Here is a 57,671-nt window from a genome sequence, read left to right on the forward strand (position 1 = left end):
AGACAAGATCACCGCCGCGCTCAAGGGCAAGGCCTGCAGCTTCATGACCGTCACTCCACACCGCGACGGGCGACCACGCCATGCGCTGATGAAATACCTGCCGCGCTTCAGCAATGACGGCTCGGTGAACGGTTTTTACATCTTTGTGATCGACGAGACCGAACGAAAGCTCACCGAAGAGGCCCTGCGCCACCTCAACGAAAACCTCGAAGAACGCGTGGCCCAGCGCACCCAGGCCCTGGCCGAAGCCAACCAGCGTCTGCAGAACGAGATGTACGAACGCGAACGTGCCGAGGACGCCCTGCGCCACGCACAAAAGATGGAAGCGGTGGGCCAACTTACCGGCGGCATTGCCCACGACTTCAACAATATGCTCACGGGCATCATTGGCAGCCTGGACTTGATGCAGCGCTATATCGCCGCCGGGCGCAGTGATGAGATCGGCCGGTTTACCGATGCGGCCGTGTCGTCGGCCCATCGCGCGGCCGCCCTCACCCACCGCTTGCTGGCGTTCTCACGCCGCCAGTCCCTGGACCGACGGCCACTAGACCCCAACCAGTTGGTGGCCTCCCTGGAGGATCTGTTTCGCCGCACCAAGGGCGCCCACATCAGCCTCAAGGTGCAACTGGGCCACGACATCTGGCCGGTCAACACCGATGCCAGCCAGTTGGAAAACGCCCTGCTCAACCTGGTGATCAATGCGCGTGATGCCATGCCAGACGGTGGCGAATTGCTGATCGAAACCGCCAACAGCTACCTTGACGGCACCGACATCACCACCCTGGAACCGGTCAAAGCCGGTGACTACGTGATGCTCGGCGTGTGCGACAACGGCACAGGCATGGCACCCAAGATCCTGGCCAAGGCGTTCGACCCATTTTTCACCACCAAGCCCATCGGCCAGGGCACCGGCCTGGGCTTGTCGATGATCTACGGCTTTGCCCAGCAGTCCGGTGGCCATGTAACCATTCACAGCGAGCCAGGCCAGGGCACATGCGTGCGCCTGTACCTGCCGCGCCTGCATGGCACCGCACTGGAAAGCAGCCTGCCGCAGCATTTGAGCGAAGCACCGGTGGCCCTGGCCGGCGAAGCCGTGGTGGTGGTGGAGGACGACCCGGCGGTGCGGATGCTGGTGGTGAATGTGTTGGATGAGTTGGGCTACACCGCCCACCAGGCCGCCGATGCGCGCACCGCCTTGCCACTGCTGGAATCGGATTTGCGCGTGGACCTGCTGGTGACCGACGTGGGCCTGCCGGGCATGAACGGCCGGCAACTGGCGGAAATCGCCCGTCAGCATCGGCCGGGCCTCAAGGTGTTGTTCATGACCGGCTATGCGGAAAAAGCCGCCGAACGCCAAGGCTTCCTGGAGGACGGCATGGACATGGTAGCCAAGCCATTTTCCATCGACCTGCTGGCCACCAAAATCCGCAGCATGATCAGCGTCGCCGAATGAGTTCAGGCATAATCGCGCGCCGTCGCACACCTGGTAGAGACCAATGAAAGCCCAAGCCCGTCATATCCTGGTGAAAACCAGTGAAGAAGCCGAACAACTCAAGCAGCGCATTGCCAAGGGCGAAGCCTTTGATGTGCTGGCCAAGAAGTACTCCACCTGCCCGTCGGGCAAGCGCGGGGGGGATTTGGGTGAAGTACGGCCGGGGCAGATGGTGGGAGCCATTGACGCGGTGATCTTCAAGAAGCCGGTGAAGGTGGTTCACGGGCCGATCAAGAGCAAGTTCGGGTATCACTTGGTGCAGGTGTTTTACCGGGACTGAGGGGTTGCCTTTAAATCGCTTTCGCGAGCAAGCCCGCTCCCACAGTTGACCGCATTTTATCTGAAGGAATGCAGTCGAATGTGGGAGCGGGCTTGCTCGCGAACCGCCAAAGGCGGCCATTCAACGAGGGATCAAGGCTCCTGACATTTGAATAACCCGACTCGCCAGTCGATGCCCGGCAATGGCGGCTTGTTCGGGCGAATTCCCTTTGAGCCGACCGGCCAAATACGCCGCACTGAACGAATCCCCCGCCGCCGTGGTATCCACCACCTTCTCAACCTTGACCGCTGGCACCGCAAACCGTTCGCCCGCGCAGCGAACCAAACACGCATCCGCGCCACGCTTGAGCACCACTTCCCCAATCGTCGGGTAGGCGGCAAACACCTGCTCGCTGTCGGCATAGCCAAACAAGGCCAACTCGTCGTCCTCGGTTAGCAGCGCCATATCCACCTGCGCCAATACCGTGTGATACGCCACACGCGCCGCCTCGACATTGGCCCACAGCCGCGGCCGGTAGTTGTTGTCGAATACCACTTTGCCGCCGCGCCGCCGGGTCTCGATCAGTGCTTGCAGCAAGCGCTCACGCCCGACCTCTCCCAGCACCGCCAGGGTGATGCCGCTGAAATACACCACGTCGTAGTCCGGCAACGCGGCCAGGATCGGCTCGGCGGCGGGCGTGGTGAAGCAGTCGCGCACAGCCGCTTCATTGCGCCAGTAAAGGAATTTGCGCTCGCCATTGGCATCGGTCTGGATGCAGTACAAACCCGGCAAGCGTCCGGGCAGGCGCTGGACCATGGACAGGCCAAGGCCTTCGTCGGTCCAACGCTGGCACATGGCGTCGCTGAAACTGTCGTCGCCCAGGGCGGTGACGTAGTCGACGTTGCCGGTATCGCCCAGCTCTCGGCGCAGGTACACCGCCGCGTTCAAGGTGTCGCCGCCAAAGCTTTGGTGCAGGCTGCCGTCGGCGCGGTGTTGCAGTTCGATCATGCATTCGCCGATGAGGGCGATTCTGGGGGTTGTGTTCATGCCTGAATCTCTGGTGTGGCTGATGGCCTCATCGGGGGCAAGCCCCCCTCCCACATTTGGAATGCATTTCAAGTGTGGGAGCGGGCTTGCTCGCGAAGGGAGCGACTCGGTCTAGAAGCAGGTGTGCAAGCTCTCGATCACCTGCAACTGCTCATCCACCAGGCAACCCACCTGCCACTTGTCAAAGGTCAGGCACGGATGGGACGTACCAAAGGAGATGATGTCGCCAATGCGCAACTCAACCCCCGGCGCCACGGTCATGAATGCATGCTGGTCCATCACCGCCGTGACCTTGCACGCGCTTACATCCTCCCCTTCGGCGGGCACAATACCGGCCTTGTAACGCTTGAGCGGCACCGGCAAACCGGCATCGTAGGCCACGTCGCGTTTACCAAGGGCAATCACGGCAAAACCGGGCTCGGGCAACGATTGCACATGGGCCCAGACTTCCAGCGCCGGGCGCAGGCCTTCGCTGAGGTCGCTGCGACGGTCGAGCACGCAGCATTGCGCCTCTTTGTAGATACCGTGGTCGTGGGCCACATAACTGCCCGGACGCAGCACACTGAGGAAGCGGCCAGCAGCGTTCTGTTCTTCGAAAGACTCGGCGATCAGGTCATACCAGGCCGAACCCGACGCGGTGACGATGGGCTTGGGCAGGTCGAACGAGCCGTTGTTTTGCAGGTCCACCGCCAGGCGCACCAGGCTGGCGGCAAACTCGCGGATGCCACTGATAGCGTGTTCGCCGTGAATCACCCCTTCATACCCTTCGATACCCGTAAGGGCCAGCGCGGGCTGGGCCTTGATCGCCTTGGCCAGCTCGCGCACTTGCTGCTCGCTGCGACAGCCACAACGCCCGCCTACCACGCCGTACTCGATCATGACGTTCAGGCGCAGGCCACGGGCGGCGAAGAACAGGCCCAGGTCGGCGACGTTGTCCGGGTGATCGACCATGCAGTGAAAGTCAAAATCCGGGTCGGCCAACAGGTCGGCGATCAACGCCATGTTCGGCGCGCCCACCAGTTGGTTGGCCATCAAGACGCGACGCACGCCACCGGCATAGGCGGCACGGGCCTGCACGGCGTTGGCCAGGGTAATACCCCAGGCACCGGCGGCGATCTGACGCTGGAACAGCGCTGGCATCATGCTGGTCTTGCCGTGGGGCGCCAGTTGCGCGCCACTGTTGCTGACAAACGCCTGCATCCAGCGAATGTTGTGCTCCAGGGCGTCGCGGTGCAGCACCAGGGCCGGCAGGCTGACGTCACGGACCAGGTGGGCACCGACGGCGGCGGCGCCCTTTTCAACGGCATTGATGGCAGACATGAAATGCTCCTATTCGTTGATGCGACGGGCCAGGTGGTTGGCGCTGTCAATCAACACCCGGCGATAGTCGTTGTAGTTTTTAATGGCATCGGCCCGTGGCGCGACGATGCACAACGTTGCAATGCTGATGCCCTGGGCGTCTCGCACCGGGGCGGCAAAGCAATGGGTAAAGGTGTCGGCCACGCTGTCGAAGGAAAAGAAGCCATCGAGGGTGGCCTGCCGGATCTGCGCCAGGAAGGTATCCAGTGGCAGGCGCTGGCCATCCGGCAGAATGAAGTCGTCGTGGTCGATCAGGTCGACGATTTGCTGGTCACTCAAGTGCCCCAGCAGCAGGCGCCCGGAGGCGGTCCAGGGGATGGGGGCGTTTTCGCCGATATCCGATGAGATGCGGAAATGCCGCTCCCCTTCGCGCATCAGCGCTACCGTGTATTTGCGCCCATTGAGCAGGCACATCTGCGCGGTTTCGTGGGTTTGGCTGACGATCTCCTGCAGGGCATGGTCGGCCTCGCGGGTCAGGTCGAAATGGCGCAAGTGCGCTTGGCCAAGGAAGTACAGCTGGCGACCGAGATAAACGTGCCCGTCCTTGCCCACGGTTTCCAGGATGCGTCGCTCCAGCAACGATGCGACCAATTCATAGACCGTGGACTTGGGGCTACCGATGCCACTGGCAATATCATTCGGGCGCAGGGGCTGGCCGATTTCCTTGAGAAAATCGAGAATATCGAATGCCCGGTCCAGGCCTTTGGCGCGGCGTTTGATGGTGTCTTCGGTCATGGCAATGGGCGTCCGGTCAAAGTTCTATGGTCTGGCTGCGATCCACTGTGGGAGGGGGCTTGCTCCCGATAGCGGTGTGTCAGCCAACACCTCTATCACTGGACCACCGCCATCGGGAGCAAGCCCCCTCCCACAGTTCTCATTCCACACTGGATCTTCAGTGGGCTCTAGATGCCGGCATTTAGCCTTTTTTCTTGTAGGCCACGCAATCAATCTCCACCTTGCAGTCCACCATCATATTGGCCTGCACACAGGCCCGCGCAGGCGCATGTTCGGGGGTGAAGTATTCGCCGAACACCTTGTTGAAGCTCCAGAAGTCACGCGGGTCTTCCAGCCAGACGCCCACGCGTACCACGTCCTTGAGTTCGTAGCCGGCTTCTTCGAGGATCGCCACCACGTTGCGCATGGTTTGCCGGGTTTGTTCGACGATGCCGCCGCTGATGATTTCACCGTCCACCGCCGGCACCTGGCCCGAGACGTAGAGCCAGCCGTCCGCTTCCACCGCACGGGCAAAAGGACGAGGCTGGCCGCCGCCGGCGGTGCTGCCGGTTCCGTAACGTGTAATGCTCATAAAATAGGCTCCTGATTAAAAACGAATGTTCTTCAAAAATTCCGCCAGGCGCGGCGACTGCGGGCGCTCGAAAATATCTTTCGAGGTGCCCTGCTCCTCGATACGGCCCTGGTTCATGAAGACGATCTTGTCCGACACTTCATAGGCAAAGCGCATTTCGTGGGTGACCAGCAACATGGTCATGCCCTCCTCCGCCAAGCCCTTGATCACACTGAGCACTTCGCCCACCAACTCCGGGTCCAGCGCCGATGTGACTTCGTCAAACAGCATCAAACTCGGGTTCATGGCGATGGCACGGGCAATCGCCACGCGCTGTTGCTGGCCGCCAGACAACTGGCCGGGGAAGTGGTTGCGCCGCTCCAAAAGGCCTACACGCTCCAGCCATTTTTCGGCCAGGGCCACGGCTTCGTCCTTGCCCATCTTCTTGACCTTGAGCAGGCCGAGGGTGACGTTTTGCAAGGCGGTCAAATGGGGGAACAGGTTGAACTGCTGGAATGCCATGCCGGTCATGGCGCGGTGCTGGGCAATCACCCGCTCAGGGTGACGCACGCGTTTGCCGGCAATTTCGCTGTAGCCGATGGACTCGCCGTCGAGGGTGATCTGCCCGCCCTGAAACTCTTCAAGCAGGTTCACACAGCGCAGCAACGTGGTCTTGCCCGAGCCGCTGGAGCCGATCAAGGTCACCACGTTGCCGCGCTGCATGGTCAGGTCAACGCCCTTGAGCACTTCGACCTCGCCGTACTGTTTGCGCAGGCCACGGATGTTGAGCAGCGGTTGGTTGGTGTGAGGTTGGTTCATGGCAAGGCCACCCGCTTTTCAATGTAGCGCCCGAATAACTCGATGGCGTAGTTGATGACAAAGAACAGAAAACCCGCGAACAGGTAGAACTCCAGGGTCATGAAGGTGCGTGCAATGACCTGCTGGGTACTGAGCAGCAATTCCGCCACGCCGATTACCGACAGCAAGGTGGAGGCCTTGACGATTTCCGTGGAGGAATTGACCCAGGTCGGCAATATCTGACGCAACGCCTGGGGCAGCAGCACATAGCCCAGGGACTGGTAGAACGTCAGGCCAATGGCCTTGCCCGCTTCCAGTTGCCCGCGGGGAATGGCTTGCAGCGCCCCACGCACGATCTCCGAAACATGGGAGCCGCAAAACAGCGTCAACCCCACCGCACCGGCCTGGAACGCGGTGATCTGCCAGCCGAGGGCCGGCAGCATGTAGAAGCAGGCCAGCACCAGCACAAACACCGGCGTGCCACGGATCAAATCCACATACAGGCGAAACGGTGCACGCATCCAGAACTTGCCGTAGGTCAGGATCAACCCGGCGACGATGCCGATCAGGGTGCCGAAGATAATCGCCAGCGCCGACACATAAACACTGGCCTGAAAGCCCGCCCACAGGGTATCCCGGGCAATCCACAACTCATGCAGCCAGCTTGGGGACTCGTACATGGAAGCCCTCCTTAACGACGGATCGCCAGACGCTGTTCCAAGTAACGGAGCAGCATGGCAATGAGGTAACAGGCAGCCACGTAGAGCGCGGTCGTGACCAGCCAGGTTTCGATCACCCGGTAGCTTTCGACGTTGATCTTGCGGGCGTAATAGGTCAGCTCCGGCACCGCGATGGCGGCGGCGAGCGAGGTGTCCTTAAACAGAGAAATAAAGTTGTTCGACAGCGCCGGCAGCACGTTGCGCAGCATCACCGGCACGGTGATGTAGGCGCGGATCCGCCACTCACCCAGCCCAATTGCCAACCCCGCTTCCCGCAGGCCCTTGGGAATATTCAACAGCCCGGCGCGGAACACTTCGGTCAGGTAGGCACCGGCGTACAACGACAAGGTGATGATGAACGAGGGGATTTTATCCAGGCGAATCCCGAGCGATGGCAACGCAAAGTAGATCAACAGGATCAGCACGAGGATCGGCGTATTGCGCACCACCGTCACATACACCGAGGCGAAGATTCGCAACGCACGGTGCTTGGACAGCATGGCAAACGCCATCATCAAGCCGATCACGCAGCCGATGGCGATCGACAGCAATGCCAGTTGCAGGCCCAGACCGAGCCCCGCCAGCAAGGTGTCGAAATCGCGCCAGACGGCGGCAAAGTTCAACTGATAGTTCATGGTCAGCAGTACCTGAATGGGGCGCCGGGACGGGCGCCCCGGTTATTCACTTGAATTCAACCGGGAAGCCAATGGCAGGTTCTGGCAGGTCCACACCAAACCATTGCTTGAACGAGGCCTTGTAGGTGGGGAACTCCACGCCGGTCATGGCTTCATGCAGGGCCGTGTTGACGAAGTTCAGCCAGTCCTGGTCGCCACGCTTGACCGCGCACGCATAGGTCTGCGGGCTCCAGGCGTAGGTGGGGCTGCGGTAGCGGCCGGGGTTTTGCACCATCAGGTACTTGACCGAAGACTGGTCGGTGGCGGCAGCATCGGCGCGGCCGGAGTTCACGGCCTGGTACATCAGGTCAACGCTGTCGTACTGATCGACCTTGGCCTTGGGCAGCGCCTGATGCACCAGCTCTTCGGCATACACGTTTTGCAGCACGGCCACGGTGACACCGTCGCCACCGGCTTGCAGGTCTTCGATCTCTTTGTACTTGCTGTTGTTGGGCAGCAGCAGGCCCACGCCTTCGCGGTAGTACGGCAGGGTGAACGCCACCTGCTGGGCACGGCTGGCGGTGACGGTGATGAACTGGCAACTCATGTCGACCTTGTTGGTGAGCAGGTTGGGAATGCGGGCGTCGGAGGACTGCACCACAAATTCGACTTTGCTCGGGTCGTTGAACAAACCTTTGGCCACAATGCGGCCGATGTCGATATCAAACCCCTGCAACTTGCCATCCGCTCCCTGGAAGTGCCACGGCGCATTGGTACTGCCTGTACCCACGATGAGATGCCCACGCTTGAGCACATCATCGAGCTTGCTGTCCGCCGCCTGCACAACGCTTGCGAGGGAAGCCGATGCGGCGAAGAGAAAAACACACGCTTTGAACACGGAAGGTCGGTGATGCATGACAAGCACTCCAGAAGTTGTGTATTCCGCTATACCGGAACTTAGTATGTAACAACGGAATAGACAGCAGAAAGTGTGCCATAGGCAGTAACGGAAAAACATGTCCGAAATAAACATCTTATAAATCAGCCAGATAAATAGCCCCGGCGAGCAAGGCGTTACGCCAGCAGCCACCACCGGCTTGCTACCCAGGGCCCCACATTGCGGTGACAGGCCCCACCCCAGTGCGCCACCAAGGCGTTACCCCGCACCGTTGCAGTGCGTGCAACCTATGGAAAATCCCTCCCACTGGACTAGCCTTGACGCAACCCTCTCGACAAGGATTGCCCCCCGATGAAGTGCCGTACCACCCTGGTTATGCTCTCCCTTCTACTGGCCGCCAGCGCCAACGCCAGTAATGACCGCCGTGAGTGCAAGGAGCAATTGCGCAAGCTCAACGCCGCCTTGAGCACCAACTACACCAGCCAGAACCACCACGGCTATCGCAAGGCCAAAGCCTCACGGGACAACGAGGAATACAAGAAATGCGCGAGCCAGGCGCGCAAGGAGCGGGAACGCCTGGAGCGCGACAGCAACCTGTGAAGGTTGACAGTAGACGGTTGTCACACCCCGGCTTAGCGTTGGCAGACCCCCTCACCACCAAAGGGAGATCGCCATGGGGATTGCTACCACCGTCATCGCCAATGCCGAGGATTTTCAGCGGGTACTGAAAACAACTCACCCAGTGTTCCTGCTGTTTGTTTCGCAGCATTGCCCCGCCTGTGCCGATGCCGGCCCCTTGTTCGAGCTGATCGCCAGCAAATATCCCCGGGTCGTGAGCCTGGTGCTCGATTGCGCTGAAACCCCCAGGCACCTCGAAGTGACCGGCACACCGACCCTGCTGATCTACCTGGACGGCGTGCTGATGGAGAAACTCAAGGGCTTCGGCCCGGAAGACGGCCAGGCCGAACGGGTGGAGAAAACGTTCAAGCGCTACGCCAAGGCCGGTCGGCCGGTCAGGCGCGAGCGAAGGACGGAGAAACCCTGAACCAGGCATTGATCAAGGCGGACCAGGCGCTGTATGTGTCAAAGCACGGCAAAGGATCGCGCTGCTTTTTACAACCCTGCCTAAGGCCGCTCACCCTCCATTCGCGCGCCAAACCCACCTTTGAATTTGCCCAATCGCAAAAGCTGATGATTGAAAATGACGGCGGCTCCCTGGATGCCGCGCAACTGCAGGTCGGCCAGTCGAAGTCTGGTCAGTGGAACGCCTGTGCGCTGGTACGCAATGTACCGACCCGCGTGACCATGGTGTTCCAACCCGTGCGCGGGAAGCTGGAGAGCATCCCGGCACTCAAGATCAGGTTTCGCAGCCTCAAAGGTGAGGACAATGTGGTGAAGTTCAGCGGTGTGGCGATTAACTGAGGGGATCGCGCTGCAGGCTGACCTGCGTCACCCGCCGATCTTCCACCACCGCCACGCTCAAGCGCCAGCCCTCATGCACCAGGCTGTCACCCACCACCGGCAGGCGATCCAATAGGCTCATCACCAGGCCCGCCAGGGTCTGGTAGTCCTCGGTGGCCACAGCCTGGAAACCCGTGCGCTGGCGGACCTGGTTGAGGTTCAAGGCGCCATTGGCCAGAAAGCCTTCGCCCTCCTCGACAATGTCCGGCCCCTCGATTTCGCTGGCATCGGGTAGCTCACCGGCAATGGACTCGAGAATGTCGGTCATGCTCAACACCCCCATGAAGTCGCCGAATTCGTTGATCACAAAGGCGATGTGGGTCGATTCCTGGCGCATCTGCTCCAAGGCGTTGAGCACCGAGAAACTGTCCAGCAGGTTGATGGCCCGGCGCGCCAGGTGCTCCAGGTTTGGCTCGTTGCCGGCCAGGTACTCCTTGAGCAACTCCTTCTTGTGCACAAAACCCAGGGGCTCATCCACCGCGCCGTTACGAATCAACGGCAGGCGTGAGTAGGAGGAGTGCATCAGCTTCAGGCGGATGCTCTCGGGGTCGTCGGCCAGGTCGATGTAGTCAACCTTGGCTCGTGGCGTCATCAGGCTGCGGATCGGCCGCTCGGCCAATTGCAGCACGCCGCTGATCATCACCCGCTCGCGGCGGTCAAACAGCGGGCCTTGCATCGCATCCGGCTCGCCCAGCAGGTCGGCAACGTCTTCACCCACCTCTTCCACCGCCAGGCTGCGGCCACCCAGCAAGCGCATTACCGCATGGGCAGTCCGCTCACGGATCGGCAATGCACCCTGCGCCGACTTCTTGCGACGGGCGCGGGCAATCTGGTTGAACACCTCGATCAGGATCGAGAAGCCAATGGCCGCGTACAGGTAGCCCTTGGGAATATGGAAGCCCAAGCCTTCGGCGGTCAGGGCAAAACCGATCATCATCAAGAAGCCCAGGCACAGCATGATTACCGTTGGGTGCGCGTTGACGAAGCGGGTCAGCGGCTTGCTCGCGATAATCATCAGGCCGATGGAAATGATCACGGCGATCATCATCACCGCCAGCTCGTCCACCATGCCCACGGCGGTAATCACCGCGTCCAGGGAGAACACCGCGTCGAGCACCACGATCTGCGCCACGATGGGCCAGAACATCGCGTAGGCCACGTTGCCGGTGCGTTGAGCCACATGCCCCTCAAGGCGCTCGTGCAATTCCATGGTGGCCTTGAACAACAGGAACACACCGCCAAACAGCATGATCAGGTCACGCCCGGAGAAGCTCTTGTCGAACACTTCGAACAGCGGCTGGGTGAGGGTCACCAACCAGGAAATACTCGCCAGCAGGCCAAGGCGCATCAGCAACGCCAGGGACAAACCGATCAACCGCGCGCGGTCGCGCTGCTCCGGCGGCAGTTTGTCCGCCAGGATCGCAATAAACACCAGGTTGTCGATGCCCAGTACCAGTTCCAGCACAATCAAGGTCAACAGGCCGAGCCAGGCCGTTGGATCCGCTAACCATTCCATTTATTTCAGTCTCTTCAGTCAGTGTTCAGAATGCCGGGCACGGCAAGGCGCGGTCAGTGGACCGGTACAAGGCTAGCAGTCGGAATACGGGGTGCTTGAGCGGGAACGGCGGCAGCGGGTGTCTTGGGGAAAGACGACTGGGGGGCTCCGAGAGGGTGTTCATGCAAATCCTGCAACAAGAAAAGGACTTGAATCGTACAGTTGAAACGGAAAATTCCCACAGAGCAAAACTATTACAAGATCTGTAAGCTGCAAACCGCCAACCTGATCAAATGATCATTTGATGAAATTAATATCAGCAAGCACACAACAAATATCATGCCAATTATTTAGAAAATCCCGACAAAAGCTCGGAAAACGTCTTTTTTTGGGTTTAAGGCAAAAGAATTTGACTGATCAGATTTTCATTTGATAAACATGTGTGCACAACAAGGCAATGAATGAACGACTGACTACAACAATAAATGGGGTGCTCATCATGAAACTTGGTATGACCTTCGCCGCCGCTGCGGCCCTTTCTCTCCTCTCCACCAGCATCGCCCTGGCTGCCGACGGCAAGACCTACAAGGTCGGCGCTGCGGTCTACGGCCTCAAGGGCCAGTTCATGCAGAACTGGGTGCGCGAGCTCAAGGAGCACCCCGCCGTCAAAGACGGCACCGTGCAGCTAACGGTGTTTGACGGCAACTACGATGCGCTGACCCAGAACAACCAGATCGAAAACATGGTGACCCAGCACTACGACGCCATCCTGTTCGTACCCATCGATACCAAAGCCGGCGTCGGCACGGTGAAGCAGGCCATGAGCAACGATGTGGTGGTGATCGCCTCGAACACCAAGGTTGCCGACCCGTCCGTGCCGTATGTCGGCAATGACGATGTGGAAGGTGGCCGCCTGCAGGCACAGGCCATGGTGGACAAGCTCAACGGCAAGGGCAACGTGGTGATCATCCAGGGCCCGATTGGCCAGTCGGCGCAGATCGACCGGGAAAAAGGCGAGCTGGAAGTATTGGGCAAACACCCCGATATCAAGATCATCGAGAAAAAGACCGCCAACTGGGACCGCGCCCAGGCCATGACCCTGACCGAAGACTGGTTGAACGCCCACCCCAAGGGCATCAACGGCGTAATCGCGCAGAATGACGACATGGCCCTCGGCGCCGTGCAGGCCCTGAAATCCCATGGCCTGACCTCCAAGGATGTGCCCGTCACCTCCATCGACGGCATGCCGGACGCCATTCAGGCCGCCAAGAAAGACGAAGTCACCACCTTCCTGCAGGACGCCCAGGCCCAGTCCCAGGGCGCACTGGACGTGGCCTTGCGCGCCTTGACCGGTGACGACTACAAACCCAAGTCAGTGATCTGGGAACGCTACGCCAAGGACGTCAAATGGGGCGATGGCACCGCGAAGAACTACATCCTGCCCTGGGTGCCGGTGACCAATGCCAATGCCGACGCGCTGTACAAGCAAGTCAGCGGCGCCAAATAACCCGTTGCCGGTTGACCGCTCCCGCAGCGGGAGCGGCTCGCTCATCTTTGCCGTGAGGTCTACCATGTCCACCGTCACCGAACGCCCGCAGGAACAGCTGTCCCCGACCATCCCGAAAACCATGCAGGCGGTGGTCTGCCATGGCCCGGAAGACTACCGGCTGGAAACCGTCGACGTGCCCATCCCCGGCCCTGAAGAGATCCTGACCAAGGTCGAGCTGTGTGGCATCTGCATGGGCGACATCAAGACCTACCGGGGTGCTCCCTCGTTCTGGGGCGATGCCGAGCAACCCCGCTATGTAAAACCACCGATGATCCCTGGCCATGAGTTCGTGTGCCGCGTGGTCGCCCTGGGCCCCGGCGCAGAAAAGCGCGGCGTGAAGGTCGGTGATCGGGTCATCTCCGAACAGATCGTGCCCTGCTGGGGTTGCCGCTTCTGCAACCACGGCCAGTACTGGATGTGCCAGAAGCACGACCTCTATGGCTTCCAGAACAATGTGCAGGGCGCCATGGCCCAATACATGATCTTCACCAAGGAAGGCATCATCCACAAAGTGCCGGACTCCATTGCGCCGGACGAAGCGATATTGATCGAACCCCTCGCCTGTTCCCTGCATGCGGCTGAACGCGCCAATGTGGACTTTGACGATGTGGTGGTGGTCGCCGGTGCCGGCACACTGGGCCTTGGGATCATCGGCGCGGTGCGCATGCGCAACCCCAAGAAACTCATCGTGCTGGACATGAAACCCGAACGCACCGCCCTCGCCCTGCGCATGGGCGCCGACGAAGTGTGGAACCCGGCGCAAGTGGACGTTTTGGCGAAGATTCGCGAGATCACCGAGGGTTATGGATGCGACATCTACATCGAAGCCACCGGTCATCACAAAGCGGTGAACCAGGGCCTGGCGATGCTGCGCAAGCTGGGACGCTTTGTGGAATTCAGCGTGTTCAATGACGAGGCCACGGTGGACTGGTCGATCATCGGCGACCGCAAGGAACTGGATGTACTTGGCTCGCACCTGGGGCCGTACATGTACCCGCGCGCCATCGACTTTATCGGCAACCGCAAGATCGATATGCGCGACGTGGTCACCCACAAATTTGCCCTGGCGGACTTCAAGGAAGCGTTTGCGGTGATGGAGCGTGGCGACAAGTCGCTGAAGGTTGTGCTGGAGCCCTAAACATCACATGAAAACAATGTGGGAGGGGGCTTGCCCCCGATGAGGGAGTGTCAGTTGATACATTCATCACTGACCCACCGCCATCGGGAGCAAGCCCCCTTCCACAAGGATCACCTACATTTGCTGGATTGGGTTACCAAAACCGCTGCTGGGTCAGACGGCTCCACCAGGTCAACAGCACCCGATCCACCGACCCACTGGCCGCCAAGCCCACGCGCTCCTGCAAGCTCTTGCGCTCGGCATAGTGCAGGTGGAACACCTCGGCCGTCTTGGCCTTGGTGGCCAGGTATTCGTCACTGGTCTGCAGTTCGTCCACCAGTTGTTTGTCCAAGGCAGCAACACCCAACCACACCTCACCGGTCGCCACGTCATCAATCGCCAATTGCGGGCGATAGCGCGACACGAAGTTCTTGAACAGTTGATGGGTAATGTCCAGGTCTTCCTGGAACTTCTCACGGCCCTTCTCGGTGTTTTCGCCAAACACGGTGAGGGTGCGCTTGTATTCACCGGCAGTGAGCACTTCAAAGTCGATGTCATGCTTTTTGAGCAGGCGGTTGACGTTGGGCAACTGCGCCACCACGCCGATGGAGCCGAGGATGGCAAACGGTGCGCTGATGATCTTCTCGCCGATGCACGCCATCATGTAGCCGCCGCTGGCTGCGACCTTGTCGATGCACACCGTCAGGGGCACGCCCGCCTGGCGGATTCGCGCCAGTTGCGAAGAAGCCAGGCCGTAGCTGTGAACCATGCCGCCGCCGCTTTCCAGACGCAGCACCACCTCGTCCTTGGGTGTCGCCAGGCTCAGCAGCGCAGTGATTTCGTGGCGCAGGCTCTCGGTGGCCGAGGCCTTGATATCGCCGTCAAAATCCAGCACGAACACCCGTGGCTTGGCCTCGGGCTTGTGCTTGCCCTTCTTCTTTTCTGCCTTGGCTTCGGATTTGCGCAAAGCCTTGAGCTGGTCCTTGTCGAGCAGGGTCGACTCCAGGCGCTCACGCAGGCCCTTGTAGAAATCATTGAGTTTGCTGACCTGCAATTGGCCGGCGGATTTGCGGCGACCTTTGCTGCGCAGGGCTGCGAAGCTGATCAATACCACCAGAATAGCGACCACCAGTGTGACGGTCTTCGCCAGAAAGCTCGCGTATTCGGCCAGAAAATCCATGTTGCTCCTTACAGTTGCAGTGCGCCACGCGCGGAATGGCCCAAGCATACCGGCGGCACCGCGTTCGAGCCAGTGATCAAACCGCCAGCAATGCAGGGCTCCAACGAGCTTTTAAAACAAGCGTATGTTTTTTCATTGACAGGCCGCAGGCATCCTCATAACCTCGCCAGACTTTCAACGTACCGGGAAAACGGACGTGGGCAGCATCTATCTGATTCGACATGGCCAAGCCTCCTTCGGTGCAGACGACTACGACGTACTGTCCCCCGTTGGCGTGGAGCAAGCCCAAGTGCTCGGCCGCCACCTGGCGGACATGGGCCTGGTGTTCGACCGTTGCGTGGCCGGCGACCTGCGCCGCCAGCAACACACCGCCACCGCCGCTTTCGATCAATACCGTACGCTTGGCCTGCCGGTGCCGGCGCTGGAAGTCGACAGCGCCTTCAACGAATTCGATGCCGACGCTATCATCCGCGCCCTGCTCCCCGACCTGCTCGACAGCGAACCCGACGCCCTGGAGATCCTGCGCAATGCCGCGCACAACCGCAGCGAATTCCAGCGCATCTTCGCCCTGATCATCGAGCGCTGGCTGGCGGGCACCTACGACCCGCCAGGCCTGGAAAGCTGGCTGGGGTTTGTCGAGCGCGTCCAGGGTGGCCTGCAACGCTTGCTTGAAGCGGCCGACAACTCGCAGAAGATCGCAGTATTTACCTCCGGCGGCACCATCACCGCCCTGCTCCACCTGATTACCCGAATGCCTGCCGCCCAGGCCTTCGAGCTGAATTGGCAAATTGTTAACACCTCGCTCAACCAGCTGAAATTCCGTGGTCGCGAGGTGGCACTGGCTTCCTTCAACAGTCATGCACACCTGCAACTGTTGAAGGCGCCGCAGCTCATCACGTTCCGATAAGCTGCGGCCAACCGTGACCCCAAGGTCACTGGACTCTACCCTAAAGGATCGAAACCATGACTGACGTAGCCAACGCTGTAGAAGCAATGAAAGCCAAATTTGACCCAAGCGCCGCTGCCGGCCTGGATCTGGTTTTTGGCTTCCGTATCGATGAATCTCAGCACTTCTCGCTGGTGGTCAAGGATAAAACCTGCGAACTGCTGGAAGGTGAAAACCCAGACGCCCAAGTGACCCTGGTCATGGACGGCGACACCATGAAAGGCCTCGTCAGCGGCGAAACCGACGGTATGCAGGCCTTCATGGCTGGCAAGCTGCGCGCCGAAGGCGACATGATGCTGGCCATGAAGCTGAGCGAACTGTTCCCATCCTGATTCACGGGTAACCCTGAATCCCTGCGGAGCGGGCTCGTGTGGGAGCGGGCTTGCTCGCGAATGCGGTGTATCAGTTGACCAATCCATGACTGACACGCCGCATTCGCGAGCAAGCCCGCCCCCACATTTGGTTCATCCACACCTTAGGTCTTTGCCTGTAGCAACAACGCCACCAACGCACTCCACCCCGTCTGATGTGACGCCCCCAACCCACGCCCGGTCTCCCCATGAAAATACTCATGGAACAGCACCAGGTCGCGGCTCGCCGGGTCAGCCTCCAACTGCGCATACCCCGCCATCGATGGCCTCAAGCCATTTTCATCCCTTAGAAACAACCCGATCAGGCGCTCGCTGAGGCTGTCAGCTACCTCCTCCAGAGATGCCAGATACCCGCTGCCCGTCGGATACTCCACTGAGAAGTTGTCCGCGTAGTAGCGGTGAAACTCGCGCAAGGATTCGATCAGCATGTAGTTCACCGGCATCCACAACGGCCCGCGCCAATTGGAGTTGCCGCCGTACAGCCGCGAGTCGGATTCGCCTGGTTGGTAGCTGGCGCAAAGCGTGTTGCCATTCATCTTCAACGCCAGGGGTTGCTCGGCGAAGGCCTTGGACAGTGAGCGCACGCCAAATGCCGATAAAAACTCGCGGTCATCCAACATGCGCCGCAGCAGATCCTTGGTGCGCTCACCGCGCAGCAATGCCAGCAGCAAGCGATTGCCTTGCCCCGGCTCATTCCAGCGCGACACGAGTTTGGCCAGGTCCGGCCGATGCTTCATAAAACCCAGCAAGCGCTCACGCAACCCGTCCAGACCTTCATGTTCGCGTTGCTCCAGCACCAACACTGCAAACAGCGGCATCAAGCCGACGATGGAGCGCAGGCGCACGGGTTCGTTCTCACCATCGGGGCGATGCAGCACGTCGTAGAAAAACAGGTCCTGTTCATCCCACAAGCCTTCGGCGCTGTCGTCGACGCGGTTGATGGCGCCGGCGATATACAGGAAGTGCTCGAAAAACTTCACCGCAATATCCACGTACACGCCGTTACGCTTGGCCAGTTCCAGGGCTATGCGCATCAGGTCCAGGGCATAGGCGGCGACCCATGCGGTACCGTCGGCCTGATCCAACTGGTAACCCGGCGGCAACGTGGCCGAGCGGTCGAACAAGGCGATGTTGTCCAGCCCCAGAAAACCACCTTGGAACAGGTTGCGCCCCTCGGCGTCCTTGCGGTTGACCCACCAGGAAAAATTCAGCAGCAGCTTGTGAAAGATCCGCTCCAGGAAATCCATATCGCCTACGCCGTTCAGCGCCTTGTCCTGCTGATACACCCGCCAACTGGCCCAGGCGTGTACCGGTGGGTTGGCGTCGTCGAAACGCCACTCGTAGGCCGGCAACTGGCCATTGGGGTGCATGAAGCGGTCCTTCACCAGCAACAGCAGTTGTTGCTTGGCGTAACCCGGATCGATCAGCGCAAAGGCCACCGCCTGGAAGCCTTGGTCCCACGAGGCATACCACGGGTACTCCCAGGTGTCGGGCATGGAGAGGATGTCGAAGTTGGACAAGTGCCTCCAATGGGTATTGCGGATATGCAGGCGCTCGGGCGGCGGCGCGGGCTGGGCCGGGTCGCCGTCGAGCCATTGATTGACGTCGAAATAGTACAGCTGCTTGGACCACAACAACCCCGCCAATGCCTGACGCTGCACGTTACGCGCATCCTCAGAAGCAATGCCGTGCTGCAAGGCGGCGTAGAAGTCATCGGCCTCCTGGCGGCGGCGTTCGAAGAGCTTGCGGGCGTTGACCTGAGCTGCGTCCACGGGAGAAAAACGCAGATACAGGATTTTGCTCTGCAGGCCCGCCAGTTCGAGGATAAAGCGCGCGGCCACCTTGGTGCCGCGGTCACGGCGGATCGCCGCTTGATCACCACCCACCACGTAGTCGTTGATCCCATCCTTGAACGGCCCCGGCGCCGGTTGCCCGTCCAGCCGAGGCAGATTGCTGTCGTTTTCGCAGAACAGCCATTCCACAGCTTCCTGGCCCCAGGCACTGAGGTGGCGGTCAGGCAACTCATGATGGCGGGCAAGCACATATTCGCCCGCCATTTGCAACTGGGGCTTGGGCGCATCAACGGTCCAGCTCCAGTCATTGCGCGCCCACAACTGGGGCAGCACTTGCAAGCGCGTGGGCTGCTGCGAGCGGTTATGCACGGTGACCCGCATAAAAATATCGTCGGGTTCATGCTTGGCGTATTCAACGCAGACGTCGCAATAGTGGTTGTCTTCGAACACCCCGGTATCGAGGATTTCGTACTCGGCATCCTCCAGGCCACGGCGGGCGTTCTCGGAGATCAGGTCGGCATAGGGGAACGCGGCATGGGGATATTTGTAGAGCATGCGCATGTAGGCATGGCTCGGCACACCATCGACGAAAAAGTACAGTTCCTTGACGTCTTCACCGTGGTTGCCCTCGGCGTTGTTGAGGCCAAACAGGCGCTCCTTGAGGATGCTGTCGCGCTCGTTCCACAGGGCCAGGCCCAGGCACCAGCGTTGTGCCTTGTCGCTGAAACCGGCCAGGCCGTCCTCGCCCCAGCGGTAGGCGCGGCTGCGGGCATGTTCATGGGGGAAGTACGCCCAGGCATCGCCATCGGCGCTGTAGTCTTCGCGCACCGTGCCCCATTGGCGTTCACTTAAGTAAGGCCCCCACTCGCGCCAACGCTCGGCCTGTTGGGTTGCCAGGCGCTGGCCTTCAATCGTGTCGAGCATTTCGGTTTACGGGCGTGGCCGTCATTGGGTCCTCCCTCTCCTACACAGTGAGGAGCAGTGTAGAACCCATCCACGCCCGTATGCACATGAAGGTTTAGAAGATCGCGTAGGTGTAGTTGAAGATCAGGCGGGTTTGATCCTGGTCGGCAGTGCCGGTGTTTTTGCCGTGATAGGTGCCGGTACGCAAGGTAGTACCGAAGCCTTTCAGAGGACCGGCCTGCACCACGTAGTCCAGACGGAAATCGGTTTCATTTTCCTTCTGGTCAGGGCCACCGGCAGTGGCGGACTTGATGTCTTTACCGTCCAGGTAAGCCACCGACGCCTTCAGGCCCGGGACATAGGCCTTGAAGTCATAGGCGTACTGGCCAAAATTGACCTGCTCACCCGCGCGCGAGAACTGGCCCACCACAGCATCGGTAAACAGGTAAAAGTCGCTGCCGCCCGCGCCCTGTGCGTGTGGGTCGGCAAGGCTGCCCTGGTTGACCCAGACGAAACCGCCATCCCCGCCCACGCCGATATGGCCGAGCATCAGGCTGCTGCCCCCCAACTGATAGGTGAAGGCCGCACTGTAGGTTTTGTTGTCCACTTCACCTGCGTGCTTGGCATAACCACCGTTGTTGTTGAACTTGTAGCCAGTTTCGCCATTCTGGCCATCGTTGGTGCTGTCGAAGTAACGCAGGTCGGTCTTGAACGATTGATCATTGCCCAGGGGCAGTACATGGACCAGGCCGACATAGTTCTGTTTGTAGAAGTCCTCAAGGTTGGCGTAGTAATACTGCAACGTCAGGTTTTTCGCGATGGCGTTGTCGGAAGAGCCAAAGGGTTTGTAATCCACACCGCCAAATTTGAAGCTGTTGCTGTCGCGGGTGCCGCCGGCCACGCTCAAGCCGGTGGAGTTGCTCGACGCACGGCCCTGGGCGTGGTTCAGCTCACCGCCGGTAAAGGTCACGTTGGGAATATCGTTCGAGGTCAGGATGCCGCCATCAAAGGTTTGCGGTGCGACGCGGCTGTCATTGGACACCAGGATCGGCAGCACCGGCGCCAAGCCGCCACCCACATGCAACTCGGTCTGGGAAATACGGAACTTCACGTTACCCGCCGCACGCCCGAAGGAGTCGGCAGGTTCAGTGCCGTTGTTCTTGGTCGGGAAGAAGCTGTTGCCATTACCCGACAGGCCTGCACCTGCGGTGTGGCCATCACCACCGTCCAGGCGCAATGCACCAAAGGCCATCACATCGAAACCGACGCCCAGGGTGCCCTGGGTGTAGCCGGACTTGTAGTCAAAGCGCAGCGCCGTGGCGGTTTCGCGCAAATCGTTGTTGGTGCCCGAGCGGTTATCGGCGCTGTAGTACATGGTCCGTGAACTGACAGCCGCATGGCTGTCTTCCAGGAACCCACTGTGCCCGGTGCCCGTCCCCAAGGAGCCGAGCCCAAAATCATCAGCGTAAACCTGTTGCGCAAGAACGGCGGCGGCGATCGACAGCGCCAGTGTAGAAATCTTCATTAATGACGGCCCCTAAACATTTTTTTATGTGTGTGATGTGCATAACGGCGTTTTCATCCTTGCAAACGTGACGATTCTTTCATGCCGAACGGGGCGAACTCCGTGAAGAATTAGTTAGGAAAACCGGGGGTAAAATGAAAGTTCGCGCAGGCCGTTTTTTGTCATATCCCGGTCATGTCATTCATTTGCAGAATGAAGTCCTGAGGAATCTTCGTTTGCACGGTTAACGCCTGCCCAACAAAATCCAGGCATCGGCCAATTCCACCACCGTCGTCATCAGGAATTTTTCTATGCACACCAGCGCACATGTCAGCCCCGACGAGATCCGCAAGGGCTTTTCCAAGGCCATGTCCGATATGTACCGGGATGAAGTACCGCTGTATGGCGCGTTGATGACGCTGGTGGCCGAGACCAATACCCAGGTGCTCGACAACGCGCCAGGCCTTGCGCAGCAACTGCAACGCACCGGCGAAATCCAGCGCCTGGACATGGAGCGCCATGGCGCCATTCGTGTGGGCACCGCCGACGAATTGGCCACTATCGCGCGCCTGTTCGCGGTGATGGGCATGCAACCGGTGGGGTACTACGACCTGACGCCAGCCGGAGTACCCGTGCACTCCACCGCGTTTCGCGCCGTGCATGAACGCGCCTTGCAAACCAGCCCGTTTCGAGTGTTCACCTCCTTGCTGCGCCTGGAACTGATCGAAAACCCAGACCTGCGCGCCTTTGCCGAGACTGCCCTGGCCAAGCGGGCGATCTTCACTCCCGGCGCCCTGGCGCTGATCGAACAAGCGGAAAAACACGGCGGCCTGAACGCCACCGACGCGGAGGCGTTTATCCGCCAGGCCCTGGAAACCTTTCGCTGGCACCACACCGCCACCGTCACCCGCGCCCAGTACCAGCAACTGAGCGACCAGCACCGCCTGATTGCCGATGTGGTGGCCTTCAAAGGCCCGCACATCAACCACCTCACCCCGCGTACCCTGGACATCGACCAGGTGCAGGCGGCCATGCCAAGCAAAGGCATTACCCCCAAAGCCGTGATCGAAGGCCCACCGCGCCGCCGTTGCCCGATCCTGCTGCGCCAAACCAGCTTCAAGGCCCTCGACGAACCCATCGCCTTCAGCGACGCCCAAGGCAGCCACAGCGCACGCTTCGGTGAAATCGAACAGCGCGGCGTGGCGCTCACTCCCAAGGGCCGCGCCCTCTACGACCAATTGCTCAACGCCGCCCGCGACGAACTCGGCGCATCCCCCAATGAGGGCAACGCTGCGCGCTACGTGCAGTTGATGGAGCAACACTTTGAAGCCTTCCCGGACACCCACGTCGAAATGCGCGAACAGGGCCTGGCCTACTTTCGCTATTTCCCTACCGAACAGGGGTTGGCCGCACGGGGTACAGCCGATCAACCCCACACGCTGGGCACGCTGATCGCGGCGGGCCATGTGGAGGTGGAACCCTTGGTGTACGAGGATTTCCTGCCGGTGAGTGCGGCGGGGATTTTTCAGTCAAACCTGGGGGATGCTGCGCAGAACCACTATGGGGTCAATTCGAACCGGGTGGAGTTCGAAAAAGCGCTGGGGCGCTCAACGATTGATGAACTGGGACTCTATGAAAAGACGCAGCAGCGCTCTATCGATGAATGCATCCGAGCACTGCTGACCTAGCAATGTACGTGGCGAGGCAGCCTGCTCCCTCGCCACAACCATGGCGCTAACCCAAGCGTTCCACAATCTCGTCTTTGACCAGCAAGCGTTTTTTCTTGAGTTTCTCCACTTCCTCATCGCTGGCTTTGGACGACTCCGCCTCCAGCACCTCCCCGTCAGCGGCATCGTACTTATCGAGCAGCGAGTCCAAACGCTTGTCCCCCGCCCTGCGTTCGTGAACGACTTCCTTGCTCAACCCCAAGTCCTGATACAGGTCGTGTTTCACTGGCATGGCGTACCTCCGCAAGTTGATCAATGGCTTACGCCCTAGAAACTAGACCATTGCACAGGGTCTTGTCATGTTTGAGATCAATACGCCCCGTTCGTCGTGGCGCGCGGGATCGGATCAAACCTTTGCCTTGCCCTGCCCTCCACTCTAGATAGCCACCCGAGGGAGACCGGTTTCATGACTCACGCCGCCACCGCTGTCGACACCCAGTGCATCAATACCCTTCGTACCCTGGCGATGGACGCCGTGCAAAAGGCCAATTCCGGCCACCCGGGTACGCCCATGGGCCTGGCGCCGGTGGGGTATACGCTGTGGAGTCGCTTCCTGCGCTACCACCCGGAGCATCCCGACTGGCCCAACCGCGACCGCTTTGTGTTGTCGGTGGGGCATGCCTCGATGCTGCTGTATTCGCTGTTGCATCTGGCCGCAGTGGTCGAGATTGACGCCCATGGCCAGCGCTCTGGCGCGCCGGCCATCAGCCTGGACGATATCAAGCAGTTCCGGCAAATGGGTTCCAAGACGCCGGGCCATCCCGAGTACCGCATGACCACGGGCGTGGAAACCACCACCGGCCCCCTTGGCCAGGGGTGTGCCAACAGCGTGGGCATGGCCATGGCCGGGCGTTGGCTGGGTGAGCGGTTCAACCGTGACGATCAGGCGCTGTTCGACTACAACGTCTACACCCTGTGCGGTGACGGCGACATGATGGAAGGCATCAGCAGTGAAGCCGCATCGATGGCCGGCCACCTGAAGCTGGATAACCTGTGCTGGCTCTACGACAACAACACCATCAGCATCGAAGGCCACACCGAGCTGGCGTTCAGCGAGGACGTGATCAAGCGCTTCCAGGCCTACGGCTGGCACACCCTGCACGTCACCGATGCCAATGACCTACAGGCACTCAGCGGCGCGCTGGAGAGCTTCAAGACCCATCGCGGCGCCCCGACCCTGATCGTGGTCGACAGCGTGATCGGCTACGGCTCGCCCCATAAACACAACACCGCCTCCGCCCACGGCGAACCCTTGGGCGATGAAGAAATTCGCCTGACAAAGGCGGCGTATGGCTGGCCTGAGGACGCCCATTTCCTGGTCCCTGATCAAGCACGCACGGTTTTACGCGATGCCTTGAAGGAACGGGCCGATCCGCTTTACCAACAGTGGCAGAGCACCCTGTCCACGCTCGACCCGCAATTGGCCGACGAACTGCAGCGCATGCGCGCAGGGCATATGCCCGAGCAGTGGCAGGCGCAACTGCCCCGCTTTGCTACCGATGCCAAGGGTGTGGCCAGCCGTGCCTCGGGGGGCGAAGTGTTGAACGCGTTCGCTCAGCAGATCCCCTGGCTGCTGGGGGGGTCGGCAGACTTGTCGCCTTCGACCAAGACCAACCTCACCTTTGACGGTGCCGGGCGTTTCAGTGCCGACGACTACAGCGGGCGCAACCTGCATTTCGGTATTCGTGAGCACGCCATGGGGGCGATTGCCAATGGCATGGCGCTGTCCTATCTGCGGCCGTATACCTCGACCTTCCTGGTGTTTAGCGACTACATGAAACCGCCGATCCGCCTGGCGGCCATTATGGAATTGCCAGTGGTGTTCGTGTTCACCCATGACTCGATTGGCGTGGGTGAGGATGGCCCCACGCACCAGCCTATCGAGCACCTGACCCAACTGCGCGCGACACCAGGGCTGCTGACCCTGCGCCCCGGCGATGCCAATGAAACCCTGGAGCTATGGAAAGTGGCGCTGGCGCAGACGCATCGGCCCAGTTGCATGGTGTTGTCGCGCCAGGCATTGCCGACGTTGGATCGCACAAAATACGCATCGGCATCTGGAGCAGCCAAGGGCGCCTATGTCCTGGCAGCAGCGGACAACCCTGAAGTATTGCTGTTGGCGACCGGCAGTGAAGTCGGCCTTGCGGTGGCGGCCTATGAGCAACTCAAGGCCGAAGGTGTTGCTGCACAGGTCGTTTCAATGCCCAGTTGGGAGCTATTCGAAGACCAGGACCAAGCGTATCGCGACAGCGTATTGCCGCCAGCGATAAAGGCCCGGGTCGTGGTGGAACAGGCCGGCCCCTTGGGGTGGGACCGTTATGTGGGACAGACCGGGGCCAAGGTCGTGATGAACAGCTTTGGCGCGTCGGCACCGTTGGCCAAGTTGCAGGAGAAGTTTGGGTTCACCGCCGAAAATGTGGCCAAGCAAGCCAAGGCCCAGATCCAACTCGCCCAATGTTGATCCATGCCAGGCCGAGAAACTGACTACACCACTGCCCCCCCTGTGGGAGCGGGCGTGCTCGCGCAAGCGGTGGGTCAGTCGCCACAGTTGCTGGCTGACCCTGCGCTTTCGCAGGCAAGCCAGCTCCCGCATTTGACCTCACCGGCCTGCTAGCTAAGCGCTCGGGCCAGGAACGGTGCGGTACGGCTGGCTTTGCTCTTGGCGACTTTCTGCGGCGTGCCGCAGGCAATAACCTTACCGCCCATGTCCCCTGCCCCCGGCCCGATATCAATCACCCAATCACTCTGGGCCACCACGCGCATTTCATGCTCGACCACGACCACTGTGTGCCCCGCATCTACCAGGGTATTGAGTTGGCTGAGCAAACGGTCCACATCACGAGGATGAAGGCCAGTGGTGGGCTCATCCAGCACATACAAGGTGGCCCCCCGTGCATTGCGTTGCAGCTCGGTGGCCAACTTGATGCGCTGCGCTTCGCCACCAGACAGTTCCGTGGCCGGCTGCCCCAGGCGCAGGTAACCCAAGCCGATATCCCGCAGCACCTGCAATGAGCGCAACACCCCAGGCTGTTCGGCAAACACCTCGACCGCCTGCTCCACGGTCAACCCCAACACCTGGGCGATGGTCAGGCCTTGCCATTTGATCGCCAGGGTCTGGGGGTTGTAGCGCGCCCCATGGCACGTTGGGCATGGCGCATACACGCTGGGCATAAACAGCAGTTCGACACTGACAAAGCCCTCTCCTTCACAGTTCGGGCAACGGCCCTTGGCGACGTTGAAAGAGAACTGCCCGGCGTCGTACTGATGTTTTTTAGCGGCGGGTGTCGCGGCAAACAGTTTGCGCACGTTGTCGAACAGCCCGGTATAGGTCGCAAGGTTGGAGCGCGGTGTGCGGCCGATGGGTTTCTGGTCCACCTGGACCAGGCGGCGGATATGTTCCAGCCCCCCGCCGATACGCCCGCCACTGGCTTGCGGGGCATCGTCCTCCAGGCTTGGTTCTTCGTCGCTTTCCACGACGTGCCCCAAGCCCATCCCCACCAGTTCCAGCAGCGCCTGGCTGACCAGGCTGGACTTGCCCGAGCCGGATACGCCCGTCACCGCCGTGAAGCAACCCAGCGGGAAATCCACGTCCAGGCCCTTGAGGTTGTTGCGCGTCACGCCTTCCAGCTTCAGCCAGCCACGGGGTCTGCGACGCGCTGGGTCGGGTACGCGCTTGTCGGCGAACAGGTACGCGCGGGTCTGCGAGGCTTCAACCTGCGCCAACCCCGCCGGCGGCCCGCTGTACAACACATGGCCGCCATGCTCCCCGGCTGCCGGGCCCACATCGATCAGCCAGTCGGCGCGGCGCATGGTTTCCAGGTCATGCTCCACCACAAACAACGAATTGCCCGCCGCCTTCAAGCGGTCCAGCGCAGTGAACAACGCCTCGCCATCCGCCGGGTGCAAACCCGCCGAGGGCTCATCCAGCACATAGATCACGCCGAACAGCTGCGAGCCCAACTGCGTGGCCAAGCGCAGGCGCTGCAACTCCCCGGACGACAACGTCGGCGTGCTGCGTTCCAGGGACAGGTAACCCAAGCCCAACTCGATCAAGGTACTGACCCGCTCCAGCAGGTCCTGGGCGATACGTTGCGCGGCCAGGCGCTTTTCCACCGACAGTTTCATCTTGTCCTGCCCCGCAGCTACCGGGCGTAGCAGGTCGGCAAGCTGGGACAACGACAGCTGCGACAACTCACCAATATCCACCCCGGCAAACTTCACCGACAGCGCCGCCTTGGTCAGGCGCTTGCCTTCGCACAAGGGGCAGGCGCTGCCCTGCATGAACTGCGACACGCGCTTTTTCATCAGCGCGCTTTGCGTGTGCGTGAAGGTATGCAGGATGTAGCGCCGCGCACCGCTGAAGGTGCCCTGGTAACTGGGCTCCAGCTTGCGCTTGAGGGCCTCGCGGGTCTGCTCGGGGGTGAAGCCTGCGTACACCGGGACGGTGGGGGTTTCTTCGGTGAACAGGATCCAGTCGCGCTGTTTTTTCGGCAGCTCGCGCCAAGGGATATCCACGTCATACCCGAGGGTCACCAGGATGTCCCGCAGGTTCTGGCCCTGCCACGCCAACGGCCAGGACGCCACGGCGCGCTGGCGCAGGGTCAGGGAAGGGTCGGGCACCATCAACGCTTCGGTCACCTCGTATACGCGGCCCAGGCCGTGGCACTGCGGGCACGCGCCTTGGGGCAGGTTGGGCGAGAAGTCCTCGGCATACAGCATCGCCTGGCCCGGCGGGTAGCTGCCGGCGCGGGAGTAGAGCATGCGAACCAGGCTCGACAAAGTGGTGACGCTGCCCACCGACGAGCGCGCACTCGGCGTGCCACGCTGCTGTTGCAGGGCCACGGCGGGCGGCAGGCCTTCGATGGAGTCCACATCCGGCACACCCACCTGGTCGATCAACCGCCGCGCGTAAGGCGCCACCGACTCGAAATAGCGTCGCTGGGCTTCGGCATACACCGTGGAAAACGCCAGGGAGGATTTGCCCGAACCCGACACGCCGGTGAACACCACCAGGGCATCCCGTGGAATATCCACATCGACATTGCGCAAGTTGTGCTCACGGGCGCCGCGCACCCGCACATAACCAAGGTGTTGGGGGATGTTGCGCTGTGAAGTCATGGTCAACCTTATCGGGCGGTGAGCACACTGCGCACCCGTTGCGTCAGGGCTTCGGGGCTGTAGGGCTTGCTCAACAGATGAATATCGGAGCTCAGCAGGTGGTTGCTGGAAAGAATGTCGCGGGTGTGGCCGGAGGTGAACAACACCGCCACGGGAGGCTGTTGCGCGCGGGCCCAATGGGCCAGGTCAGTACTTTTGACGCGGCCGGGCATGACCACATCGGTGAAGATCAGGTCGGGCAATACACCGCCTTGCAGCGCCTGCATGGCGCGGTCGCCGTCTTCGGCGGTCAGCACGGTGTAGCCCGATTGTTGCAGTAATTCAACGACAGTCAGGCGCACGCCTTCGTTGTCTTCCACCACCAGGATGGTTTCCTGGCCCCCGCTGTGGGGCATATGGTCGATATGCAGGTCGCGGCTTTCCGGCTCCAGGCTATGGGGGAAGTACATCTGCACCACCGAGCCCTTGCCCTCCTCGCTCCACATCTCTACATGCCCGCCACTCTGGCGCACAAAGCCGAACACCATGCTCAAGCCCAGCCCGGTGCCGTGGCCTTCACGCTTGGTGGTGAAGAACGGCTCGAATACACGCTTGAGCACCGCCGCAGGCATGCCCACGCCGGTATCGGTGACGGCCAGGCGCACGTACTCGCCAGGCTTGATGCTCTTGCCGACGCAATCGACGGGGTTGAGGATGATGTTTTCGCCGGTAATGCGAATTACGCCCTCGCCTTTCATGGCGTCGCGGGCATTGATCGCCAGGTTGAGCAGCGCGTTTTCCAACTGGTTGCGGTCAACGTTGATCAGCCAGGCATCTTGAGGCATGTGCACATCGATATGGATGGTCTCTCCCAGCGCTCGCTGCAGCAACTCGCCCAACCCAGCGTAGATGCGTTGCGGGTTATGCACTGCTGGCGACAACGGCTGGCGCCGGGCAAACGCGAGCAACTGTGCCGACAGCTTGGCCCCCCGCTCCACCGCCGCGATGGCGGCAGTGACACGGCGTTGTACCTGGGGGTTGTCCGGTTCATGGCGAGCCAACAGGTGCAGGTTGCCGGCAATCACTTGCAGCAGGTTATTGAAGTCATGGGCCACACCGCCGGTAAGGCCACCGATGGCTTCCAGTTTTTGCGACTGGCGTAGCTGGTCTTCGGCGGCATAGCGCGCCTGCACTTCGGCGGCCACCCGCTGCTCAAGGTTATGGGTGAGTTCCTGGCGCACCTGTTCGGACTTCACCAGTTCAGTGGTCTCCACCACAATCGCCAGCACCCCGGCGGGCTGCTGGTTGTCCCCGGCCACAGGGCTGTAATACAGGTCGAGCCACACGGTTTCCGGCTTGGCGTTGCGCAGCAGCACCAGGTCCTTGTTGTTGAACGACAAGGTGCCGCCCGCCAGGCAAGTGTCCACCACCTGCCGGTTGAACTCGGCCACCTCCGGCCAACCCAGCTCCACCGGCGTACCCAGCAGGTAGGGGTGGCGACCGCCGGCAAATACCGAATAACTGTCGTTGTAGATCATGTAGCCCAGGCGCCCCCACAGCATCACCATGGGCACCGGCGAGGCCAGCATCATCTGCACAGTGCAGGCCAGGCTGGTGGACCAGCGGTCGAGCGGGCCCAGGTCGGTGGTGGACCAGTCGAATGCGCGAATCCGCTGAGCCATTTCACCGGCCCAACCTTCACAGCCATGGGGGTTGGATAAAAATTGCATCGTTTTGCTCTGCGCAAGAAGAAGACGGTCGCAAAATTTGGAGCGCGCCAGCGGCAGATGGTTTCATCTTGTACAACTTAGGGGGTTCCGGGCGCAGAAGCCACTGACCTTAGTGAAAATCCCGACTGCGCACATTGATGCCCTCCAGCAACGACGACAGGTCGGTGAGGCGCCCGGCAATCAGGTGCCGCACCTCGCCCACCGCCTCCCAGCGCCCGTCCACTTTCAGCAGGCGCGAGCCGACCAGCGCCTGGCGCTGACGCTCGGCCAAGTCGCGCCAGACCACCACATTGAGGTTGCCGAACTCATCTTCCAGGGTCACGAAGGTCACGCCACTGGCCGTGCCCGGGCGCTGCCGCCCCGTGACCAACCCCGCGACGCTGACAGGACGCCCATGCTCCACCGCCATCAGCTCCTCGGAACTGCGGCAGCGCCGCTTGCGCAACTCGGCGCGCAACAACGCCAGCGGATGGGGCCCCAATGTGGTGCCGACCGTCGCATAGTCCGCCTGCAAATCTTCCCCCACCGTTGGAGCCGGTAATTCCACCACCGCTTCATCCGGGCTGGGCAACCCGGCAAAGAGTCCAAGCTGCTTGTGCACCCCAGCCACCTCCCAGCGCGCCTTATGCCGGTTACCGGCCAACGCCCGCAAGGCGCCCGAATCCGCCAGCATGGCCTGAGTGCGGGCATCCAGGCCGGCGCGCTCATCCAGGTCGGCAATGTCGCTGAACGCCCGGCGCTGGCGCGCCGCTTCGATGCGCCGCCCATCCTCCTCACGAAAGCCCGAGATCATCCGCAGGCCCATGCGGATGGCCGGTTGCTGGCCGTCGATGGGTTCCAAGCTGCAATCCCAGTCGCTGGCCAGCACATCCACCGGGCGCACTTGCAGCCTATGGCGCCGTGCATCCTGCAGGATCTGGTCCGGGCTGTAGAAGCCCATGGGCCAGCTGTTGATCAACGCACAGGCAAAAGCGGCCGGCTCATGGCACTTGAGCCAGCAACTGGCGTAGGTCAACAACGCAAAACTCGCCGCATGGGATTCGGGAAAGCCATAGCTGCCAAAGCCTTTGATCTGCTCAAAGATCTGCGCGGCAAACGCCTCGCTATAGCCATTGTTCAGCATGCCGGTACGCAGGCGTTGCTGGTGCGGCTCAAGGCCGCCATGACGCTTCCAGGCAGCCATGGAACGCCGTAACTGGTCAGCCTCGCCGGGGCCATAGTCGGCGGCGACCATGGCGATCTGCATCACCTGCTCCTGGAACAGCGGGATACCCAGGGTGCGCTCCAGCACGGCTTTCAATTGCGGCGACGGGTAAGTGGTCTCCTCCTCCTGGTTCCGCCGGCGCAGATACGGATGCACCATGCCGCCCTGGATCGGCCCCGGTCGCACAATTGCCACTTCGATGACCAGGTCATAAAAGGTCTGGGGCTTGAGCCTGGGCAACATCGACATTTGTGCACGGGATTCGATCTGGAACACGCCGATGGTGTCGGCCTTGCTGATCATCGCGTAGGTGGCGGGGTCTTCCTTTGGAATACTCGCCAGGGCCAGGTCACGGTTGCGATGGCGGCGCAGCAGGTCGAAGCAACGGCGGATTGCGCTGAGCATGCCCAGGGCCAGGATATCCACCTTGAGCAGGCCCACGGCATCGAGGTCATCCTTGTCCCACTGGATAATGGTGCGCTCGGCCATGGCGGCGTTTTCCACCGGCACCAGGGTGTCCAGGGGGTATTCGGAAATCACGAAGCCGCCGGGGTGCTGGGACAGGTGCCGGGGGAAGCCGATCAGTTGTTGGGTGAGCGTCAATACTCGGCGCAGCAGCGGGCTTTCGGGGTCGAATCCCGCTTCACGCAGACGCTCCAGGGGCGGTGCTTCGTCGGTCCAGCGCCCACAGCAATCGGCCAGGGCGTTGATCTGGTCCGGCGGCAAGCCCAGGGCCTTGGCCACGTCGCGCACCGCGCCGGCTGCGTGGTAGCTGCTGACCACCGCCGTCAGCGCGGCGCGGGTGCGGCCGTAGCGCTGGAACACGTACTGCAGCACCTCTTCGCGGCGTTCGTGCTCGAAGTCCACGTCGATATCCGGCGGCTCGTTGCGCTCGCGGGACAGGAAGCGCTCGAACAACATGTTCATCAGGCTGGGGTTGATCTCGGTGATGCCCAGGGCAAAGCACACCGCCGAATTGGCCGCCGAGCCACGGCCCTGGCACAGGATCGAGCGGCTGCGGGCAAAGCGCACAATGTCGTGCACGGTGAGGAAGTAGCTTTCGTAGCCCAGTTCGCTGATCAGCTCCAACTCGTTGTTGATTTGCTGCAAGGTCTTGGCGTCCACGCCCTCTGGCCAGCGCTGGGCGATGCCTTCTTCGGTCACGGCGCGCAGCCAGCTTTTGGCAGTATGGCCGGTGGGCACCAGTTCCCGCGGGTAGTGGTAGCGCAACTGGCTGAGGTCGAAGGTGCAGCGACGGGCAATGGCCTGGGTTTGATCGAGCAAGGCTTGCGGATACAACGCCGCCAGGGCGTCAAGGCTGCGCAGATGCCGCTCGCCATTGGGGTGCAGGCGCGTGCCAGCCTCGGCCACCGGTACGTGATGGCGGATGGCAGTCATGGTGTCTTGCAGGGCTCGGCGGCCACGGGCATGCATGTGCACATCGCCACAGGCCACAGCGGGGATGTGCAAGCTGGCGGCCAGTTGCAGGCGTTGCTCCAGGTGGCGCGCATCGTCCTGGCCGCAATGCAGGTGCACCGCCAACCACAGGCGCCCGGCGAAGGTCCGGCGCAGCCATTGGATATCGGCCTGGGTGTCGCTGTCTTCGGCCACCCACAGCGCCAACAGGCCTGGCAGCGGTTGTTCGAAGTCTTCTTGCAGCAGGCGGTAGCTGCCCTTTTCGGCGCGACGTCGGGCCAGGGTGATCAAGCGACACAGGTGTTGGTAGCCGCTGAGGTCCTCTACCAACAACACCAGTTTCGGACCATTTTCCAGGCGCATCTCACTGCCGATGATCAGCGGCAACGCCACCGCCTTCGCCGCCTGCCAGGCCCGCACAATGCCCGCCAGCGTGCACTCGTCGGTGATCGCCAGGGCGCTGTAGCCTTGATGTTTGGCCCGCTCGAACAACTCCAGCGCACTGGAGGCGCCGCGCTGGAAGCTGAAATTGGACAGGCAATGCAACTCGGCGTAGCTCATGCAAACCACACCCTGTAGGAGCGAGCTTGCTCGCGAAAGTCGTTAACGATAAAGCGGGCTTTCTGGGTGACCGCGCTGCCTTGACGTTTTTCGCGAGCAAGCTCGCTTCTACAGGGAGTTGTGTGAGTCTTTGTGGTGCTCATGCAAACCAGCCTTGCAGCCACAGCCCATCGCTCTGCCCCACTGTGCGGAAGGCCCAGCCTTGTTGACCGGCGCGGGTTTGCACCAGGAAGTAGTCACGGCGGATATCGGCGCCGTCCCACCAACCGGATTCGATGCGCTCGGGGCCCATCAGGATCTGTACGCCGTGCTCGTCCAGCAAGGTCGGTTCGCGGAGCAGCCAGCCGGGGCGCTGGACGTTGTTCAGCGTAGGGCAAGGGGTTTTCTCGGCCGATGTTTGCCAGGCGCACTCGGGGCGATGGTCGGCGTGAAAACGCAGGCCCTGCACAGCCTCATCCCCCAGGCGTGCACGCAGGCGTTCGCGCAGTTGCTCCCAGGGCAGGGTTTGTTGCGGGCGGTCGTCGAACAAGTCTTGGCGCTGCGGTACAAACACCGGCAGGTCCTGGGCGACCAGGCGAAAGCCGCGCACAGGTGAAGTGACTTGCACCTGTTCCAGGCGGCCACGGGCCAATTCGAACAGCATCGCGGGCTCGCGCTCGGCACTGAGCAGGCCGACCTTGATCACACTGTCGGGGGCCTGGGCATGTTCCAAATGCAGGTCAAAACGCTGCACGCCACTGTCGCGGCCACACAAAAACGCCGACAGATCGCCGGTCAGGCGGCGCAAGGGGAACAGCAATGCCTGGTGGGACTGCACGTCGTAATTGAACTCGATGCGCACATCGAACTGGTCCGGCGGCTGGTAGAACGCCAGGGCCAGTGGGCGCTGCCCGGCGAGTGCATCCAAATGCTTGAGCAAACCGGCGTCGAAACGCCGCGCCAAGGTATGCCGGGGCAGCGCCTGCACCTGGGCCAGGGTGCGCAGGCCCATGCGTGACAAGGCGGTGGCGGCTTGCGGGTCAAGGCCGACACGGTCAATGGGCAATGGCGCCAGGGCCTGCCTCAACAGGCCGTCATCGGCCACGGCCAGGCCATCGTAGAGATTGGCCAACACCCGTGCCGCCGCCGGGTTGGGCGCGGCGACGATACGGTGACGAAAGCCCAGCTCGGTCAACTCCTTGCGCAACCGCGCTTCGAACTGCGGCCACGGCCCGAACAGGCCCAGGCTCGACTCGATTTCGAACAGCAAGGCCCGTGGGTAATACAGGCTGACCTGGGAACTGAAACGGTAGGCCCAGGCGGCAAGAAACTGCTGCCAGCGTTCGATTTCGGCGGGGTCGTATTCGGCGCTGGCAAAGGTCTTGGCCAGGGCATGCGCGGCGCTCAGGGATTGGCCGGGGCGCAGGCCCAGGGCGCGGGCCGCCTCATTGACGGTTTGCAGCACGCGCCGTTGCGGCGTGCCGGCCAGCAAGGCCAGGGGTTGGTCGGGTTCGGGGTGCGCACGCTGCACCCCGTCCAGCGCCAATTGCGGGAAGACAATACACACCCAACGCATGGCAACCTCAGTGCCCCGCCAGGGCAATCGGCGCCGGATGGGCCAACCCGCCCCGGCACTTGAGCACCCGCACTTGCGCGGGCTTGGCCTCCACCGCCAGGCGCAGCGCGGCCGGTGATGAGTTGATCGCCTCGCCCAGAGAGCGCCAGGCAAACGCCAGGGTCTGGCCGGTTTCCGCCGCTACCTGCAAGCGCCGCAACGCCCGGTCATCGGCCTTGCGCGGCCAGCACAACACCGCCCCGCAACTGCCCGAGCGCAGGCATTGTTCCACCGCCCACAGCGCGTCGCGCTCCTCGGCCTGGATCACCGAGAGCAGGCGCAGGTCCACCCCGGCGTTCTGCCAGGCATGGGGGTACGGTGTGTAGGGCGGCGCCACCAGCACAATGCGCTCGCCTGCCTTGGATAAGCGCGCCAGTGTGGGCAACACCAGTTGCAGCTCACCCACACCCTCCTTTGCCATCAGGATTTCACTCAAGGCCGACTCCGGCCAGCCACCCGTGGGCAGCACCGCATCCAGCGCCTTGAGCCCCGTAGGATGCACACTGGCTGGCGGCGCAGCAGGCCGGCCTTTCCATACGCGGCCGCCATTGAACAGCGTGTCCAACGCAACGACGGCGCCCATCAGCCTTGCCTCACCAGGCCGCAGAACACCCCTTCGATAGCCAGGTCCTGGTCCGGCCCCACCACGATCGGTTGATACGCAGGGTTGCGTGGCAGCAGGCGCACGCTGTCGCCGTGGCGCTCGAAACGCTTGATGGTCACTTCGCCGTCCAGGCGCGCCACCACAATCTGCCCGTTCAAGGCCTCGGCACTGCGCCGCACGCCCACCAGGTCGCCGTCGAGGATGCCGTCTTCGATCATCGAGTCGCCCTGCACCCGCAGCAGGTAATCCGGGGTTTTGGCAAAGGTGCCGGGGTCCAGTTGCAAGCGGCTGTGCACTTCCGCATCGGCCCCAATAGGCAAGCCTGCGGCCACCCGGCCCAGCACCGGCACATCCAACCATTCAGGGCGTACGGGTTGGTTAAGCAACCGTATGCCCCGCGCCTGGTTGGGGTTGACCTCGATAAAACCGGCTTCGGTCAGCGCCAGCACATGCTTGCGCGCCACGCTGCGCGAGGCAAAACCGAACGCCTCGGCGATCTCGGCGAGGCTGGGAGACTGGCCTTGCTGCGCGATGCGGTCGCGGATAAAGGTCAGGATGGCGGTACGGCGGGGGGTTAGAGTCGTCATGGAGTACATTTGTACTCCTGTGGGAAATTTCTGACAATAGCCGCTAGTCGAGTGAGGTGTCGAAACTTCCCACATAACCGCCGGATTAGCTCTACTCCCCCGCCCAGAAATCCTCTGCAAAGTCCCTCGCCTGACTACACAGGGCGAGGGATTGCAGATGGATTTTCTGATTGGCGGGTTGATCGCTTGATCGCCTTTACCAGCCAAACCATTGGCTACCTGGTGCTGGCCGCCATGGATGCGAAAACGCGGGATGTCGAATCCGTGATCCGCGATTTCAACGGTTGCCTCAACACCTTCGACGAGTGGGCATCGAGTTATTTCAGCCTGTCCGCACTGGATGTAGAGCAGGTCTTCAAGGTGGGCGATGACGTGGCGCTGGTGGCGCCGATCAATCGCTCCCTGATCCCCAATACCACCACCGCCATGTGTGGCGCGAACGGCACCTTGACCCTGGTGCATTTGTTCCAAAGCGTCCGGTTTGTGCCCATTGGCAATACGCCGGTGATGCTGCAAAAGGTCGATCCAAACGGCGGCACACTGGGCGAGCCCATCCATCAAACCATTGGTCCCAGCGGCATTCTCGAAATCAAGGAATGTGATCGCAACCAGCAGTACCGAGTCAGCTTTTATCCCAACGTTTCCGAGCGGCATTACAGGGCGCTCTATGGCTCTTACCAGTCAGTAATCGCTTCGCAGGCAGATTGGCTGCGCAGTGAATGGGGCAACACATTCGAGCCGCTGTGGCGGGACTATTCGCAGGCGAATTTTCTCAAGCGTTATCTCTCGCTTCATCAAGCCTATGCACGCGGGTTTGGCGAGTCGCTGTATGCAGTCTGGGACACCATCAAGCAGCTGCTTGAGTGGCTATCAGCCCCCTTGGCGCATGCCGAAAAACTGCTGCATTACCTGTCCCAGGCTGAGTATGAACAGTTGCTTGCAGCTGGCGCCGAAACGATCGCCAAAGGCTTGCTGGTGCTTAGCGATGAGCCGTTGTTGTTCATCTATCTGTCGGCAATGGTCAGCTGGATGCGCATGTTGCCGCCGCCTTATATGAACGAATTGCTGGGGGAAATCAGCGCCGAAGTCCTGATCAATCTATTGCTGTGCCTCGCCACTGCCGGAATGGGGATGGCGATACGCATGAGTGTGCAGGTGCTGGGTGGCATCAAGTCTCGTCGTGCGCGTCAGTGGCTGGAGCATATGGCCCGGCAGTTTGGTAAAGCTCGCGCGGAGGAACATGCGCTACTGGCCAAACCGATTTTGCTGAGCAGTGCTGCAACGCCGATCAAAACGATTCCGGATGTGCCGTTGAAGGCTGGAGATCAGTTGGTTTCGAACCCGGTGGCGATGGTTCGGGACAAGGGTAGGCAGCGGACGGCGTTGGTTCGCCAAGAGCCGGTGGATGATGTGCCGGCTTCGGGTAAGAACCCCAATGGGGATGCTGCTGCAGGTTCGGATAAAACCGCCACTGACGGATGCCCGGTATCGATGGTGACCGGGGAAGAATTGTTGACGTTGGTTGACGGTTCGCTGGACGGGATTCTGCCGTTTGAGTGGACCCGGCTGTATCGCACCAGTGCAGTGGAAATGGATTGCGGGCTGGGGTTTGGTTGGTGCCACTCGCTGGCGCATCGGCTTTCTGTGGTCGGTGAATCAGTGGTGTGGACCGATCATGAAAATCGGTCGATTACCCTGCCCTTGCCCTGTTCTTCCCGACCGGCGATCACCAATAGCCTGGCCGAAGCGGCGATTTATCTGGGCGACAAGCCGGATGAGTTGGTGCTGGCGCAAGCCTCACGCTTTTACCACTTCGTTAACGGTTCGCTGACGGCGATCAGCGATGCGTATGGCAACCGGCTGCGTATATCTCGTGACGTTGTGGGGCGTATTGAGCGGGTAGATAACGGTGTTGGGCGTTCACTGTTTTTGCGCTACTCGGCTGATCGCATTGTGGCGGTGGAGTACCAGATTCAGCGGGCCAAGGACTACGAGCCCTACGTCTGGGTCACCGAGCAAAGCGTGGTTTCCTACGCCTATGACGAACTCGGCAGGCTGGTTTCGGCGACCAATGCCGTAGGCGAAACCGAGACTTATCGCTACGACGACCAGCACGTCATTCTCGAACGCGGCTTGGCCGGTGGGACGAGTTTTTTCTGGGAGTGGGAAAGGTCCGGCAAGGCGGCACGATGCATTCGGCATTGGGCCAGCTTTTCGCAGATGGACACACGCTATGCCTGGGATGACGACGGCCGCGTCACGGTGTTTAACGCCGATGGTAGCCAGGAAGTTTATGTACATGACCAGCGTGCAAGGCTGGTGCAGCGGGTTGATCCGGACGGCGCCCAGCACTTCAAATCCTACGACGACAACGGCCGGCTGACGGTTGAGCAAGACCCGCTGGGGGCGGTGACGGCTTATCAGTACGACGACGCTGGGCGTTTGGTGGCGGTGTTTCCGGGGGACGACGAGCCGACATCCTACGAGCATGACAACGGGTTCGTACGGGTTGTGCGCCGTGGTGAAGCGGTTTGGAAGTATGAAAGAAATGATCAGGGCGATGTCACGCGCAAGATCGACCCTGAAGGGCATATCACCGATTACACCTACAACAAATACGGGCAGCTGATTGGGGTTTGGTTGCCGGATCACAGTTGCCAGCGACTGATCTGGAATGAGCGCGGGCAGCTTGTTGAAGAACAACTGCCCAATGGTGGGATCAAGCGGTATCGCTATGACGATGTTGGGCGGCAGATTGCCCGTGAGGATGAGCACGGCGCGCTGACCGAGTATCAGTGGGACGCCGTTGGGCGGTTGGTTCGGGTAGTTCTGCCAGGTGGTGCGACGCGGGAATACAGCTACAACCCCTACGGAAAAATCACCGCCGAACGCGATGAGCTTGGGCGCGTGACTCGCTACGAATACGCGGATGGTTTGCACCTGATCAGCCGTCGCATTAATGCTGACGGCACCCAGGTCAACTACCGCTACGACAACGTTCGCTTATTGCTGACTGAAATCGAAAACGAGGTTGGCGAAACCTACCGGCTGAAATATCACCCCAACGGCCTGATCCAACAGGAAACCGGGTTTGACGGCCAACGTACTGCCTACGTCTACGACCTTAACGGCAACCTGCAAGAAAAGACCGAACACGGTGATGACGGCAGTCAGCTAGTCACCTGTTACCAACGCGACTTCGCCGGTCGCCTTGTCCGAAAAACCCTTCCAGATGGAAAGTCTGTCGACTATGCCTACGACCGCCAAGGCAACCTCCTTAGCGTCGACGACAGCCACTGGTTTTTAGCCTACGAATACGATCAACAAAACCGCCTCACCGCCGAACATCAAGGTTGGGGCACCCTGCGTTACAGCTATGACGCCTGCGGCCACCTGCAAAAACTCCGCCTGCCGGATAACAACCGTGTGGTTTTTAATCATGCCAAAGGCGGCCATCTCGCCACCGTCGAGTTGAATGGTGAAGTTCTCACCTCACACCTATTCAAATCCGGCCAAGAATTCCAACGCCAACAAGGCCAACTCCTCAGCCACTACCACTACGACGACCAACAACGCCTGCACGCCCACGCCGTCACACAACAAGAGCACTACCTCTACCAACGCCAATACGACTACGACAAAACCGGCAACCTCACCCGGCTCTTAGATACCCGCAAAGGAGAACACCTCTACCAGTACGACCCACTCAACCGCCTGACCCGCGCCGATCACTCCCAAAATCTGCAAGAACGCTTCGCCCACGACCCGGCGGGCAACCTGTTGATGCAAGACCGTCCGGGGCCGGACATCGTGGCGGGCAATCGGCTGCTGATGCAGGGCGGCAACCACTACGACTACGACGCCTTTGGCAACCTGATCCGTGAAAGGCGTGGCAAAGGTCAGCAACTCGTCACTGAATACCGCTACGACTGTCAGCACCGGCTGATCAGCGTCACCAAGCCCAACGGCCAAACCACCAGCTATCGCTATGACCCGTTTGGGCGACGCATCAGTAAAACCGTGGATGGCGTCAACACGGAGTTTTTCTGGCAAGGCGACAAGCTCATCGCCGAACACCACCAAGATAAACACCGCAGCTACCTCTACGAGCCCGATAGCTTCAGGCCTCTAGCATTGCTTGAGGGCTTCGGCCCCAAAGCCACCAAGCCTTTCCACTACCAACTCGACCACCTCGGCACACCCCAGGAACTCACCACGCCCGAAGGCGAAATCGCCTGGTCCGCCCACTACCGTGCCTACGGCGAAATTTCACGCCTCGACATAGGAAAAATCGACAACCCAATACGGTTTCAGGGCCAGTATTTCGACCAAGAAAGCGGGCTGCACTACAACCGTCATCGCTACTACAATCCGGATATTGGTCGGTACCTGACGCCTGACCCGGTGAAGTTGGCGGGTGGGATCAACACGTACCAGTACGTGCCAAACCCTACGGGGTGGATTGATCCACTAGGTTTAAGCAAGTGCCCCGGCGCGGACGGTTGTAAACCTGTAGCTAACGCCGACGAACCAGCGCATACCGCAAAAACTGGCAAGGCTGAGCCCGAACCGCCAAGCACAAGCGGTGAAACGGATTACCTATTTAGAGGAGACAGCAAGCACCCAGATGAAGTCTTTGAAAACGGATTCAAAAGTAAAGGAGAAAGCAACGACCTGTATCTGCACGCTCTCGACAGCAATGATCCGCCAAGCAACTTTATAAGTACCTCCCCATCAAAAATCACAGCGATAGACTTTGCAACGAGCTATGGAACGAGAAAAGGCTACTTGTATACTCTAAAAAGTATACCTGGGCATGACGTCAACCTGGAGCTCGGAAAGATGACACCTTTCTCGAACGAACAGGAATTCGCAATCCACAACAAGATTCACCCAGAAGATATTTTGGGGGTAACACCTGTAAACCGTGACGGAAGCTATGTCGGCTATTCAATTCCAAACCCGAAGAGAAAATAAAATGAAAACTCAAAATATTAAGGTGCTCATCAATGATCAGCGGGCGGAAGTCACTGTAAAGTATGATACCGAAAAACTTATGATGAGGTTTTCCGAAGCTGACAACTTCGAAAAAACCTATCGAGGAAAGGACATCTATACTTGCCTAGCGAAAGTTCGAGCGGATTTTCCTCATATAAAATTCCTCTGCAAAGGCGCAAAGATAAACGTTATGCCTTCAAGGATGGCGTCACAGATGAGTTCAGGACTGGTCGCATATGAGATGACACTAGGCAAACAAGCTACTCGAGATGACATCGTTCATGTATTTGACTATGAAGAGAGCAACCTAACTAACAACCCGGACGAGCAAATTGACTTTTTCAAAACATGGCTGGCGTCGCTAGGGGCGCAGAATTATGAAGATTTCAACTAAAACGTTATTGCTGCGGCTGGTTTAGGGCTGCTGCGCAGCCCAGCGCGGAGCAAGCCCGCTCACTACAAAAAAGCCGGGTTACCACCCTTCCTTAAACATTCGTAACTCCAAATGCTGCAACAACATGATGGTCTTGCCATCCACAATCTCCCCACTGTGTACCATCGCAAACGCCTGCTCAAACCCCAACTCCAACACCTCAATATCCTCACCCTCTTCTTCCAGCCCACCCCCATTGCCAACCCGATCCCCCGGCTGATACTCACCGATAAAAAAGTGAATCCGCTCCGTCACCGACCCAGGGCTCATAAACGCCGCAAAAATCTTCTCCACCGGCCCCACGCGGTAGCCCGTCTCTTCTTCGGCTTCCAGACGAATACGCTCTTCAGGGCTGGCGTTGTCCAGCAGCCCCGCCGCCGCTTCGATGAGGTAACCGTGGTAGTCGTTGACGAACGTGGGCATACGGAACTGGCGGATCAGCAATACGGTGCGTTGTTCGCGGTTGTACAGCAGGATGGTCGCGCCATTGCCCCGGTCGTACACCTCACGGGTCTGGTTTTGCCAGCTGCCGTCGCGGCGGCGCAGGTCGAAGCTGTATTTTTTCAGGTTGTACCAGTTGTCCGAGAGGGTCTCTTCGGCGGTGATGCGAACGGGGCTGTGGTCCATGGGTGAGGTCTCAAGTCAGAGGGTGCGCTTGTTTGATGCTGTCCCACATGGCGGCGACTTCTTCGGCCGTGCCGGCTTTAATGCGGGCAAGGTCGCGGGGGTAGTCGACGCCTGGGTTTTCCGTGAGGCGTGTGGCGGTGAACTGGCCGTTGCTGGCGCGCAGGATATACCCCGTGTCCTTGCAGTGCGCCGATGCCAGGAACACTACGCCGGGCGTCACCCACTCGGGCTTGAGTTCGTCCGGCTCCTCGGTAACGCCCCACATGCGGGTCTTGGCCACCGGCGAGATGGCATTGACCAGAATCCCAGCCTGCGCACCTTCGTGGCCCAAGGCGTTCATGATGCCCAGTTGCGCCATCTTGCCAGCGCTGTAGGCCACCAGGCCGGTCTGCTCGTACTGCGCGTACATGGCGCGGTCGGAGGTGGTGAGGATGATGCGCGGCGCAGATGAACGCAGCAGATGCGGCCAGGCGTGCTTGCACAGCCACAGCGGGGCGTAGAGGTTGATGTCCATGGCGCGCTGCAGGAACGCGGCGTCGAGGTCTGCGATGTTCTGGTAGCCCACCCAACCCGCGTTATGAATCAGGATATCGAGTTGGCCGAAGGCCTCGATGGTCGTGCTGATCAGTTGTCGGCAGCTGTCGTCCGACGACAGGTCGCCACCGTGGCCAATCACCGTCAAGCCTTGGGCCTGCAAGGCTTCGGCCGCCGCCTGGGCCACCGTTGCGTCACGCCCGGCACCGACGGTGTCTGCCCCGATATCACTGATGACCACCCGTGCTCCCGCTTGGGCCAGTGCCCGTACGTAGCTGAGCCCCAATCCGCGTGCGCCACCGGTAACGATGGCTGTCTTGCCGGTAAAATCCATGTCCGTGCTCTCCTGTTCGGCCGCCCACCCTAACAACCCCTGCACGCTTTGTTCAATGCTGTAACACTTTGCAAGCAATCCCCCTACACGGCTGTCGAATTAATTCCTGCCTGCGCGGGCCATCTGTTAAAACCCGTGCTTCACCTTTGCCCTGGAACCTTCATGTCTTCACCTTTTATGTCGCGCCTGAGCCTGCGCTGGTTTCCCCTGTTGTGCATGGCGTTGTTGATTGTCGGCTTGCCGGCAGGTTGTGCCGTGTTGCAGCACAAGGAGCGCGAACTGGTGTTTCGCATCGAGCCAGGCACCGCCGGCTGGTACACCGGCCTGCCCAAGGCGGTACAGGAGATCGAGCTTAAGCCCACGAGTTTCAAATCGGGGCAGAACATTCATGGCTGGTGGTACCCGGCCGACAAGAAGGACGCGCCCGCGATTCTCTACCTGCACGGCGTGCGCTGGAACCTGACCGGGCAGTTGTTTCGCATCGAGCAACTGCACGCGCTGGGGTATTCGGTATTGGCCATCGATTACCGTGGCTTCGGCCAAAGCAAGGGCGATCTGCCGTCGGAAACCACGGTGTACGAGGACGCACGTATCGCCTGGGAGCGCTTCCAAACCCTGCAACCCGACCCGAGCAAGCGCCTGATCTATGGGCACTCGCTGGGGGGCGCGGTCGCCATCGATCTGGCCGCAGAACTGGGTAAACAAACCCCGCTGCCCGTACGTGGGCTGGTGATCGAATCCACCTTCACGTCCCTGGCGGATGTGGCCACGGCGGTGGCGAATACCTCGTTACCCGTGCGCTGGTTGCTGTCACAGAAATTCGACTCCATCGACAAGATCGCCGATATCCATATGCCGTTGCTGGTGGTGCATGGCCTGGACGACCGCTACGTGCCGCCGCGTTTCAGTCAACAACTGTTCGAAGCCGCCCAGGAGCCCAAGCGCCTGTTGCTGGTGCCAGGTGCCAGCCACAACAACAGCATGAGCCTGGCGGGTCGCAGCTATGGCCAGGCGCTGGACAAGCTGATGCAAGCGAAGATGCCACCCCAGGTTGTGACGCACTCCACAGGCCGCAACGGCGACTCGTAAAAACGCTTTTCGGCACTGGGTTCGCGCTTGCGTGTCAAGCGCAAACCCTGGCCATACTGGCCCGCGCCGGCAGTTGATCAAATATTAACCTTTGGTTAAATCGCCATACCCGCCGGGGTCTGACAAAGTTATCCACAGAGATACCCACGGTTTTCGTGGACAACTCTTTTTAATTTTTTACGATTTTTTTGCTCAGTAAATGCTTTCGGGAAATGTGCCAGGCAACAAAATCTCGCGACTCACATCGCGTATATCGTTATACCCACACAGCGCCATCGACACGTCCAGTTCCCGCGCAATAATCTGCAGCGCCTTGGTCACTCCCGCCTCGCCCAATGCGCCCAAACCATACAAATGCGGGCGGCCGATCAGGGTGCCCTTGGCGCCCAGTGCCATGGCCTTGAGCACGTCCTGGCCGGAGCGAATGCCACCGTCAAGCCACACCTCGATGCGCTCGCCCACTGCGTCGACAATCGCCGGCAGCTGGCTGATGCTCGACGGCGCGCCATCGAGCTGACGCCCACCGTGGTTGCTCACCACCAGCGCATCGGCACCGGAATCGGCCGCCAGGCGTGCATCTTCCACATCCAGAATGCCCTTGATGATCAGCTTGCCGCCCCAGCATTTCTTGATCCATTCCACATCGTCCCAACTCAGGCTCGGGTCGAATTGCTGGGCCGTCCACGACGACAGCGAACTCATGTCCGCCACGCCCTTTACATGCCCGACGATGTTGCCGAAACCACGCCGTTTGGTACCGAGCATGCCCATCACCCAGCGCGGCTTGGTGGCCATGTTGAGGATATTCGGCAAGGTCAGTTTAGGCGGCGCCGACAGGCCATTGATCAAGTCTTTGTGACGCTGCCCGAGGATTTGCAGGTCGAGGGTCAACACCAGCGCATCCACGCCGGCCGCCTTGGCGCGTTCGATCAATTGCTCGATGAAGGCGCGGTCGCGCATCACATACAGCTGGAACCAGAACGGCTGGCCAACCTGTTCGGCGATGTCTTCCAACGAGCAGATGCTCATGGTGGACAAGGTATAGCGCAAGCCGAACGCGGCGGCGGCGCGCGCCGTGAGAATCTCGCCGTCGGCGTGCTGCATGCCGGCCAAGCCGGTGGGCGCCAGGGCCACCGGCATGGCCATGTCCTGGCCGATCATGCTGGCGCGGATCGAGCGCTGATCGATATTGCGCGCCACGCGCTGGCGGAACTTGATCTGGGCAAAATCGCTTTCATTGGCCCGGTAAGTGCTCTCAGTCCAGGAGCCGGAATCGGCGTAGTCGTAGAACATCCGTGGGACACGTTTTTGCGCCAGCTTGCGTAAGTCTTCGATGGTGGTAATCAACGACATCTAGGTCACCTCTCCCTGAACTGAGCCCTGAGAGTAACCGTGCATTCCCGGTTCAACCAGCCATTGCGTTTAAATCAACGGAAGACTAATCTCGCACAAACCCGCAAAAAGACGCACAAACATGCACAATACCCATCAAGCCATCGACCTGCCTTCTTTGCGTAAACAGAAGATTTTGTTGCTGCTGGAACGCGACGGCAAAGTCACCGCGTCGGAATTGGTCGAGCACTTTGCTGTGTCCCAGGACACCATCCGCCGCGATCTCGGCGAACTCGCCGCCGCCGGCTTGCTGCAACGCGTTCACGGCGGCGCGCTGCCCCGGCCCAAGGACACCGGCAAGGACTTCTTCACGCGTGTCGGCGAGACCAGCGACGCCAAGCGCCACCTTGCACAACTGGCCGCCGATCGTGTTGAGGATGGCCAAATCGTACTGTTCGATTCTGGCTCCACCACGCTGCAAATTGCGCAGTCATTGCCACGTTCAATTCGCCTGACAGTCGTCACACCGTCCCCGATGATCGCCATTGCCCTGGCCGATCATGCACAGGTGAAAGTCATCCTCGCCGGCGGCCAACTCAACCCCGCCACCCTCTCCACCAGCGGCCACGAAGCGGTGCGCCTGATCCAGAGCATCAAGGCAGATTTATTGTTCACCGGCGTGTGCGCGTTGCATCCCCAAGTAGGCATCACCTCACTGCACTTTGATGAAGTAGCGGTGAAGCAGGCGTTGCTCGACAGTGCATCCCATGTGGTGGCGGTGACCATGGCCGACAAGCTTGGTGCAGTGGAGCCGTTTGTGGTGGCGCCGTGCGAGCGTATCCACACGTTGATTACCGAGTGGCATGTGCCGAGTGTCGAGGCGTATGAACAGTTAGGTTTGGAGGTACTGCGAGTAGAGGTGGAGTAGCGCCGGGCCGCTGCGGGCTGAACTGGCAGGCAAAAAAACAGGCGCCTGCAGAGCGCCTGTGTTCGTTCAGCCACAATTTCAGTTGCGACGATGTTCCGGCATTTCGCGTTTTGGCCCAAACATGGCCCACGCAATCAACCCGAACAGCGGCACAAAAATCAAAATGACCAGCCACAACCCCTTGGTCTCCCAGCCACTGGTGCTGCGCAACACCACGTTGATCGCCCACAGTTCCAACAGCAGCAAAATCACTGCCAAACCTATCCAGACGTAATGTAATTCCATGGTTCACCTCCTGAGGTCTTAAGCGTTAGGTCAACCAATTGAGCCGAGGGTTCATTAAAAAGTACCGGGGCGCTTTCAAGCCGTCGTACTGGCTGTGCGTAATGCACGTCATGAACGCCCGGACCATGCAAGCTGCACGACACACCTCCCCCCAGGTGCAGCGCATATGATTGATTTGGCATGCAAATTCAGAATCGCTCAACTTGGTACAACTGATGCAGGTTCATCCGTGAAGACACAGTGAAGAGGCGCGCATTCCGACGCACCCGCCAGCCCTGCACGAGGACTACCCATGAACGCCATCGACCTGCTCAAAGCTGACCACCAACGCGTCAAGACCTTGCTGACTCAACTGAGTGAATCCACCGAACGCGGGGTGAAAAAACGCACCGAACTGTTGGCCAAGCTCGAAGCCGAAATCAGCCTGCATACCAGACTGGAAGAAGAAATCCTTTACCCGGCCTTCAGGAAAGCCGGCGGTAAGGAGCAAGACATCATGTACCACGAGGCCAAGGAAGAGCACCGCACTGTCGACTCATTGGTATTGCCGGACCTGAAGCAGACCGAGCCATCGACCACCGAGTTTTCGGGCCGCGTCAAAGTGGTCAAGGAACTGCTCGAACACCACATCGAGGAAGAGGAAACCGAGATGTTTCCCCAAGCGAAAAAGCTGCTCGATAAAGCGACGCTAGAAGCCTTGGGCGCCGAGATGGAAGCCATGAAGGCGGCGCATAAAAAGCAGCAAGCAACCAAACCCATTGCAGCTTGATTGTGGCACCTGCGAAGCCTGGTGAAGTCTGGGCTTCGCAAGTTGATTGATTCATCCAAGTGATAGGAGATTGCGTCATGAAGACCCCTTCTTCCCAACGGATTTTACTCATCCTCGGCCTTTCACTATTGCTCTCGGGGCCCACCCTCGCCGCCTTTGGCGACAACACCGCCCCCGCCGCCAATGCGCTGCCCCCTGGCACTATTCCCAGCAGCCAATCCGACGGCGAGAAAAAAACCGACACCCGCCAACAAGCGCCCAAGCCGGACGACAGCCAAAAGGACAAGGACAAGCAGCCGCCACGCTCAGGCAGCTGACGCCGCACGCCCATAGCTCAGATCAGTGAAAGTCGGCAAATGAGAGGTACGGCACGGGTGTGCCCTTGAATACCTGCTGGTCGGCTTCGACGATGACCAAGCCGTCAGCCCAACAGGCGGCGGTGAGCAACGGTGGATTTTGCTGAGGGTGCAGGATCGCGCGCAGTTGCCCATCCAGGCTCGGGCTCAAGCGGGCAAGCAGGTAATGGCGACGGGTGTCCGGCGTGAGCCAGTCAAACCCGGCGGGCACGCTGGCCGGGGTGGGCGATACCCGCTGCGCGCCCTGGGCACGCAATAAAAAGGGGCGCACCACCACCAAGGTGGTGACCAGTGCATCGGCAGGGTTGCGCGGCAAGCCGATCCACGGTTTGCCCAACTGTTCGAGCGGGTTCTTTTCGCCAGCCGATGCACCGCCGGTACTGAGCAGCACGTCGCATTCGGATGCGGCCAGTGCCAGTGCATCCTGGCTGGATGTCAGGGCATCGACCAGAACCTCATAGTCCTGCACCTCCACGCCCCACCTGCGCAACAACGCCGCCACCAGGTAACGGTTGCTGTTGAATACCTGCCCACGGGCCAATGATTCGCCCGGCTCGCGAAGCCCGTCTCCCCCGTTCAACAGGCACACCCGCAAGGCGCGGTAAACCTTGACCCGTGGAATCCCCGCTGCAGCCAACAGCCCGAGTTCCTGGGCACGCAAACGCTGACCTGCGCATAACACCCGCTGCCCGCGCTGCAGCTCTTCACCCCGTGGTCGCACATGCTCGCCCGCCCGCAACGGCGGGCACCAAAGGCGCGAGCCATACACCCGGCAACGCATCTGGGGCACCACGCTGTCAGTGCCTGGCGGCAGCGGCATTCCAGCAGCCACTGGCAGCGCCTCACTGCCCAACCCCAGGTAGCCGCCCTGCTCCGGCACGGCTGCGGCGCGCAAGGCATAGCCCTCCACACTGCTGGTGTCCCAACCCGGTAGATCAAGGGGGCAGAACACATCTTCGGCCGTCACCCGCCCAAGCGCCTGAGCCAACGCAACCACCTCGGTAGACAGGGCCGGCGACGCAAGGGACAGGGACATGGTGTGGCGTTCCAGAAAGTTCGCCACAGTGTGGTAACTGGCGCAGCGTCACCTCTTGACCACGGTCAACATCCGGGCGCGACGTGACGCCACAGCGCGTTACATCAGCGCAATGCTGTAGCTGACAATCAGCCGGGTTTCGTCCTTGTCCGCCGTGTCGTTGCCACGCGCGACTGCGCTGCGCCAGGTCAGGCCGAGGCCCTTGAAGGTGCCCGACGGCACCACGTAATCGATGCGCAAATCCCGCTCCCACTCGCTGTTGTCCCGACGCGCTGCCTGGATGTTGCTGCCGCGAATATAGGTGACGCTGGACTTCAAGCCGGCCAGGCCCAATTGAGTGAAGTCATAGGTATAGCTGCCCACGGTAGCCTGCTCCCCGGCATTGATGAACTTCAGCGACTGGGCGTTGGTAATCAGGTAGACCGAGCGGCCCTGCCCCTGGTTGATATGGGGGAAGTCACTGTTGCCGGTGGACTTCTGATAACCCAGGCTCAGGGCGTGGCCTTGCAGCGAATAGGTGAACAGTGCGCTCCACAAGCGGTTGTCGACCTTGCCCGCATTCACACCCGGCGCGTAGTAACCCGAGCTGACATACCCTTCTGCGCGCCCTGCGGCACTGGCGTTCTTGCCGTCGGACGTGCTGTTGAAATAGCGCAAATCCGTCTTGAGTTGCCCCACCGGCAATTGCCAGTTGTGCACCAGGCCAAGGAAGTGCTGCTGGTAAAAGTTTTCCAAGCTGGCGTAGTAGTACTGCACTTGCAGTTGCTTGGTGACGGTGTAATCGGTGCCGGCGTAATAGAACTGGTTGCTGAACTTGCCTTTGTTCGGGTCGTTGGCCCCGGCGATGGACAGGCCCTGGTCGTTGCTGGAGTTGCGGTCCACCACCTGTTCGATCTTGCCGGCAACCAGGTTGAAGTCCTTGAGGTCCTTGGAGTCCACCTGATACCCGCGAAACATCTGCGGCGTCAGGCGTCCGTCTTCATAAGTCAGTACGGGCAGCTTGGGCATCAAGGTGCCGACCTTCAATTGGGTTTGGGAAAAACGCAGCTTGCCCGTGGCACCGGCCTTGCTGAAGTCATTGGCGGCCTTGCCATCGGACAGCGGGAAAACGCTGCCGGGCGTGTTGTCCTCACCCGCCTTGCCGGCCCGCCCGGAAGCGTCAAGGCGCAGGCCATACATGGCTTGCAGATCCAGGCCAACGCCCACCACCCCTTCGGTAAAACCGGACTGATAGTTGAACATGAAGGCCTGGCCCCACTCCCGGTCCGAAGGGGCGCGGCTGTTGCGGGTGTCCTGGTTGTAATAGAAGTTGCGCAGGTCGAGGCTGGCTTTGCTGTCGTCGATAAAACCTGACGCAACCGCCTGCTGCGCGGCCCCCAGGGATACGGCCAGGGCCAGGCAAGTCTTTGGGTTCATGAAGCGCTCCGAGAAGTGATTGAGACAACCCATCGCGCCCCGGCCTGTTGTTGTTATAGGCCGGTGAGTGGTTGTATTCGACGGGAGCGCGCACGGTATAGCCTTGGCGGCCACGGAAAAAACCGCCAAAGCTGTCATTGTGTTTTTCAGTCTGCGCAACAATCCACAGCTGGGTTCAGGGCACCGGCAGCCACTCGCGCAGCGGTCCCTGGGCGCCCAATGGGCACCAGGCAAAATCCCAGCCTGGAACGGGCAATGCCAGGCACTCGACACCCACCCGCGTCGCGTCCTTCCAATCGCACACGGTGAGGCCTTGCCAGGCCACCACCACGCCCCGGGCCGAACTGGCATCGGTATTGACCCAACGCGCAGCCGCAGCGGCCATGAACGCCTCGATGGGCTCATCGTCAATCTGCGCGCGATAGGTTGAGCCCAGCAACCAACGACAGACATTCAGGTGATACGTCCAGTCCGGGGTCGGCTGGTTGCGGTACGCCCAGGTCATGAAGCTGCGAAACAGGTTGAGGCCCTCCGGCGGGTCGAGCTTGAGCAGCGCCGGGCAGATATCGAACAGGGTGTGCCAATACGGCAACAGGCGTGCATCCAGGTGCACGAAGCAGCGGGAATTGCTGGGGTAATCAGGCCGCAGAGGTTCTGCGCGCAGACGGCGCGATGCCTTGCTGACCAGGCGACTGGCGCCGGCAGGCAATACAGGGTTCATGAAACGCACTCACAATCGTGACGATAGAACGCCTCCTGGTTGCAGGAGGCCCAAGACACACGTCAGGAGGCTGGGGAAGCGCGAGGGTTGGCCGAGGGCCAGGAGTAGCGCGGCGGCGCCTTGTTGCGTCGCTCATGGGCTGGGCGCGGGGTTTGTCCAAGGCCCAGCAGCCAGGCCAGGCCAATCAAAAACACCAGCGCGACGGTGAGCGCGTTGCAAACCGGGCAGGCAAAGTAGTTCGAGATGTTGCTGGAAGACGGGCTGCCCAACCCTTTGTCGGAAAGTGGCGCCGGCTTGCTGTTCACCGAACAGAACGCACCACCGATACCATTGAGGGCCTGGCCGGTCATCTGCCCATGCCCCAAACCGCAGACGAACAGGTTCATCAGCACGCAAAAGTACAGGGCCCAGGCGATCAGCGAACGGTCGGGGTGGCTCAATTTCATGGCGGCGACTCTACCACCCCAGGCGCACCGAAATGAAGCACAGAGCGCCCCTGTGGCAGAACGTCGCACGTTACGCAGGGCGTCCAGGGTTGGTAGACTTTGCGCCCTCCTCGTTACTCCTTTTCCAGGCCTGCGTGTTTGACTTCACACAATGCCGGCGTTTCACAGGATGCACAGTTGATGAGTACGTTATTCACCCGCCGCAAGGTCCTGACCGGCATGGGCCTGTTGGGTCTGGGCCTGCTGGCCGGTTGTGACAACAGCCCCAAATTGAACTTCAAGTACGGCAAGGACCTGAGCGACAAGATCATGGGGCGCACCTTCAAGCTCAAGAACACCGAGGGCGACACCGTCACCCTCAGCTCCTACCGTGGCCTGATGCCGGTGGTGTTCTTCGGCTTTACCCAATGCCCGGCCGTATGCCCCACCACGCTTGCCCGCGCCGCCCAAGCCAAGAAGCTGATGGGCCGCGACGGCGAGATCATGCAGGTGATCTTTATCACCCTGGACCCGGAACGCGACACGCCGGAGATTCTCGACAAGTACGTCAAGGCCTTCGACCCCAGCTTCGAAGCGCTGTACGGCACCCCGGAAGAAATCGCCGTGGCCGCCAAGGAGTTCGGGATCTTCTATGAAAAGATCCCCGCCGGCGACACCTACACCCTGTCCCACACGGCCACCAGCTTTGTGTTCGACACCCGTGGCAACCTGCGCCTGGGCCTGCAGGCATCCCTTACCGCTAAAGAGTGCGCAGAAGACCTGCTCACCGTCATGGAGGTCTGTTAATGACTGCCGTTCAACACCTCAAGCGCCTCACCTTCGGCCTGACCCTGCTCGGCCTTGCGGCGCACGCTAGCGCCCAGGTGCAAGTGACCGATGCGTGGGTACGCGCCACCGTGCCAGGCCAACCGAGCAGCGGCGCGTTCATGACCGTCACCGCCGACAGCGACAGCAAGCTGCTGCGCGTGGCTTCGCCGGTGGCCAAGGACGTGCAGATCCATGAAATGAGCATGAAGGACGACGTGATGCGCATGGGCCCTGTGGACGCAGTCGCCCTGCCCGCCGGCAAGGCCGTGACCCTCGACCCCAACGGTTACCACGTTATGCTGATGGGCCTGACCGGCCAGATCAAGGAAGGCGACCAGGTGCCGCTGACCCTCACGGTGGAGAACGCCAAGGGCGAGCAGCAGTCCATTGAAGTCAAGGCCCCGGCCCGTGGCCTGGATGGCATGGACCACAGCAAGATGCATTGATACCCCTTGAACTGTAGGAGCGAGCTTGCTCGCGAAAATCGTCAACGATAACGCGTGAAACCTGGAGAAACGCGTTGCCTGTGAGTGCTTCGCGAGCAAGCTCGCTCCTACAGAGGCCTGGGTGGCGGTCAGTAGCGTGTGGTGTCAAAGCACGCCGGGTCTTGATCCAAATACTTCTTCATGCGCCGCCACAGGGTGGTGGTGCTGATGTTCAGGCGCTTGGCGGCGGCTTCGCGGTTGCCGCGGACGCTGCTGAGTACCTCGTGCAACACGGCCAACTCGCTCTTGCTAGCGGCACCCTGCTCGACCTTCACGTCGGTTGAAAGGTCTTCCAGCACCTCCTCCAGCCACGGCTGTGCAAACGCCCGCCCCTGGCTCATCACGGCCAGACGCTCGACGATATTGCCCAGTTGCCGAATATTGCCCGGCCACGGGCAAGCGCTCAGGCGCGCGAGCAAATCCTGCGCAGGTTCGGCGGTGTCGATGGGCAGGCTGCGCAGCAAGTGGCGCACCAGTTCGGGGATGTCTGCACGGCGTTCACGCAGGGCGGGCAGGTGCAGTTTGAGCACGCAGATACGGTAGAAAAAGTCCTCACGAAACAGCCCCTGGGCCACCAACTGCGGCAGGCTTTTGTTGCTGGCGGTGATGATGCGGATATCCACGGGCGTGACCTTGTCATCACCAATGCGCACCACCTTGCGCTCCTGCAAGGTGCGCAGCAGTTTCACCTGGATGTCGGTGGAGGTTTCGTTGATTTCATCCAAAAAGATGGTGCCGGTGTGCGCCAGCTCAAACACCCCGACCTTGCCTTCGTTGAGTGCGCCGGTGAAAGCGCCTTTGACGTAGCCAAACAGTTCGCTCTCCAGCACGCCCGGCGCAAATGCCGCGCAGTTGATCGCCACGAACGGGCCGTTTTTGCGGCGCGAGGCGTTGTGAATGCTCTGGGCGAACAGCTCTTTGCCGGTGCCGGTTTCGCCCTCGATCATCACCGTGCTGTCTACCGCCGCATAGGTCAGGGCCAGGCGCTTGGCCTTGGCCAGTGCCGGGCTGCTGCCGATGATGTCATCGAAGGTTTTTTCCGCCAGGTGCAGGCGTGCCAATTGCCGGCGCATCTTGCGTTCGATGGCGGTGATTTCGGTCTGGCTTTGCAAGGTGGCCACGGCGCCGATCACTTGGTTGTCCAGGGTGATCGGGGCGATGCTCAACGTCAGCGACAGACGCCCCAGGCTGATCAGCGCACCGCGCACCGGGCGGCCGTGGTTGAGCACCTGGCTGAAATAGTCCTGGGTCAGCAAGCCATCGATGCTGTCACCCACCCCCAGGCTGCCCAGGTAACCCGTGGCCACGCTGTTCATATTGGTGAGGGTGCGCTGGCTGTCGACACTGAAAATACCTTCGGACACGCAATTGAGGATCGACTGGATCATCTCGTAGCGGCTCTGCAATTCCACGCGCTTGAGCCGCCGCTCCTCCTCGATCTGCAACAAGTGCAAGGCTTCATCGATGGCCTCGTCGGCCGCATCCGGGTCGGCCTCGGACATGATGTAACGCATGCCCCGCGCCATCACGGCCTGGCGCGATGACAAGCCGCCAATCGCCACTTCAATGCCTTGCGCCTGCAACCGATCCAACTGCGCCTCGGTGGCCTGGCTGCTGCCCAAGGGGTCGATCAGGCAAATCGACACCTGCGGCATGAACGGCCGGGCCTTTTCCAAGATCGTCGCATAGCCCTCGGAGGTGGCCAGGAAGGCGACCTTGTCCGAGACCTGCTGCGCCTTGTGATAGGCATTGATGCAGTCGAAAAACGTGTGTTTGACCTCGACAATGGGCACCCGCAATTGCTCGCGCAACACACTGGCGGTGCGCCCACGGCTGATGATCACACTGACGCCGCTGTCGAGCAGTTGGCGCGCCTTGAGGGCAGCGTCGTGCTGGGCGGCTTCGATCACCACCAGGGTCAAGCCGCGCTGCTGGAGGATGCCGTGCATCACCGAGGTCAGGGTGCTGGAGGGGGAAATGACGGCGATGGTGCCTTGCATGGCGGGGCCTCGGACAGCATGGGCGAAGATTGCAGACTATTTCACTGCGCAATATTTTGAAATGCAGTGCAACGCAGCATTTCACCCAAAAAACCCTAACCCATTGTTTTATATATAATCTCAGGCAGTGGCACAGCCCTTGCTCTTCCTTCATCAATAACAAAGACAATGAAGGAAACACTGGATGGATATCGTCTTCATCGGGTTTGGCGAAGCCGCCTACCACCTCTGCACGGGCCTGCGCACCACCGGCGATCTACAGATCGGCGCCTACGACGCCCACGTCAGCCCCACCCTGCAACAACGCGCCGAGCAACTGCACGTCACCCTCTTCGACTCCCTGGAACACGCCTGCCGCGATGCCCGCTTCGTGGTCTGCCTCACCAGCGCCAGCAGCGCATTGGCCATTGCACAAAAAGCCCTGCCGCTATTGGTCGCCGGGCAAACCTATGTCGATATGAACTCCGCCGCGCCCACCGTCAAACAAGCCATCGAACAACTGCCCCGCCCCGCTGGCGTAGGCTTTTGCGACAGCGCGGTGATGGGCACCGTGCCCGGCAATAACCATCGCGTGCCTATGCTGCTGGCAGGCGACGGCGCGGCTGCATTTGCCGAGGCCTTCACCCCACGAGGCATGCATTTGACCGTACTGGACGCCGAAGCCGGTGCCGCCTCGGCCATCAAGATGCTCAAAAGCGTGGTGATGAAAGGCCTGCCGCAATTGCTGCTGGAAGCCTTCCAGGCCGGCGAAAAGTTTGGCGTGCTGGACACACTGGTGGCGTCTCTAGGGGATTCGCTCAACGGCAAAACCATCGAGCAACTGGCCAATACCTTCACCGCCCGCACGCTGATCCACGCCAAGCGCCGCAGCGCAGAAATGGACGATGCGGTGGCCACCCTCGAAGCCGCCGGCGTCGACCCGGTAATGACCCGCGCCACCCACGCCCAGCTCGAAAACCTGGCCGCCACCGACTGGGCCAGTCTGCTCGGCCCCGGTGGCAGCGACATGGATTTTCGCACCGCCATCGCCCACTTTGCTGCCCACGCCTGAGGCCCCGTCATGAACACTGAACATTACTTCCCCCTGCCCGACCTGATCCCCGCCGACCTGCTGGCGCGCTTTCGCCAACTCAGCCCGGCGCAACTGTGCGACGGCATGCAAAGCCTGGGCATCCCGCGCAACGGCTGCATGGACGCAAGCCTCATGCCCCTGGATGAAAGCAAGGTGATGCTCGGCACCGCCTACACCGTCGACACCGAAGACGGCGACAACTTCCCCATCCACGTCGCGGTGTACCAGGGCCAGCCCGGCTACGTGCTGGTGGTGGCGGGCAAGGCCTACCCCGGCCGCGCCTACATCGGCGACCTGATGGCCGGTGCCGCCCAGGCCGTAGGCTTGGCCGGCATGGTCATCGACGGTTGTGTGCGCGACAAGGTGCCATTGGCCCAACTGGACATCCCGATCTACGCCAAGGGCTTCATGCAGCGCAGCCCCGGCAAGCAAGGCCCCGGCAAGATCAACGCCACCGTGACCTGCGCCGGTGTCGAGGTCGCACCGGGCGACCTGGTATTCGGCGATTACGACGGCGTCACCGTGGTGCCCCGCGCAAGCCTGGTGGAGGTGCTGGAAGCCTCGGAGAAAAAAAGTGCGTATGAAAACCAGCGCCGCGACGTGATCGACGCTTACACTCGCGCCCGAGACAGCGGCCAGCCCTTGCCGGCACTGGCCCCGGCCTGGGTCACCCAACTGCTGGAAGGCCAGTAACGCTCAAGGCTGTACCGGGGGCGCGTGGCGCCCCACCTGCTGCGCTCACTATAAAAATAAAATTGTGGAGACGTTCAGATGCTGACAGTTCTGGGCTATGTGCTGATCACCTTGTTCTTGGTGCTGGTCATCAAGCAAAAACTATCGCCGTTTACCGGCCTCATCGTGGTGTCGCTGGCCGTGGGGGTGCTGGCGTGCCTGGTCAATGGTGTGCCGATGGACACCATCATCCAGTGGGTGCGCGAGGGGCTGTTCTACTCGCAGAACGAGGCAGGCAAGGTCTCCCTGGGCACGGTCAACCCCACGGTGATGATCCTGTTTGCCGTGTTGTACTTCAGCCTGATGATGAACGTGGGGCTGTTCGACCCGCTGTGTACGTTCCTGATTCGCAAGGCCAATGGCGACCCGCTGAAAATCATCCTGGTCACCGCCTTCACCTCCGCCGTGGTCACGCTGGATGGCGACGGCACCACCACCATCCTGATCATCACCACCGCGTTCCTGCCGCTGTACAAGCAGATGGGCATGAAGCTGTCGAACCTGGCGATGCTGATCATCCTGCCCTGCGGCCTGGGCAACTGCCTGCCCTGGGGCGGTCCGTTGGCGCGGGCGGCGGCGGTGTTGAACGTGGAGGTCAATACGCTGTTCGTGGCGATCCTGCCGATCCTCGGCGTGTCGTTTCTGTATGTGTTCTTCATGGCCTACTTGATGGGCATCAAGGAACGCAAACGCCTGGGTTTTGTGAAGGGCGCCAACGGCATCGTGACGCCTGAGCAGATCGTGCAAATGGTCAACGTGATCAAAGACCACGACAAGGAACTCAAGCGCCCGCGCCTGTTCCTGTTCAACCTGGCGTTGACCCTGGGCATGCTGGTGATCCTCATCGCCGGCTGGGCCAGCGGCGCCGTGGTGTTCATGCTCGGCACCGCGATTGCGCTGACGGTCAACTACACCGCCGTGGAACAACGCGAACGCATCACCGCCAACGGTGGCGACGCCGTGGCCGTGGCCTCGATCATCCTTGCCGCCGGGTGCTTCTTGGGCATTTTCAACGGCAGCGGCATGGCCGGCGCCGTGGCTGAACACATGGCCAGCCTAATCCCCGACTCCATGGGTAGCCACACCGCACTGATCTTCGCCTTCCTCGGCGCCCTGGCCTGCTACGCCTTGCCGGTGGACGCCTACTACTTCGGCATCCTGCCGGTGGTGGCGCCCATCGCCTACAAGTTTGGCATCAGCCCCACCGAGATCGGCGTGGCATCGTTTATGGGCCAGGCGTTGCGCTATGCCAGCCCGACGGTGGCATGGTTGTTTTTGTTGATGAACCGTACGGAAATGACGTTTGGGGAGTATCAGAAAGAGTTCTTCAAGTGGTCGATTCCGATGTTTTTCATCTTCATCGTGACGGCGATTGTGACCGGCGAACTGCCCATCGGCTGACGCCCAATCTGTGGGGGCGGGCTTGCTCGCCTTTACAATGTGCCGTTACAAGTCTTTCTGGCAGGTCCGCGAAGCCTGGATACAGTTCAGAAAAGACCTCTGGACGCGGCCCCTATGAAACGCAAAGTTCGAATCCTGATTTTATGCAAAACCTACCCCTCCCCCAGTGCAAAACATGCCGAAACATCCTGTGTTGCAGGCATGGATGAAGATGGAAACCTCATACGCCTTTATCCGGTGCCCTTTCGCCTGATCACAGAAGACCAGCAATTTTCGAAGTGGCAATGGATTGAGGCCCTCATCGAACGCAACCCAGCCGACCACCGGCCAGAGAGCCACAAGATCAGCGTGGACAGCATTCAGGTCGGGCAGCGGATGCCATCAGGCAATTGGAATCAGCGTCGCTCCTGGCTGGATAAGCTGACGGTGTATGAGAGCTTTGATGCGCTTGAAAAAGCCAGGATCGACCACAACGTGACGCTTGGCTTGATCAAACCCCAAAAAATCACCGCGCTGCATATCCGCAAGTCAGCGAGTGAAAGCTGGACACCTGAAGAAAT

Annotated in this window: 50 protein-coding genes and 1 pseudogene (2 of these 51 cut by a window edge); 23 read left to right on the forward strand and 28 right to left on the reverse strand. The window is 60.7% G+C overall.

The genetic code is table 11. The features are described 5' to 3' along the window. Together DYL59_RS08385 and DYL59_RS08390 are read left to right on the forward strand one after the other, a co-directional pair. Window positions 1-1,453 carry the 3' portion of a hybrid sensor histidine kinase/response regulator gene (locus DYL59_RS08385; RefSeq protein ID WP_135288756.1) on the forward strand. The gene continues 1,043 nt to the left of window position 1, outside the view, so only the last 1,453 of its 2,496 coding nucleotides appear in the window; its start codon lies off the left edge, out of view; its stop codon occupies window positions 1,451-1,453. A 43-nt stretch (window positions 1,454-1,496) separates the two neighbouring features. Further along, window positions 1,497-1,772 carry a peptidylprolyl isomerase gene (locus DYL59_RS08390; RefSeq protein ID WP_003174397.1) on the forward strand — a complete coding sequence of 92 codons (276 nt, stop codon included), beginning with the start codon at window positions 1,497-1,499 and terminating at the stop codon, window positions 1,770-1,772. Between the two features lie 120 nt (window positions 1,773-1,892). Here DYL59_RS08390 and DYL59_RS08395 read toward each other — a convergent pair whose 3' ends face one another. The 8 genes from DYL59_RS08395 to DYL59_RS08430 form a co-directional block, all read right to left on the reverse strand. Next, window positions 1,893-2,798, reverse strand: a complete 906-nt coding sequence (locus DYL59_RS08395; protein ID WP_135288757.1) for a sugar kinase — start codon at window positions 2,796-2,798, stop codon at window positions 1,893-1,895. 111 nt (window positions 2,799-2,909) lie between these two features. Next, entirely contained in the window at window positions 2,910-4,118 is a 1,209-nt protein-coding gene (locus tag DYL59_RS08400) for an amino acid deaminase (protein ID WP_135288758.1), read from the reverse strand. 9 nt (window positions 4,119-4,127) lie between these two features. Next, complete coding sequence (locus tag DYL59_RS08405) at window positions 4,128-4,892, reverse strand: IclR family transcriptional regulator (protein ID WP_135288759.1); 765 nt, start codon at window positions 4,890-4,892, stop codon at window positions 4,128-4,130. Between the two features lie 181 nt (window positions 4,893-5,073). Further along, on the reverse strand, window positions 5,074-5,463 hold the full coding sequence (locus DYL59_RS08410) for a RidA family protein (RefSeq protein WP_005788829.1): 390 nt from the start codon (window positions 5,461-5,463) through the stop codon (window positions 5,074-5,076). Window positions 5,464-5,478: 15 nt separating this feature from the next. Then, the gene (locus DYL59_RS08415; protein ID WP_135288760.1) at window positions 5,479-6,261 is read right to left on the reverse strand and encodes an amino acid ABC transporter ATP-binding protein; all 783 of its coding nucleotides are present in this window, start codon (window positions 6,259-6,261) and stop codon (window positions 5,479-5,481) included. Beyond that, window positions 6,258-6,920 carry an amino acid ABC transporter permease gene (locus DYL59_RS08420; RefSeq protein WP_025857548.1) on the reverse strand — a complete coding sequence of 221 codons (663 nt, stop codon included), beginning with the start codon at window positions 6,918-6,920 and terminating at the stop codon, window positions 6,258-6,260. The genes DYL59_RS08415 and DYL59_RS08420 overlap by 4 nt, the downstream gene beginning before the upstream one ends. Window positions 6,921-6,931: 11 nt before the next feature. Then, window positions 6,932-7,594, reverse strand: a complete 663-nt coding sequence (locus tag DYL59_RS08425) for an amino acid ABC transporter permease (RefSeq protein WP_105699205.1) — start codon at window positions 7,592-7,594, stop codon at window positions 6,932-6,934. A 46-nt stretch (window positions 7,595-7,640) separates the two neighbouring features. Beyond that, window positions 7,641-8,489 carry a transporter substrate-binding domain-containing protein gene (locus DYL59_RS08430; RefSeq protein WP_094951635.1) on the reverse strand — a complete coding sequence of 283 codons (849 nt, stop codon included), beginning with the start codon at window positions 8,487-8,489 and terminating at the stop codon, window positions 7,641-7,643. Window positions 8,490-8,822: 333 nt separating this feature from the next. On the opposite strand from DYL59_RS08430, the gene DYL59_RS08435 reads away from it, so the two are divergent. The 3 genes from DYL59_RS08435 (at window position 8,823) to DYL59_RS08445 (ending at window position 9,893) form a co-directional block, all read left to right on the forward strand. Continuing rightward, on the forward strand, window positions 8,823-9,071 hold the full coding sequence (locus DYL59_RS08435) for a hypothetical protein (protein WP_135288761.1): 249 nt from the start codon (window positions 8,823-8,825) through the stop codon (window positions 9,069-9,071). 73 nt (window positions 9,072-9,144) lie between these two features. Next, entirely contained in the window at window positions 9,145-9,516 is a 372-nt protein-coding gene (locus tag DYL59_RS08440) for a thioredoxin family protein (protein WP_135288762.1), read from the forward strand. A gap of 146 nt (window positions 9,517-9,662) precedes the next feature. Continuing rightward, window positions 9,663-9,893, forward strand: a complete 231-nt coding sequence (locus tag DYL59_RS08445) for a hypothetical protein (protein ID WP_135288763.1) — start codon at window positions 9,663-9,665, stop codon at window positions 9,891-9,893. On the opposite strand, the gene DYL59_RS08450 is transcribed toward DYL59_RS08445, so the two are convergent. Beyond that, on the reverse strand, window positions 9,886-11,448 hold the full coding sequence (locus tag DYL59_RS08450; RefSeq protein WP_135288764.1) for a TerC family protein: 1,563 nt from the start codon (window positions 11,446-11,448) through the stop codon (window positions 9,886-9,888). The two genes, DYL59_RS08445 and DYL59_RS08450, sit on opposite strands and share 8 nt — an antisense overlap. Before the next feature lie 478 nt (window positions 11,449-11,926). Here DYL59_RS08450 and DYL59_RS08455 point away from each other — a divergent pair, with 478 nt between their 5' ends. Both DYL59_RS08455 and DYL59_RS08460 read left to right on the forward strand, forming a co-directional pair. Further along, complete coding sequence (locus DYL59_RS08455) at window positions 11,927-12,934, forward strand: substrate-binding domain-containing protein (protein ID WP_135288765.1); 1,008 nt, start codon at window positions 11,927-11,929, stop codon at window positions 12,932-12,934. 64 nt (window positions 12,935-12,998) lie between these two features. Continuing rightward, window positions 12,999-14,114 carry an MDR/zinc-dependent alcohol dehydrogenase-like family protein gene (locus DYL59_RS08460; protein ID WP_135288766.1) on the forward strand — a complete coding sequence of 372 codons (1,116 nt, stop codon included), beginning with the start codon at window positions 12,999-13,001 and terminating at the stop codon, window positions 14,112-14,114. 133 nt (window positions 14,115-14,247) lie between these two features. Here the strand turns inward: DYL59_RS08460 and sohB are convergent, their stop codons facing one another. Then, window positions 14,248-15,273, reverse strand: coding sequence for a protease SohB (gene sohB, locus DYL59_RS08465; RefSeq protein ID WP_135288767.1), 1,026 nt, complete (start codon window positions 15,271-15,273; stop codon window positions 14,248-14,250). A gap of 196 nt (window positions 15,274-15,469) precedes the next feature. On the opposite strand from sohB, the gene DYL59_RS08470 reads away from it, so the two are divergent. Together DYL59_RS08470 and DYL59_RS08475 are read left to right on the forward strand one after the other, a co-directional pair. Continuing rightward, window positions 15,470-16,180, forward strand: coding sequence for a histidine phosphatase family protein (locus tag DYL59_RS08470; RefSeq protein WP_135288768.1), 711 nt, complete (start codon window positions 15,470-15,472; stop codon window positions 16,178-16,180). Window positions 16,181-16,236: 56 nt separating this feature from the next. Further along, window positions 16,237-16,551 carry an SCP2 sterol-binding domain-containing protein gene (locus DYL59_RS08475; protein WP_135288769.1) on the forward strand — a complete coding sequence of 105 codons (315 nt, stop codon included), beginning with the start codon at window positions 16,237-16,239 and terminating at the stop codon, window positions 16,549-16,551. A 143-nt stretch (window positions 16,552-16,694) separates the two neighbouring features. Here DYL59_RS08475 and DYL59_RS08480 read toward each other — a convergent pair. Next, a pseudogene (locus DYL59_RS08480) lies at window positions 16,695-19,332 on the reverse strand (MGH1-like glycoside hydrolase domain-containing protein). Window positions 19,333-19,401: 69 nt separating this feature from the next. After that, a complete protein-coding gene (locus tag DYL59_RS08485) occupies window positions 19,402-20,811 on the reverse strand; it encodes an OprD family outer membrane porin (RefSeq protein WP_135288771.1) in 1,410 nt (469 codons plus the stop codon). Window positions 20,812-21,101: 290 nt separating this feature from the next. Here DYL59_RS08485 and hglS point away from each other — a divergent pair, with 290 nt between their 5' ends. Continuing rightward, on the forward strand, window positions 21,102-22,478 hold the full coding sequence (gene hglS / locus DYL59_RS08490; RefSeq protein ID WP_135288772.1) for a 2-oxoadipate dioxygenase/decarboxylase HglS: 1,377 nt from the start codon (window positions 21,102-21,104) through the stop codon (window positions 22,476-22,478). Between the two features lie 46 nt (window positions 22,479-22,524). On the opposite strand, the gene DYL59_RS08495 is transcribed toward hglS, so the two are convergent. Then, window positions 22,525-22,749 carry a DUF465 domain-containing protein gene (locus tag DYL59_RS08495; protein ID WP_135288773.1) on the reverse strand — a complete coding sequence of 75 codons (225 nt, stop codon included), beginning with the start codon at window positions 22,747-22,749 and terminating at the stop codon, window positions 22,525-22,527. Between the two features lie 174 nt (window positions 22,750-22,923). On the opposite strand from DYL59_RS08495, the gene tkt reads away from it, so the two are divergent. Then, a complete protein-coding gene (gene tkt, locus DYL59_RS08500) occupies window positions 22,924-24,978 on the forward strand; it encodes a transketolase (RefSeq protein ID WP_135288774.1) in 2,055 nt (684 codons plus the stop codon). A 149-nt stretch (window positions 24,979-25,127) separates the two neighbouring features. On the opposite strand, the gene uvrA is transcribed toward tkt, so the two are convergent. The 6 genes from uvrA to lexA form a co-directional block, all read right to left on the reverse strand. Then, a complete protein-coding gene (uvrA, locus tag DYL59_RS08505) occupies window positions 25,128-27,635 on the reverse strand; it encodes an excinuclease ABC subunit UvrA (RefSeq protein ID WP_135288775.1) in 2,508 nt (835 codons plus the stop codon). An 8-nt stretch (window positions 27,636-27,643) separates the two neighbouring features. Continuing rightward, window positions 27,644-29,344 carry an ATP-binding protein gene (locus DYL59_RS08510; protein WP_135288776.1) on the reverse strand — a complete coding sequence of 567 codons (1,701 nt, stop codon included), beginning with the start codon at window positions 29,342-29,344 and terminating at the stop codon, window positions 27,644-27,646. A 109-nt stretch (window positions 29,345-29,453) separates the two neighbouring features. After that, a complete protein-coding gene (locus DYL59_RS08515) occupies window positions 29,454-32,525 on the reverse strand; it encodes an error-prone DNA polymerase (RefSeq protein WP_135288777.1) in 3,072 nt (1,023 codons plus the stop codon). A 139-nt stretch (window positions 32,526-32,664) separates the two neighbouring features. Beyond that, window positions 32,665-34,080, reverse strand: coding sequence for a Y-family DNA polymerase (locus DYL59_RS08525; RefSeq protein WP_135288779.1), 1,416 nt, complete (start codon window positions 34,078-34,080; stop codon window positions 32,665-32,667). A 7-nt stretch (window positions 34,081-34,087) separates the two neighbouring features. Then, window positions 34,088-34,702 carry a translesion DNA synthesis-associated protein ImuA gene (gene imuA / locus DYL59_RS08530; protein ID WP_135288780.1) on the reverse strand — a complete coding sequence of 205 codons (615 nt, stop codon included), beginning with the start codon at window positions 34,700-34,702 and terminating at the stop codon, window positions 34,088-34,090. Beyond that, a complete protein-coding gene (gene lexA, locus DYL59_RS08535; protein ID WP_135288781.1) occupies window positions 34,702-35,319 on the reverse strand; it encodes a transcriptional repressor LexA in 618 nt (205 codons plus the stop codon). Before lexA ends, imuA begins: the two co-directional genes overlap by 1 nt. Window positions 35,320-35,544: 225 nt before the next feature. Here lexA and DYL59_RS08540 point away from each other — a divergent pair, with 225 nt between their 5' ends. Together DYL59_RS08540 and DYL59_RS08545 are read left to right on the forward strand one after the other, a co-directional pair. Further along, window positions 35,545-40,287 (forward strand): RHS repeat-associated core domain-containing protein, encoded by a 4,743-nt coding sequence (locus tag DYL59_RS08540; RefSeq protein WP_135288826.1) that lies wholly within the window; start codon window positions 35,545-35,547, stop codon window positions 40,285-40,287. 1 nt (window position 40,288) lies between these two features. Next, the gene (locus DYL59_RS08545; protein WP_135288782.1) at window positions 40,289-40,702 is read left to right on the forward strand and encodes a hypothetical protein; all 414 of its coding nucleotides are present in this window, start codon (window positions 40,289-40,291) and stop codon (window positions 40,700-40,702) included. A 78-nt stretch (window positions 40,703-40,780) separates the two neighbouring features. On the opposite strand, the gene DYL59_RS08550 is transcribed toward DYL59_RS08545, so the two are convergent. Then, entirely contained in the window at window positions 40,781-41,368 is a 588-nt protein-coding gene (locus DYL59_RS08550; protein WP_135288783.1) for an NUDIX domain-containing protein, read from the reverse strand. Between the two features lie 10 nt (window positions 41,369-41,378). Continuing rightward, the gene (locus DYL59_RS08555) at window positions 41,379-42,236 is read right to left on the reverse strand and encodes an SDR family NAD(P)-dependent oxidoreductase (RefSeq protein WP_135288784.1); all 858 of its coding nucleotides are present in this window, start codon (window positions 42,234-42,236) and stop codon (window positions 41,379-41,381) included. Between the two features lie 162 nt (window positions 42,237-42,398). On the opposite strand from DYL59_RS08555, the gene DYL59_RS08560 reads away from it, so the two are divergent. Continuing rightward, the gene (locus DYL59_RS08560) at window positions 42,399-43,325 is read left to right on the forward strand and encodes an alpha/beta hydrolase (RefSeq protein WP_135288785.1); all 927 of its coding nucleotides are present in this window, start codon (window positions 42,399-42,401) and stop codon (window positions 43,323-43,325) included. Between the two features lie 192 nt (window positions 43,326-43,517). Here the strand turns inward: DYL59_RS08560 and DYL59_RS08565 are convergent, their stop codons facing one another. Then, window positions 43,518-44,678, reverse strand: a complete 1,161-nt coding sequence (locus DYL59_RS08565; RefSeq protein ID WP_135288786.1) for an alpha-hydroxy acid oxidase — start codon at window positions 44,676-44,678, stop codon at window positions 43,518-43,520. 121 nt (window positions 44,679-44,799) lie between these two features. Here DYL59_RS08565 and DYL59_RS08570 point away from each other — a divergent pair, with 121 nt between their 5' ends. Continuing rightward, window positions 44,800-45,585, forward strand: a complete 786-nt coding sequence (locus tag DYL59_RS08570; protein WP_135288787.1) for a DeoR/GlpR family DNA-binding transcription regulator — start codon at window positions 44,800-44,802, stop codon at window positions 45,583-45,585. A gap of 78 nt (window positions 45,586-45,663) precedes the next feature. Here the strand turns inward: DYL59_RS08570 and DYL59_RS08575 are convergent, their stop codons facing one another. Beyond that, window positions 45,664-45,870 carry a PLD nuclease N-terminal domain-containing protein gene (locus DYL59_RS08575; protein WP_135288788.1) on the reverse strand — a complete coding sequence of 69 codons (207 nt, stop codon included), beginning with the start codon at window positions 45,868-45,870 and terminating at the stop codon, window positions 45,664-45,666. A gap of 292 nt (window positions 45,871-46,162) precedes the next feature. On the opposite strand from DYL59_RS08575, the gene DYL59_RS08580 reads away from it, so the two are divergent. Next, a complete protein-coding gene (locus DYL59_RS08580) occupies window positions 46,163-46,639 on the forward strand; it encodes a hemerythrin domain-containing protein (RefSeq protein WP_135288789.1) in 477 nt (158 codons plus the stop codon). A gap of 77 nt (window positions 46,640-46,716) precedes the next feature. Further along, window positions 46,717-46,956: a hypothetical protein gene (locus tag DYL59_RS08585; protein WP_135288790.1), complete on the forward strand. Its 240-nt coding sequence runs from the start codon at window positions 46,717-46,719 to the stop codon at window positions 46,954-46,956. Window positions 46,957-46,978: 22 nt separating this feature from the next. On the opposite strand, the gene DYL59_RS08590 is transcribed toward DYL59_RS08585, so the two are convergent. From DYL59_RS08590 to DYL59_RS08605, 4 genes are all read right to left on the reverse strand, one after another. Continuing rightward, a complete protein-coding gene (locus DYL59_RS08590; RefSeq protein ID WP_135288791.1) occupies window positions 46,979-48,031 on the reverse strand; it encodes a molybdopterin molybdotransferase MoeA in 1,053 nt (350 codons plus the stop codon). 99 nt (window positions 48,032-48,130) lie between these two features. Beyond that, entirely contained in the window at window positions 48,131-49,447 is a 1,317-nt protein-coding gene (locus DYL59_RS08595) for an OprD family porin (RefSeq protein ID WP_135288792.1), read from the reverse strand. A 175-nt stretch (window positions 49,448-49,622) separates the two neighbouring features. Beyond that, window positions 49,623-50,168: a putative natural product biosynthesis protein gene (locus DYL59_RS08600; RefSeq protein ID WP_135288793.1), complete on the reverse strand. Its 546-nt coding sequence runs from the start codon at window positions 50,166-50,168 to the stop codon at window positions 49,623-49,625. Between the two features lie 62 nt (window positions 50,169-50,230). Continuing rightward, window positions 50,231-50,614, reverse strand: a complete 384-nt coding sequence (locus DYL59_RS08605) for a DUF2946 domain-containing protein (RefSeq protein WP_135288794.1) — start codon at window positions 50,612-50,614, stop codon at window positions 50,231-50,233. Window positions 50,615-50,794: 180 nt separating this feature from the next. Here DYL59_RS08605 and DYL59_RS08610 point away from each other — a divergent pair, with 180 nt between their 5' ends. Then, window positions 50,795-51,400 carry an SCO family protein gene (locus tag DYL59_RS08610; RefSeq protein WP_024074981.1) on the forward strand — a complete coding sequence of 202 codons (606 nt, stop codon included), beginning with the start codon at window positions 50,795-50,797 and terminating at the stop codon, window positions 51,398-51,400. Continuing rightward, a complete protein-coding gene (locus tag DYL59_RS08615; RefSeq protein ID WP_135288795.1) occupies window positions 51,400-51,867 on the forward strand; it encodes a copper chaperone PCu(A)C in 468 nt (155 codons plus the stop codon). Before DYL59_RS08610 ends, DYL59_RS08615 begins: the two co-directional genes overlap by 1 nt. A gap of 128 nt (window positions 51,868-51,995) precedes the next feature. Here DYL59_RS08615 and DYL59_RS08620 read toward each other — a convergent pair whose 3' ends face one another. Next, window positions 51,996-53,906, reverse strand: a complete 1,911-nt coding sequence (locus DYL59_RS08620; RefSeq protein WP_135288796.1) for a sigma 54-interacting transcriptional regulator — start codon at window positions 53,904-53,906, stop codon at window positions 51,996-51,998. Window positions 53,907-54,090: 184 nt separating this feature from the next. Here DYL59_RS08620 and DYL59_RS08625 point away from each other — a divergent pair, with 184 nt between their 5' ends. The 4 genes from DYL59_RS08625 to DYL59_RS08640 all read left to right on the forward strand — a co-directional run. Further along, window positions 54,091-54,957 (forward strand): NAD(P)-dependent oxidoreductase, encoded by an 867-nt coding sequence (locus DYL59_RS08625; RefSeq protein WP_135288797.1) that lies wholly within the window; start codon window positions 54,091-54,093, stop codon window positions 54,955-54,957. A 9-nt stretch (window positions 54,958-54,966) separates the two neighbouring features. Beyond that, a complete protein-coding gene (locus DYL59_RS08630; RefSeq protein WP_135288798.1) occupies window positions 54,967-55,671 on the forward strand; it encodes an RraA family protein in 705 nt (234 codons plus the stop codon). Window positions 55,672-55,749: 78 nt separating this feature from the next. Continuing rightward, the gene (locus tag DYL59_RS08635; protein WP_122489623.1) at window positions 55,750-57,111 is read left to right on the forward strand and encodes a CitMHS family transporter; all 1,362 of its coding nucleotides are present in this window, start codon (window positions 55,750-55,752) and stop codon (window positions 57,109-57,111) included. 114 nt (window positions 57,112-57,225) lie between these two features. Then, window positions 57,226-57,671: the 5' portion of a hypothetical protein gene (locus DYL59_RS08640; protein WP_135288799.1), read on the forward strand. It continues 376 nt past the right edge of the window; 446 of the gene's 822 nt are visible here — the first part of the coding sequence; its start codon is at window positions 57,226-57,228; the stop codon falls past the right edge of the window.

The sequence above is a fragment of the Pseudomonas kairouanensis genome (assembly GCF_004682055.1).
Taxonomy (GTDB): Bacteria; Pseudomonadota; Gammaproteobacteria; order Pseudomonadales; family Pseudomonadaceae; genus Aquipseudomonas; species Aquipseudomonas kairouanensis.

Coding starts and splice junctions, on each gene's coding strand:
- sohB (WP_135288767.1), bottom strand. CDS start 15,273: ATGGATTTTCTGGCCGAATACGCGAGCTTTCTGGCGAAGACCGTCACA.
- lexA (WP_135288781.1), bottom strand. CDS start 35,319: ATGTACTCCATGACGACTCTAACCCCCCGCCGTACCGCCATCCTGACC.
- DYL59_RS08430 (WP_094951635.1), bottom strand. CDS start 8,489: ATGCATCACCGACCTTCCGTGTTCAAAGCGTGTGTTTTTCTCTTCGCC.
- DYL59_RS08460 (WP_135288766.1), top strand. CDS start 12,999: ATGTCCACCGTCACCGAACGCCCGCAGGAACAGCTGTCCCCGACCATC.
- DYL59_RS08400 (WP_135288758.1), bottom strand. CDS start 4,118: ATGTCTGCCATCAATGCCGTTGAAAAGGGCGCCGCCGCCGTCGGTGCC.
- DYL59_RS08595 (WP_135288792.1), bottom strand. CDS start 49,447: ATGAACCCAAAGACTTGCCTGGCCCTGGCCGTATCCCTGGGGGCCGCG.
- DYL59_RS08420 (WP_025857548.1), bottom strand. CDS start 6,920: ATGTACGAGTCCCCAAGCTGGCTGCATGAGTTGTGGATTGCCCGGGAT.
- DYL59_RS08475 (WP_135288769.1), top strand. CDS start 16,237: ATGACTGACGTAGCCAACGCTGTAGAAGCAATGAAAGCCAAATTTGAC.
- DYL59_RS08455 (WP_135288765.1), top strand. CDS start 11,927: ATGAAACTTGGTATGACCTTCGCCGCCGCTGCGGCCCTTTCTCTCCTC.
- DYL59_RS08545 (WP_135288782.1), top strand. CDS start 40,289: ATGAAAACTCAAAATATTAAGGTGCTCATCAATGATCAGCGGGCGGAA.
- DYL59_RS08575 (WP_135288788.1), bottom strand. CDS start 45,870: ATGGAATTACATTACGTCTGGATAGGTTTGGCAGTGATTTTGCTGCTG.
- hglS (WP_135288772.1), top strand. CDS start 21,102: ATGCACACCAGCGCACATGTCAGCCCCGACGAGATCCGCAAGGGCTTT.
- DYL59_RS08410 (WP_005788829.1), bottom strand. CDS start 5,463: ATGAGCATTACACGTTACGGAACCGGCAGCACCGCCGGCGGCGGCCAG.
- DYL59_RS08510 (WP_135288776.1), bottom strand. CDS start 29,344: ATGCAATTTTTATCCAACCCCCATGGCTGTGAAGGTTGGGCCGGTGAA.
- DYL59_RS08435 (WP_135288761.1), top strand. CDS start 8,823: ATGAAGTGCCGTACCACCCTGGTTATGCTCTCCCTTCTACTGGCCGCC.
- DYL59_RS08425 (WP_105699205.1), bottom strand. CDS start 7,594: ATGAACTATCAGTTGAACTTTGCCGCCGTCTGGCGCGATTTCGACACC.
- DYL59_RS08440 (WP_135288762.1), top strand. CDS start 9,145: ATGGGGATTGCTACCACCGTCATCGCCAATGCCGAGGATTTTCAGCGG.
- imuA (WP_135288780.1), bottom strand. CDS start 34,702: ATGGGCGCCGTCGTTGCGTTGGACACGCTGTTCAATGGCGGCCGCGTA.
- DYL59_RS08610 (WP_024074981.1), top strand. CDS start 50,795: ATGAGTACGTTATTCACCCGCCGCAAGGTCCTGACCGGCATGGGCCTG.
- DYL59_RS08620 (WP_135288796.1), bottom strand. CDS start 53,906: ATGCAAGGCACCATCGCCGTCATTTCCCCCTCCAGCACCCTGACCTCG.
- DYL59_RS08415 (WP_135288760.1), bottom strand. CDS start 6,261: ATGAACCAACCTCACACCAACCAACCGCTGCTCAACATCCGTGGCCTG.
- DYL59_RS08580 (WP_135288789.1), top strand. CDS start 46,163: ATGAACGCCATCGACCTGCTCAAAGCTGACCACCAACGCGTCAAGACC.
- DYL59_RS08600 (WP_135288793.1), bottom strand. CDS start 50,168: ATGAACCCTGTATTGCCTGCCGGCGCCAGTCGCCTGGTCAGCAAGGCA.
- DYL59_RS08395 (WP_135288757.1), bottom strand. CDS start 2,798: ATGAACACAACCCCCAGAATCGCCCTCATCGGCGAATGCATGATCGAA.
- DYL59_RS08605 (WP_135288794.1), bottom strand. CDS start 50,614: ATGAAATTGAGCCACCCCGACCGTTCGCTGATCGCCTGGGCCCTGTAC.
- DYL59_RS08390 (WP_003174397.1), top strand. CDS start 1,497: ATGAAAGCCCAAGCCCGTCATATCCTGGTGAAAACCAGTGAAGAAGCC.
- DYL59_RS08625 (WP_135288797.1), top strand. CDS start 54,091: ATGGATATCGTCTTCATCGGGTTTGGCGAAGCCGCCTACCACCTCTGC.
- DYL59_RS08525 (WP_135288779.1), bottom strand. CDS start 34,080: ATGCGTTGGGTGTGTATTGTCTTCCCGCAATTGGCGCTGGACGGGGTG.
- DYL59_RS08590 (WP_135288791.1), bottom strand. CDS start 48,031: ATGTCCCTGTCCCTTGCGTCGCCGGCCCTGTCTACCGAGGTGGTTGCG.
- DYL59_RS08515 (WP_135288777.1), bottom strand. CDS start 32,525: ATGAGCTACGCCGAGTTGCATTGCCTGTCCAATTTCAGCTTCCAGCGC.
- DYL59_RS08445 (WP_135288763.1), top strand. CDS start 9,663: ATGATTGAAAATGACGGCGGCTCCCTGGATGCCGCGCAACTGCAGGTC.
- DYL59_RS08555 (WP_135288784.1), bottom strand. CDS start 42,236: ATGGATTTTACCGGCAAGACAGCCATCGTTACCGGTGGCGCACGCGGA.
- DYL59_RS08550 (WP_135288783.1), bottom strand. CDS start 41,368: ATGGACCACAGCCCCGTTCGCATCACCGCCGAAGAGACCCTCTCGGAC.
- DYL59_RS08570 (WP_135288787.1), top strand. CDS start 44,800: ATGCACAATACCCATCAAGCCATCGACCTGCCTTCTTTGCGTAAACAG.
- DYL59_RS08615 (WP_135288795.1), top strand. CDS start 51,400: ATGACTGCCGTTCAACACCTCAAGCGCCTCACCTTCGGCCTGACCCTG.
- DYL59_RS08540 (WP_135288826.1), top strand. CDS start 35,545: ATGGATGCGAAAACGCGGGATGTCGAATCCGTGATCCGCGATTTCAAC.
- DYL59_RS08585 (WP_135288790.1), top strand. CDS start 46,717: ATGAAGACCCCTTCTTCCCAACGGATTTTACTCATCCTCGGCCTTTCA.
- DYL59_RS08450 (WP_135288764.1), bottom strand. CDS start 11,448: ATGGAATGGTTAGCGGATCCAACGGCCTGGCTCGGCCTGTTGACCTTG.
- DYL59_RS08635 (WP_122489623.1), top strand. CDS start 55,750: ATGCTGACAGTTCTGGGCTATGTGCTGATCACCTTGTTCTTGGTGCTG.
- DYL59_RS08495 (WP_135288773.1), bottom strand. CDS start 22,749: ATGCCAGTGAAACACGACCTGTATCAGGACTTGGGGTTGAGCAAGGAA.
- DYL59_RS08560 (WP_135288785.1), top strand. CDS start 42,399: ATGTCTTCACCTTTTATGTCGCGCCTGAGCCTGCGCTGGTTTCCCCTG.
- uvrA (WP_135288775.1), bottom strand. CDS start 27,635: ATGACTTCACAGCGCAACATCCCCCAACACCTTGGTTATGTGCGGGTG.
- DYL59_RS08630 (WP_135288798.1), top strand. CDS start 54,967: ATGAACACTGAACATTACTTCCCCCTGCCCGACCTGATCCCCGCCGAC.
- tkt (WP_135288774.1), top strand. CDS start 22,924: ATGACTCACGCCGCCACCGCTGTCGACACCCAGTGCATCAATACCCTT.
- DYL59_RS08565 (WP_135288786.1), bottom strand. CDS start 44,678: ATGTCGTTGATTACCACCATCGAAGACTTACGCAAGCTGGCGCAAAAA.
- DYL59_RS08485 (WP_135288771.1), bottom strand. CDS start 20,811: ATGAAGATTTCTACACTGGCGCTGTCGATCGCCGCCGCCGTTCTTGCG.
- DYL59_RS08405 (WP_135288759.1), bottom strand. CDS start 4,892: ATGACCGAAGACACCATCAAACGCCGCGCCAAAGGCCTGGACCGGGCA.